A 57,671-nucleotide genomic window follows, 5' to 3' on the forward strand; every position below is an offset into this window, starting at 1 on the left:
TAGCGAGCCAAATAGCAGGTTGGTCAGCAGGTTGGGCTTGAATTTCTTCAGGGGTGTTTGTGCCGGGTCAATGATGGCGATGTTGTTGGCATTGACGCCACCGGCAATATTGATTTCTTTCAGGCGTTGCAGCAGGTTCTGGTACAGCTCTTGGTTGGTGGCCACTTCACGCTTGAGGGTGTTGTAAGCGGTGCTGCTGTCCTGTTCCTGCATGGCTTCGGTTTTGGCTTTGGCAATGCCTTCGCGGATCAGTGCTTCCTTTTTCTTGGCCGCTTCCAGCTCGGTTTTCATGGAATCCAGCTTGGCGTTGACTTCGACCTCGATGTCGTTTTCGAGCTTCCTGATCGGGGCGTCGGTATTCTTGCCGGGTGTTTCCTGTTGTTGGGCTTTCAGTTTATCCAAGCGCTGCCCCAGCGCTTGCAGGTAGGCTGCACCGTTTTCCAGGACGCCGGCGCGGTCGCTGAGTGGGCGGTTGGCATCAGCCAGGATTTCGTATTTGCTTTCTTGTTCGATGCGCTGTTTTTGTACCTTGATGAGTTCTTCGGAAAGCTGTTTGAGGGCAAGCGCTGAGGTGGTGGCATCCTGCCCTTCCAGTTGGAAAATTTCGTGTTCACGTGCGTAGTCATTCAGGCGTTGCTCGGATTCGTCCAGCTTGGCCTTGGTTTCCTGTACGCTCTTGTCAAGGTAGGTTTTGGCGTCAGCAGTGGCTGACAGGCGGCGGTCGACGTTCATGTCCTTGAAAGTGCGCACCACGGTATTGGCGATTTCGGCTGCTTGGGCAGGGTCTGACGAAGTGAAACTGACAGCTGCCAACCGTGAATTTTTGACGGGTTCGACTGTCAGGTTATCCAGTAACAGGTCTTCCAGCGCCGTTTGTTTATTTTCCTTGCTGACCAGGTTTAGCCATTCCTTGATCTGGCCAAGGATGGATGTGCTGAAAAGTTTTTCTTCCAGTTTCAGCTTGCCGATGACTTCCGCCGCCAATGCCCGGCTGCGGATCAGCTCAAACTGGGTCTGGTAAAAGTCACGGGTGTCGCGGATGTCGCCAGCCCCCAGGAAGTCGATGTCTACCACCTTGGCTGATTCCCGTTCGATTTGCAGGGTGGCAGTGGCGCGGTAGACAGGTTTGCTGAACAAGGTAACCAGTAAGGCCAACAGGATGGTGATGGCGGTAATCAGCAGGATCATCCTTCTGCGCCGGATCAGGGTACGGCCAAATTCACGCAGGTCGAGTGCTTCCTGTGGCTTCATCAGCAAGGTGGCGTCGTAAGGTGTATTGCCGTGGGCAAGGCCGGAATTGTATTTGTCTTGTTGCATGATGTGGATAATCTGTCTGGCCAGGTTGATGATCAGCGCCCGATTGTAGCAATTCTCATGGGGCGCGGTTAACAAACTTGTTGATAAAACGGCGTAACGGGGTTTCAAAGAACCGGTAAGAAACGAGGGAGCAGGCCGTCAGCACGATGATGAACAGGTAAAAATGTAGGGTGCTATCCGGTGTTATCCTGGCAGGCAGCAGTTTTTCATAAATGCCATGCAGGGGTTTTTGCAGGATGTAAAGGGAAAAACTGGCTTCCCCCAATAACACCAACCACTTATGTCGTAGCCAGGCACTGATTTTGCCACGATTGAGCGCCAGCAACACTATAAACAGCAGGAACAGCGGCGCAATCAGGCCGTTGGTATAATCAAAGCGGATGCCGCTGGCCGCCATCAGCGGCGGGCGAATGATCAGCAAGGTCAAGACCAATGCTGAAACCACCCATAGCCCAGCACTATTCAGACTGGGTATGGCCAACTTTTCCAGCCTGCCTTCCAACAACCATGCGCCCGCGACAAAGCCGAGGATAAACGTATTCAGATGCATCAGCGGGTTATAGAAAATGGCGTCATGCAGGTGGTTGAGCGGGGCGTAGTGGGTGGAGTTGAGCAGCAATGTATGACCAAGCTGCGTCACCAGCCACAACAGCAGCGCTACAATGGCAAGCTGATGCAAGTGCTGACGTTTTGCCAGCAATACCAACAGCGGGAAGCACAGGTAAAAAAAGGCTTCCACCGACAGTGACCAGCCCGGCGCATTCAGGGTCAGCGGATAACCCGGAACCCATGCCTGCAACATGCCAAGGCTTAAACCTACGATCAAGGGATCGCTGCCAGCGTCTTGCCATTTGGCAGCCACCATCAGCAAGAGTGCCAGCAGGTAAACCGGGTAAATACGCGCAACCCGCGCCCACCAATAACGTCGGGTATCCAATGGGCGTGCAGGATTGGGTCGGTAATAGGCAATCGCCATGATAAAACCGGACAGCACATAAAAGTAACTGACAGCGACAGGGCCAGCCGCCAACACCGGATTCAGCAGGGGCAAGCTGGCCGGGAAAACTGTGTTCCCATAATGGAAAAAGACCACCGTCAGTGCCGCCACGTAACGGGTAAAGGTCAGTTGTTCAATTCTCACGGTGCTGGCTTAATAGGCATTTTTGTCATGCAAGGTCTTGAACGCCGTGACCAGGATGATCCGCAAATCCAGCCCCAGGCTCCAGGCGCGGATGTATTCCATATCCAGTTCCACCCGCTTTTGCATTTTGAACAAGGTGTCGGTTTCCCCCCGCCAGCCGTTGATTTGCGCCCAGCCGGTGATGCCCGGTTTCATCAAGTGGCGCAGCATGTAGCCGGGGATCAAGTCACGGTATTCCTCGTTATGCGCGACAGCATGGGGGCGTGGGCCAACAATGGACATGTGGCCTTGCAGGACATTGATAAACTGGGGCAGTTCATCCAGTGATGTTTTGCGCAGGAATGCACCTACGCGGGTGATGCGGTGGTCATTGCGGGTTGCCTGCCTGATATGGCGATCATTTTCGCACACAGTCATGGTGCGGAATTTCAATACCTCGAACTTTTCACCCCGCAAACCATGGCGTGTTTGCCGGAACAATACCGGTCCGCGGGAAGTCAGCTTGATGGCGGTGGCGATGCCCAGCATTAGCGGGGACACCAGTAACAGGATCAGTGACCCCAGGAACAAGTCCTCCAGGCGCTTGATGAAAACGTTTTGTGTCGATAGTGGGGCATCATAAATATGCAGGACAGGCGTTTCAGCGATTTCCAGATAACGGCTGTGCAGCAGGGAGGTGGTAAAGTTATCGGGGATAAGGCGGATAGGGGTAACCGTGTCGGCGAGTTCACTGATCAACTGCGCGGATGCTGCTGATTGCCCAGATGCAGGAGCCAGGTAGATTTGATCCCACTCCCCATTACGCGCGGCTGCCAGCATAGCCTGCGTATCGCCCAAAACCGCGTAGTGGCTGGGAAGGTTAGCCGGGTTGCTACCGTCATCATCCAGCGTATAAAACCCGGCAATCTGAAAACCTGAATCTGGCTGACTTTCAATCATTTGTGCAAAGTGAAGCCCTTGTTCAGTAATACCCGCGATGGCGATGGCGCGGTTGTTGATGCCGATGCGCTTGAGTGCGGCTTGCAGGGAACGCAGGGCATAACGGCAGGCAATCAGTAACACCGGCGTCAGCAGCAGCCAACTGATCAGGACAAAGCGGGAGAACTGTTCGGAAACTTTTGCGGCAAAAATCGTGAAAATCAGGAACAAAAAGGTACTCAGCCAGGTCACAACAATACGTATGACTTCATCACGGAAAAATGGCCGACCGCTCCAAGAAGCGTAAATGTCAGTAAAGCGACCAACGAAACCAAACAGGAGTGTGGCTCCCAGCCCGATAGCGAGATAGCCTTCCATGTTGTAGGCACGGGAATAGATTGAGGCCAGCAGCAGGATACCCATGATGACCAGCGTATCTGTGCCACGGTAGATCAGTTCGGAGCTGATTTTGTTGTTCGCTTTCAAATTTTGCATTCAACCGTTGTCCTCTAGTGGCGGCTGCACCAAGTGCCGCCATGGAGTTTGTTGTCAATGAACCAGCCTGCCCCTGATACAACAAGTGTGAAGTATGATGTAAAAAAACAACACTTGTTTTTTGCTTTTCAAGCAGGGCTATAAATGGTGCTAACACCATCATCCATCTGTTTCACCAATATTTCTCAAGTCACACAGCGGCTTCCAGACACTCGTTGGCTGCCAAAACTGTCTTTAATATAGCTTATTTGTGAAGGGTTTGTAGTAAAAAAAATACAAGCGGCAAACACCCTTTGTCAGTTCGTGTATTCTGTACCAAAGGGTTAACGGGAAGACTGGTCTTTCTCCCAAATGTAATTTTGCAAGTGACGGTACTGCCATGCCGCCCGCAGGCGGATAAACGTGGCAATCAGCAGATAGACGCTGGCAGGCAGGAATTCCCGGCTAAAAAGTTTGCCAGACAGGATGCTGGAGTAAGGTTTTTTATCAGCTTTGGCACATAAACCGGCAGCAGCCAGTTGCATGTTGCCTAAGCGGGCGCGGGTCTTGATTTTGATCAGGGAACCCAGCTTGCGGGGTGCCGTTATTGATATTTGCGCGCCGGGAATGTTGCGGCGTTCCTGGCGTTCAAACTGGCAGCGCACAAAACCATCGTCATTGATGATGGGGGGAAATGCCTGAAAACGCTCCCGCCCAGCCTGGGTAATGACATAACTGCAAGTTGCCACCACGCCTTCACGGATGTAAGGCAATTGCAGCCAGATACGGTAGTACTGGCGTACTGGCCAAGAGGATTGGGACGTGTCAATGACTGGCTCTGGTGCTGCCAACAGGGTATTGCTGTCCTCAGTCAGCGCTTGTGTGATGGCCGCGATGGCTCCCGGTGACAGGCAGGTATCCGCATCAATATAAAATACCGGCCAGTGGGTAACATGTTTTTCCGCCTCGTTAAGCGCATTGACCTTGGAGGGTTTGGCAATATCCAGGCAGATTGCTTGCGGATATTCCTTACGTACAATGTCAGCCGTGCTGTCAGTGCAACCATTGCAGGCGACGATCAGGGTATCCATCCCCGGTTGGCCGTTCAGGCTGTCGAGGCAACGGCGGATCACGCTGGCTTCATTGTGCGCCGGGACAATCACGCTGGCCATTAGCGGTACCCCTGTAGCCAGTTGGCACGCTGGGCAAAGACGGTTTGCCATTCGCGGCGTTGTTGGGAGTGGGGTTTCAACAGGCTGTGTGAGATATGTTTATTCAAAACGTACAGGTATAACAGGAATTTGTAAGCCGGGCGTTTTGCCGGGGCGACATGGCGGTTGATCAATTCCACTTTTCCTTTCAGTAACTTGACCAGTTTTCCAGAGAAGTGTTCGTGGCTGACACCGCCATGATGGACAATCTGGGCGTCAGGCGTCACGATCGGCTGATACCCCTCTGCTTTGGCACGTAAGCAGTAATCGGCTTCCTCGGCATACATGAAAAAGCTGGTATCCAACCCGCCCAGCTTGTCCCACAACTCACGGGTGGTGAGGAAGAAACAGCCGGAAACAATATCCACTTCCTTGGCGGTATCGCGTTTCCAGCAGCCGTAATTGGCATTGTTGAACAGGCAGGTGTGGCTGAACAGTTTGCTCAACCCCAGCGCGCTGAATAGCAGGTCGCGGAAACTGGGCCTAGCCCAGGCGTGCTGGGTATTCAGGCTCATGTCCTTGTTGCGGGTAATGCCGCTCCAGATGCCGTTGGCGGGGTGCAGTCTGGCAAAGTGCAGCAGGCGGTCAATAGCCGAATTCAGGATGAGTGTGTCGGGGTTGAGCAGCAACAAATATTTGCCCTGCGCCTGTTTTGCCCCCATTTGCACGCCGCCAGCAAACCCCAGGTTTGCGCCCGTTTCAATCAAGGTGACTTGCGGAAAAAACTGCCGGATCATGCTGACGGAGCTATCGCTGGAAGCATTATCCGCCACGATCACTTCAAAGGCGGTCAGTTGGGTTTCTTGGTACAGGGATTCCAGCGCACGGCGGATATACTCGGCAGTATTGTAGGAAACCAGGATGACGCTGATTTCGGGTGTCGGGTTGTTCATGCCAGCCTCCCGTAAGCCATGGTCTGGATGCCGGAACGCACCACGGTGGCCGGGTTGCCTGCCACGATTGAATGGGCGGGTACATCTTTGGTGACCACGCTGCCAGCCCCGACGATTACCTGGTCGCCGATGCTGACGCCCGGCAGGATGATGGCGGCGCAACCGATAAAGCAGTTGGAACCGATCCGGGTTTTTTGTTCAAACTGCCCACCATGCCGCCGGGTGGCGTAATCATGTGCCAGGATGATGGCGTCAAACGCGATATAGGTTTTTGCCCCGATTTCGACGCAGCGGGGGTTGGTTTTATCCAGCCGTGCCTTGAAGGAAATGCGTACATCCGGGGCGATATTCATGCCATACAAGGTGCGGAAATACCATGTCCGCAGCCATAACAGGCTGTCGCGGAACCACACCAGCCACATGAACACCCGTTGGTTGATAAAACGTAATCTCATTTTGTGCCGTTATTACTATTGTCGTCGTTTGTTCCAGTATTGGCGAAACCCTCAGCGGACGCCAATTCCTCCGCCTGAAGGTTCCACAACGGGTAATACCGCGCCCAGCCGATAGCACCCAGCATGAAGAAAAACAGGGGTTGCAGCTTACCGAAATAATCCACGGTAAAGCCAATCAAAATCAGTGACATGAACGATAATATCCAGGCTGTCACCATCCAGCGGTACTGCTCACAATGTTGGTGAGCCAGGTTCAGGGTGTTGAAAACTGCATACAAGCAGGCAAGTAACAGCAGCAACAGCGCAAACAGCCCGTGTTGCAGGATCAGCAACAGCCAGAAACTGTCGATGCTGCTGCCCATCCATTCCATCCAGTAAGGGCGCGTCCAGTCGTGGTGGGCAATGCCCAGGATCAGGTTATCGGCAATATCGTCAGCCGTGTATTGCCATTGCAGGATGCGGAAATAGCCGGTGTTGGGGTTGAAGGTCAGGTAGGATATCAGGATGCCGAAAAAACCCCGGTTGGAAAATGCTTCGATCAACAAGGCTGTCGCCAGCCCGCCAAAAAACACCGACATCCAGAACTGACGGGCATTGTGCCAAAACTTAACCAGAACCCCGGTCAGTGCCTGAAAGATCACCGCCAACAGCGGGGCAGAAGAAAGCGTCAGGATCATGGATGTGACCAGTGCGCCGACATTCGCCCATTGCCCCAGCCTGCGGTAACGCCATGCCAGCAAGATGGCAAACGGGAAAAACATCGCCATCAGCGTCCCGTACAAAATGGGGTGGGCAAACAGGCTGGTCGCCCGCATGATGCCCGCGCGGATGTAGTAATGGGTGTACAGGCGTGGATCCAGCGCCTGATGCCCGGTAATCCTTTCCGCAATATCATGCAGGACGCGGTGCTGGGCAAACGCTTCATACAAGGCAACAACAGTCAGCAAGGCCAGCACTGTAATGAAACGCTGGTTTATCCAGTAAAACCGCTGCGGGGAGTTGACGAACAGGCGCGCCAGATAAAATGCGCCAAGCGATTCAATGGCAAAAATCCCGGTCGATTCCACCGCCTTCTGCAAGCCGTGGTTGTGCCAGAAACTGGCGAACACCAACGCCGTTACCGCTATCAGCAGGATGTCCAGCAGGTCGGCGCGTTGCAATGCCTGGCGGAAATTGAACAACACATACAGCAGCGCCAAGCCTAGTACAATGCGGTAGGTTTCAATCCGCACTGACCCCAGCATGGTGTAAAACTCCACCGGGATGAAAATCGAAATGACAAACAGGATGGCGATAATTCTTAACATGGCAACTCCTATAATAGCTTGCCATGCCCATCCAGCAGGCGGTTTTTGAAAAACAGCACCGCCACACTGCCGGTCAGCACCAGATTGGCCAGCAGGGTAGCGCCTGCCGCGCCCTCAATCCCATAAGGCGGAATCAGCACCAGATTGGCGGTGACATCCACCGCCAGTGCAATGCCCAGCATGATGTTCAGGTAGCGCACCTGTTCCTGGATAATGAACATGAAAGAAAATGTCAGGCTCAAGGCGCGTGCCAGTTGTGCCACCAGCAGGATGGCCAGCGTGGTTCCCGCCTGCAAATATTCCGGCTTGAACACTTCCAGCAGGGTGTCGCCCAGCAGCAATAGCAGCAGGGTTACTGCCCCCAAGACGCCTGCCACCAACCCGGTTGCCTGCCAGAAAAACCGCACCAGTTGTTCAGGGTGATGCTTGTGGATTTTCAACAAGCGCGGGTAAATGGTCGCATCCAGCGCGCCGAGGAAAAACAGGCTGACAAACGACAAGCGCGCCGCCACCGTGAACAGCGCCACATCAGCATTTTTTAATAACAGGCCGGTTAGTAGGGTATCTGCCCACAGCATCAGGAAGGAAAAAAACGACACGGGTGCCAGCGGCAACGACTGTTGCAGCACATCTTTTATGTTGAAACGGGTTGCCGTTGCCGGGCGCAGGCTATCCCACCAGGGGCGCAACCAGTAAAAGGACGCCAGCCCCGCCAACAGCAACGAAGCGGTATACAGCAACAGGTAGTGCTGGTTTTCCCGCAACACTGCCCAGAACACCACCATCAGCAGCATATAGGTCACCGCAGGCAGCGAATTTTGTACCAGAATCGACTCGGAGGTGTGGCGGATGGCTTTCAGGAACGATGAGTTCATCATCACCAGATTGAAAAACAGGATACCGCTGGCCGCCAGCAGCAATGGCATCATGTGGATGGCATCATCAAACAGCCAGTGTTGTAACAGCGGCGTGAATACCAGCCAGCCCAGTATGAAAATACCGCTGCTGACCAGCACCATGCGGTAGGCGTCACGCAGGTATGCGCCTTGCAGGCTGGTTTCGGTTTCAGCTACCCGCGCCACATCCCGCACCAGCCACTGTTCCACGCCCAGGCGGCTGAACAGGGAAACACCTGTCACCAGGGTCATCAGCATGAATACCATTCCTGCTTCACTGATGCTCAACGTGCGGGTCAGGGTAATGGCCACCGCAAAGTTCAACCCTACCCCGGCAAAACGGGCGATGGTCGACAGGATTGTGGTGATTAGCAGCGAAGGGTTTTGTAGGTTCATGCACGGATGGCCTGGTCAATGAAATCCGTTAAAGCCTGTCTGCCTGTGTAGGTATCGGTGGAAGCCGGGGTAAGTTCATGCTGCTGTTCCAGCAATGCATACAACGCATCCCGAGTGGCGGCGGTATAGACGCCCGGCAACCTGCCCATCCATTCCAGCCCGTCAAGCTGGTGGTCATTGCGGTGCTCGCCCAAGGCGTGCTGGCGGTTCATGACAATGATGGGCTTGCGGTTTTCCAGCGCGGTAATGATGTTGCCCATGCCTGCATGGGAAATGATCAGGCTGGCAGCCCGCAAATGCTGGTTGAACACATTGGTGGCCATGAAACGTTCCCAACGCAACTGTTGCGGCAGGTAAGCGCCATCGGCAATCTGGGCAATGCCTGCGGCCTGATGTTGTGCAGCCCATTCATCCACGTAACGGATCAGGCGGTCAAACGGGAACTGGGTGCCGACAGCGACGAAAATCACAGCACGGCTCCCTTGTAGAGGATGCTGTGCCCATCGCTCAGATGCTCCCATTGGGTCAGGAATACATCCGCGCGTTTCTGCGCCAAACGGCCAGCCTTGGAGAGTTGTTTGACGTTGGCGATGCTGTCCACCCAGATAGTGCGGATGCCCAGAAAGCTACCCAGCCAGATGGCGATCGCACCCGGCGCTGCGCCAGTGGAAAGAATGGCTTTGGGGCGCTCTTTCAGCAGGATATACAGTATTTGCAAGCTGCAAGGAATCAGCCGCCATTTGTCGTCGGCGCTGACATCAGTGACGGAATAGACCTTCTGTTCCCCTAAGGCTTTCGATGCGCCAAACAGGGCGGCGGGCATGGCGTAAACAATGGCATAACGGTCTTCCAGACCCTTGCACAGGCGGGTCAATTGAATCCAGTGCCCGCCGGGTGAGGAAATGGCCAGCAATTTGGGCGTTTGCCCCTCCCCTGATAAGGGGAGGCCGGAAGGGGTTTCTTTCAAGCTGGTTTCCTCAAATAAAACGCGGCCTGATCCCCCTGGTTGATGGCATTCAGTTCCTGTGCGCGTTTTTCAAACTGGCGTATTTCCTTGCTGGTAAACAATGCGTTTTGCGGCGATTCCGCCCAGGAGCGCGGGTCACGCAGCGGAATGCCCTGTTCGTACTGCTTGCTGCCCCAGAATTGCAGGGCGTTGGAGTCGTACACCACTGTTTCGGTCAGGAAGCCGCATTGTTCCGCCAACACTTCCATGCTTTTGACGGAATGCAGATACAGGTGGCGTGGCGCATCCAGTTGCACCCAGTTGACGCCGTATTCCTGCCAGACGTAGGAGGAAACCGTTGGTATCCGCACCAGCGCCATACCCCCGGGTTTGAGGATGTTGAATGCCTGTTGCAGGTGAAGCCGCTGTTTGGGCAGGTGCTCAAACGAATGATGGAACATCACCAGATCCCATTGCCCCTGCTCGCTGAAAATGTCGCGCTTTTCGATCCGCAAGCCATTGGGGTAGGCAATGTCCGCACGGTTGAATGGGTCAATGCCCAACAAGTTGCGGAAACCGGTTTCACGCAGGGAGTGCAGCAAATGGCCAGCACCACAGCCCACATCCAGGATGCGGTCATCCCACGACAGCTTGGCGGGGCGCAGGGAAGCCAGCTTGGCGTGGGGCGACAGCAGGTGCATGATGCGCCCGAGTGGGTTCCTGCCGGTCACTTCGTAACGGTCACGCATCCTGATCAGGGCTTGCTGCAACGGGTTGCCCGTTTTGCCAGGGTCGTGGTAGGAGTAATAGTTTTCCGGGTAATAATCAGCCAGATTATCGGGGGTGTGCTCGATTTGCAGGCATTCACAATCCGTGCACTGGAAATAGCGGTGTTCATCCCGCAAGCCCAGCATCATTTCCTTGGCCACATAACTGCGGTGTTCGCCTTCGCTGCCACAGATACGGCATTGCATCAGGCATTGCCTCCGTGGGAGCCGAACAGTTTGATGTCCCCTTGCCAGAAATCCGGATGTGACAAGTACCAGTCGAGCGTTTTCGCCAGACCCGATTGGAAGGTTTCAGCAGGCTCATAACCCAGTTCGCGGCAAATCTTGCTGTTATCGATGGCATAACGGCGGTCATGGCCGGGGCGGTCTTTCACATAGGTGATGTGTTGGTTGTGTGGAACATGCGGCGAGTCGGGAAAGCGTGCATCCAGCAGGGCACACAGTTCATGGATCAGGCTGAGGTTGGCCTGCTCATTATTGCCGCCGATGTTGTAGGTTTCGCCGATACACCCGGTGCGGATGATCAGGTCGATGCCCCGGTTGTGGTCGTCCACGTACAACCAGTCGCGCACCTGTTGCCCGTCACCGTAAATCGGCACTGCCTTGCCTTGCAGCAGGTTGGAAATGGCCAGCGGGATCAGCTTTTCCGGGTACTGGTACGGCCCGTAGTTGTTGGAACAGTTGCTGGTGCTGGTCTGCAAACCGTAGGTATGCTGGTAGGCACGCACAATGTGGTCGGAAGAAGCCTTGCTGGCCGCATACGGCGAATTCGGCGCATACGGCGTGGTTTCGGTAAACGCCGGGTCAGTGGGCGACAGCGTACCGTACACCTCGTCGGTGGAAACGTGGTGGAAGCGGTGGGCGAACCCCGGCTGTTCTTCCAGCCACACCTTTTTCGCGGCCTTCAGCAGGCTATGTGTGCCGTCGATGTTGGTGCGCAGGAACGCATCCGGCCCGTAAATCGAGCGGTCAACGTGCGATTCGGCGGCAAAGTGCACGATGGTGTCGATGGTTTCTTCGCGCAGCAGGGTTTCCACCAGCGGCTGGTCAAGGATGTCGCCGTGCACGAAGCGGAAACTGGCCTGGCCTTCCAGCGGTTGCAGGTTTGCGTAACGGCCTGCGTAGGTCAGCGCATCCAGCACCACGATCTTGGTGTCGGGGTAGGTTGCCAGCCAGTAATGGACGAAATTGGTGCCGATGAAGCCAGCGCCTCCGGTTACCAGCAGCTTTTCAGGTGTATGTGTCGTTGTCATGTCGTCGGTGTGTGTTGTTTCAGTTCGGCAAGCATCAATCTCAGGTTGGCGCGCCAATGGGGCAGAGTGTAGCCCAGAATGCTTTCGGTGGAACGTTTGTCCAGCACGCTGTAGGCAGGGCGACGTGCAGGGGTCGGGTATTCAGCCGTCAGCAATGGCTTGACCGGCACGGTTTTGCTGAGCAAGCCGAGGTTGACAGCCTCTTCCTGGATAGCGACGGCGAAATCGTACCAGCTTGCCACGCCCTGGTCAGAGCAATGGAAGATGCCCTGCGGTTGTTGCGCGATGAATGCCCAAATGGTGTCGGCCAGCGTATGGGCCCAGGTGGGGGAACCGGCCTGTTCCACCACCACGCCAAGCGCGTCACGTTCCGCCGCCAGCCGCAGCATGGTCTTGACGAAATTGCCCCGGTAGCGGGAATACAGCCAGGAGGTGCGGATGATGGCGGCAGCGGGGCATTGCGTCTGCACAGCCCGCTCCCCGGCCAGTTTGCTGGCGCCATACACGCCTTGCGGGCTGGTCACGGCGTCAGGGGCGTAAGGGGTGGATTGTAGGCCATCGAACACGAAATCCGTCGAGACATGTACTAAGTAAATGTTGTGCTGGCTGGCCAGTTGCGCCAGGGTTTCCGCTGCCTTGTGGTTGATGGCGTAGGCGTTTTCCACGTCACTTTCCGCTTTGTCCACGGCGGTATAGGCGGCGGCGTTGATAATGGCGTCCGGCTGGTATTCTGCCAGTATGGTGGCGACCTGTGCCGGGTTGGTGATGTCCAGCGTGTCGCGGCCTGCGGCTATCAGGGTAATGTCAGCGGGGCAGGTGGCTTGCAGTTCCAGCCCGAGTTGGCCGTTTGCGCCTGTCAGCAGTACTTTCATGCGAACACCTCGGCGTCTGGCCATAACTTGCCTTCTGCATCCTTGGCGGATACTTGTGGTGCCTGGCCACCAACCAGCGGCCAGTTGATGGCGAGCGTGGGGTCATCCCAGCGCAGGCAGCGTTCATGCTGGGGCGCGTACAAATCGGTGCATTTGTAGAGGAAATCGGCTGATTCGCTCATCACGTAGAAGCCGTGCGCGAAACCGGGCGGAACCCATAACATACGGTGGTTTGCGTCTGACAATTCCGCACCGACCCACTGGCCGAAGGCGGGGGAGGATTGCCGCAAGTCCACCGCCACGTCAAACACCTGGCCGTGGGTGACGCGCACCAGTTTGCCCTGCGGGTGCTGGATCTGGTAGTGCAGGCCACGCAGGATGCCCTGGCGCGAACGGCTGTGGTTGTCCTGGACAAAATGCAAATCCAGCCCGGCTTCGGCAAAGCTGTTGGCATTCCAGGTTTCCATGAAAAAGCCGCGCGCGTCGCCATAAATTTGCGGTTCGATAATCATCACTTCGGGGATGCTGGTGGGGATAATCTTCATTTCAGCAATTCCGTCAGGTACAAGCCGTAACCGCTTTTTTTCAAAGGATCCGCCAGCCGCAGGAGTTGTTCGCCATCAATGTAGCCCATGCGCCAGGCAACCTCTTCCGGGCAGGCAATTTTCAGCCCCTGGCGTTCCTCAATGACGCGGATGTAATTGGAGGCGTCCAGCAGCGAGGTATGCGTGCCGGTGTCCAACCAGGCGGTTCCGCGCTTGAGCATTTCCACCTGCAACTGGCCGCGTTCCAGGTACATCTGGTTAACGGTGGTGATTTCCAGTTCGCCACGCGGGGAAGGGCGCACTGCGCGGGCGACATCCACCACCTGATTATCGTAGAAATACAAACCGGTAACGGCGTAAGGTGAACGGGGTTTGGCAGGTTTTTCCTCAATGCTGAGCGCCTTGCCAGCATGGTCAAATTCCACCACCCCGTAGCGTTCCGGGTCGCGCACGTAGTAGGAGAACACCGTTGCGCCGTTTGCCTGCTGGCTGGCGGCCTGTAGGCGGATGGACAAACCCTCGCCGTAGTAAATGTTGTCGCCCAAAATCAGGGTGGCAGGTGAATTGCCAAGGAAGTCCGCCCCGATCAGGAATGCCTGCGCCAGCCCCTCGGGTTTGGGTTGCACGGCGTACTGTATGTTCAGCCCCCATTGGGAACCATCTGCCAGCAGATGCCGGAACTGGGCGGAATCTTCCGGCGTGGTGATGATCAGGATGTCGCGGATACCCGCCAGCATCAGCACGGTCAGCGGGTAATAGATCATCGGCTTGTCATACACCGGCATCAGTTGCTTGCTCACCGCCTGCGTCAGCGGGTACAGGCGCGTACCGCTGCCACCGGCGAGGATGATGCCCTTGCGGTTCAGTTTATTATCTTGCATGAATGATGTGCTTATCAGTATGTTTTCCGGTGAAGTTGCCAATTGTAGACAAACCCACGGAAATTTCAGCTAATTCTGGTAATCGGATACACTCGGCATCATAGCAAAAACCGCACGTAAGGAGAGAGAGGATGAAAAAAACGCTAGTATCACTATCCGTTGGTGTATTTTGGGGTAGCATGGTTTCCAGTGCCTGGGGAGAAGATAAAAAAGTGCATCAGGATTTGCTTGACACATACAAGCCCGAGCAGGTTTCTGAACATGTCTATGTTATCCACGGCCCCATGGGCTACCCGGATAAGCAAAACCAGGGTTTCATGAACAACCCCGGTTTTATCGTGACAGACAAGGAGGTTGTGGTCATCGACCCCGGTTCCAGCAGTGCCATTGGGCGGGCAGTGCTGGCGCATATCCGCAAAATTTCTGACAAACCAATCAACAAGGTTTTGACTACCCATGTCCATGGTGACCATTGGTTGGGCAATCAGGCATTTCAGGAAGAGAACCCTGAGGTCAAATTCTACGCGCACCCGGCCATGATTGAAGAGGCAAAAAATGGTGCAGCAGAGGAATGGATAGGCACCATGAACAGCATGACTGATAATGCCACCGAGGGTACGGAAGCCATCATTCCGACCGAAGCCCTGGCCGATGGCCAGACGTTTGAACTGGATGGGCTGACCCTCAAGGCGCATGTTATCGACGGCAAAGCCCATACAGATACCGATGTCATGTTTGAAGTGCCGGAAGAAAAGGTACTGTTCACCGGCGACACCATTAACAACAAGCGCATTGTGCGCATGGATGACGGCAGCTTCGCCGGTGGTGTCAAAGCAGCCGAATATGCTTTGGGTCTGGATGTCGACAAGATTGTCCCTGGGCATGGCCATACGGGTAGCAGGAACGTCCTGACCTATTACCGTGATTATTTGGGCAAGGTTTACAACTCGGTCAAGGCCATGCGCGAAGACATGGAAGCACACGAGATGAAGCCCAAAATCGAGGCGCAACTGGCCGATTACAAGGACTGGGCTGGCTACAACGAAGAGCTGGGCAAGCATATCAGCCTGTCGGTGCTGGAAGCTGAGCAGGAGGATTTCTAGCCCGATACGGCTACGGAAGGTGACGGGAGCTGTCATTCCCGCAGCATTCCCCGCATATCCGGTGAAAAGTTTTCCAGTACAAGTTTACTGTCTTCCGGGCTGCGTTTGAGGGTTTCCTCATAAAAGTGACGGACAGCTGCCTTCATGTTGCATTCTCCCTGCAACAACTCCAGTGTGTCCCGGCCAATTTTCAGCAAGGTAATGTCAGCATCCAGCGTTTTTACCTTGTGGAAATAAAAGTCACGCACCTCTTGGCAAAAGTGTTCATCTTGGATTTCCAGAAAGATGTCGCCTTGTGCGGGTTGCATAACGGGGGCGAGCATTAACAGGGTGGATTTTTCCGGCAACAGTACCAGGTTTGGGAACAGGCTGGTCGCTGGAAAGTGGGCGCGCGAGAAAAAGTACAGGTGTTTGGCGTGCTTGTGGCGAAAATGTTCCAGGTAACCCCCGAGTATGGCGTGGCGCTGCGCATAGCTATAGTGGTTAACCGGTGAAAAGATGAAAGTCAGCAAGGAGTCCAGGGTGTGGATGTGTGTTTCCCGATAATCGGCCTGCGCGATTTGCTGGAAGCGCGTACTTTCCTGGTGTGGGCTAACAAAAAAAGAGGAGGGGAATTTGCTGTAGGCCAGGATACGCCCAGCATTTTCCATATTGTGGAGATAGCTATCTGCATCTGTGTCTTGGGAAAAATGCTGCAAGCGGAATGCATTTTTGCGTAATGAGCGGAAATGTGGTTTGAGCAGAAAATCAACATCAACGCCGAAAAGATGTGAATACCCCAGTAATTTGAGCACATCCACTGCGCTATCCTCACACTCCAGACGTGAAATATCGGGCTGTTGGACGGTGAATCCCGGCTTCATGTAAGGTTTCAGGAATGCCTGCAAATGATTGGCAATATCCGTTTGGCTGTGGCTTCTTGCTTCGCGTAATTCCCGCAGTTTTGCCCCATCCTGCGGAATATGCCTTGCGCTACTTTTTTTGCACATATGCTTATTTATTATTCGCTTTTGATGAAGATGCCAATATGCAATATTTCTATGCAGTATGCAAATTTTACATGACTCATAAGCTGAATGATAAATGAACAATTTAGATTAAATATTTTTATGGAGTAAAGTAATCTTTCTCCCGCTGATAAATAATACAAGACGGAGAAACCCCCATGAAAATCAGTCCAACCATCCTGTGTGTTTCCTTTTCCATTATCCTGCTTCAGGGGTGCGTGACTATCCCCCAAAGCCAGCTGCAAGAGGATCAGGCCAAGGTGGCCGATACCAGCGAAACACCCGTAACAGCCCCTTCGCAAGAGGAGGATCAAACCGCTGCCGAACTGGCAGTCGAAGTATTACGTGATGTCTTTGTGCCCATTGTGACTGCGCTCATTGCCCGTGGTTAAGGTTCTTGCATTGCAGGCTTGCAGATAGCGGTTCGATGGCCTTCTTGTGTCGTTTGCCATGACACAAGAAGGCTGTGCATATGCTAGACTGCACTGCAACATTATTTCAACTGTTTGTGGGAGCCACACTGCATGAGCGCCAAACCCAATCCGCGCGTGACCGTTACCAGCTTGCGCAAGATGAAGCGTGAAGCCGAGAAAATTGCCATGCTGACCGCTTATGACGCCAGTTTCGCCAAGGTGCTGGATGATCAAGGTGTGGATGTGGTTCTGGTGGGGGATTCGCTGGGCATGGTCATACAAGGGCATGACACAACTGTGCCTGTGAGTATGGATGACATGGTTTACCATACCCGCGCAGTGACCAAAATGTGCCAGCGCGCGTTGGTGATCGGCGATTTGCCCTTCATGAGCTATACCTCCCCCGATCTGGCCTTGCGCAACAGTGCCCGCCTGATGCAGGACGGCGGCGCGCACATGGTCAAGCTGGAAGGTGGTGCGCCGCAAGTGGCGACAGTCTCCCAGCTTGCCCACCACGGCGTGCCAGTGTGTGCGCATCTGGGCTTGCAGCCGCAGTCCGTCCACAAACTGGGCGGCTATCGGGTGCAAGGGCGTGACGAAGCCGTCGCGCGGCAGATGCTGGATGATGCCAAGGCATTGCAGGATGCGGGGGCGGATTTGCTGGTGCTGGAATGCGTCCCAGTTACGTTGGCGGAACAGATTACCCAGGCGCTGGAAATTCCCACCATTGGTATTGGCGCAGGCCGTGAGTGCGATGGTCAAGTGCTGGTGTTGCATGACATGCTGGGCATTTCCCCGCGTGCGCCAAAATTTTCCCATGATTTTATTGGTTCTGGCGCGACCATTGCGCAAGCGGTTACGGCTTATGTGCAGGCGGTGAAAGCCGGAACTTTTCCTGAAGACCAGCATTGTTTTTTCTGAAGCGGGTAGTTGGATAGGGTGCTTTATCATTTTTGACCACCGCCCCGACATGCCGTGGGATGACAAAATCTGGCAAGACACAACAACACAGGAAGGCCACACCATCGGCCTATGGGGAGTGTAATCCAACCCGTTTCAGTTTTCGCAAAACCCACCAGTGTGTGGTAGGATGCGCGCGCATAATTGTGACTGACACGGATGCAGATTTCTCCCTATGGCACGATACATCTTTATCACTGGCGGTGTGGTTTCCTCTTTGGGAAAAGGCATTGCCGCCGCCTCCCTCGGCGCTATCCTCGAAGCGCGTGGCCTCAAGGTCACGATGATGAAACTGGACCCCTACATCAACGTCGATCCCGGTACCATGAGTCCCTTCCAGCATGGCGAAGTATTTGTCACTGAAGACGGCGCGGAAACCGACCTTGATCTGGGGCATTACGAACGTTTCGTCGGCTTCAAAGCCAGCAAACTCAACAACTTCACAACAGGCCGGATTTACGAAACCGTCATCCGCAAGGAACGTCGGGGCGAATACCTGGGCGCGACCGTACAGGTGATCCCGCATATCACTGACGAAATCAAGCGCTGTATCCGCGCGGGTGCAGGCGATGCCGACATCGCCATGGTCGAAATCGGCGGTACGGTTGGCGACATCGAAGCGATGCCATTTATGGAGGCGATTCGCCAGATGGGGGTGGAAGAAGGCCGCAGCAACGCCCTGTTCATCCACCTGACCCTGTTGCCCTACGTGGCTGCGGCGGGTGAACTCAAAACCAAGCCGACCCAACACTCAGTCAAGGAACTACGTTCCATCGGCATCCAGCCTGACATCCTGTTGTGCCGTAGCGAACGCCCGCTACCGGAAAACGAACGCAAGAAAATCGCCCTGTTCACCAACGTGGAGGAACGCGCCGTCATTTCCGCCGTGGACGTGGACAATATCTATAAAATCCCGCTGTGGTTGCACGCGCAAAAGCTCGACCGCATCGTTGCCGAAAAATTTGGTCTAAGCGACTTGCCGGAAGCCGACCTCAGCGACTGGAGAAACGTCGTCAGCGCGATGGAATTCCCGCAAGCGGAAATCACTGTCGCCATGGTCGGCAAATACGTCGACCTGACCGAATCCTACAAGTCGCTCAATGAGGCTCTTACCCATGCGGGAATCCAGACCCACACCAAGGTCAGAATCCAGTACCTGGACTCGGAAAAGCTCGAATCCGACGATGAACTGACTATGGAAATCCTGCGCAATGCCGATGCCATCCTGGTTCCAGGCGGCTTCGGCAAACGTGGGGTGGAAGGCAAAATCCGCGCCGTGCAATATGCCCGCGAAAGCAAGGTTCCTTACCTCGGCATCTGTCTGGGAATGCAGGTGGCCGTGATTGAATTCGCCCGCCACTGCGCCAACCTGACCGATGCGCATAGCACCGAATTTGCCCCGGAAACCACTAATCCGGTTATCGGCCTGATCACCGAATGGCAAACCGAACACGGCATCATCGAAAAGCGTTCGCAGGATTCTGACCTTGGCGGCACCATGCGCCTTGGTGGCCAGCCTTGTCTGCTGCAATCTGGCTCACTGGCACGGGCAACCTACGGCGCGGAACAGATTGTGGAACGCCACCGTCACCGTTACGAATTCAATAACCATTACCGTGATACCCTGACCCAGAACGGTCTGGTGCTGTCCGGTACCTCCATCGACGGCAATCTGGTGGAAATGGTCGAACTGAACGATCACCCCTGGTTCTTGGCTTGCCAGTTCCACCCAGAATTCACCTCGCGCCCGCGTCAGGGGCATCCGCTGTTCAGCGGTTTCATCCGCGCAGCGCGTACCTACCATGAAGCGAAAGCAGGAGGCCGCGCATGAACCTGTGCGGATTTGAAGTCGGGCTGGAACAGCCGTTTTTCTTGATTTGCGGGCCTTGCGCGATCGAAACGGAAAAACTGGCGATGGAAACCGCTGCCCAGCTGAAAGACATTACCAGTCGTTTGGGCATCCCTTTCATCTATAAATCCTCCTTCGACAAGGCCAACCGCTCTTCGCACAACAGCGCGCGCGGCGTCGGTCTGGAAGCCGGTTTACGCATCCTCGAACAAGTCAAAACCGAAGTGGGCATACCAGTACTGACCGACGTGCACGAAGACACGCCGCTGGATGAAGTCGCCAGCGTGGTCGACGTATTGCAGACGCCAGCGTTCCTGTGCCGCCAGACCAACTTCATCCAGAACGTGGCACAGGCGGGCAAGCCGGTCAACATCAAGAAAGGCCAGTTCCTCGCCCCGTGGGACATGGGCAATGTGGTGGAAAAGGCGCGGGCTGTCGGTAACCAGCAGATTATGGTGTGCGAACGCGGTTATACTTTTGGCTACAATAATCTGGTTTCGGATATGCGCGGGTTGGCGATCATGCGTGCAACTGGTTGCCCAGTGGTGTTTGACGCTACCCACTCGGTGCAATTGCCGGGCGGGCAGGGCAGTTGTTCCGGCGGTCAGCGCGAACATGTGCCGGTACTGGCGCGTGCGGCAGTGGCAGCGGGCATCGCCGGGCTGTTTATCGAATCACATCCTGACCCCGCCAACGCCATGAGTGACGGGCCAAATTCCTGGCCACTGGACCGGCTGGAAGAACTACTGAAAACCCTGACAGCGCTGGATCAGGTCGTCAAGGCACAAAAATTGCTAGAAAATTCATTGTAAGTTTATTGGGAAATACAGATATGTCTGAAATCAAAGCAGTAAGGGCGCGCGAAATCGTTGATTCACGCGGCAACCCGACCGTGGAAGCGGATGTCATCCTCAGCAGTGGCGCAATGGGGCGCGCAGCCGTGCCTTCCGGTGCATCTACCGGCTCGCGCGAAGCCATCGAATTGCGCGATGGCGGTGCGCGCTACCTGGGTAAAGGCGTGCTGACGGCGGTTGCCAATGTCAACGGTGAAATCGCCAAAGCCGTCACGGGTATGGATGTGACCGACCAGACCGGCATCGACCGCGCCATGATCGAGTTGGATGGCACTGAAAATAAAGGTCGTCTGGGTGCCAACGCATTGCTGGCGGTTTCCATGGCGGCAGCCCACGCTGCGGCCAGTGAGCAAGGTCTGCCACTGTACCAATATCTGGGGCAGGCGGATTCCTATAAGCTGCCAGTGCCGATGATGAATATCATCAACGGTGGCGCGCACGCTGACAACAGCGTGGACATGCAGGAGTTCATGATCCTGCCAGTCGGTGCAACCAGCATGGCGGACGCAGTACGTTACGGTGCGGAAGTGTTCCACAACCTGAAATCTGTCCTGAAAAAACGTGGCCTGAACACGGCAGTGGGTGACGAAGGTGGTTTTGCTCCAGATCTGTCTTCCAACGAACAGGCGATCGAAGTCATTCTGGAAGCGATCGACAAGGCGGGTTTCAAGGCTGGTCAGGATATGTTCCTCGGTCTGGATTGCGCCAGTTCCGAATTCTACAAGGGTGGCAAGTATGTTCTGGGTTCCGAAGGCAAGAGCTTTGATTCAGAACAGTTTGCTGATTACCTCGCCAACTGGGTAAACCAGTACCCAATCATCACCATTGAAGATGGTATGGATGAATCCGACTGGGCTGGCTGGGCAACGTTGACCCAAAAGCTGGGCAGCAAGGTGCAACTGGTGGGTGATGATTTGTTCGTGACCAATACCAAAATCCTCAAGCGCGGTATTGATGAGAACATTGCCAACTCCATCCTGATCAAGGTTAACCAGATCGGCACCCTGACCGAGACGCTGGAAGCCATCAGCATGGCGCACAAGGCTGGTTACACGGCAGTGGTTTCCCACCGTTCCGGTGAGACGGAAGACACCACGATTGCGGATATTGCAGTGGCTACCAGCGCAGGCCAGATCAAGACCGGCTCACTGTCCCGTTCCGACCGTATCGCCAAGTACAACCAGCTGCTGCGTATTGCGGAAATGCTGGGTGACAAGGGTGTTTACGCAGGGAAATCAGCGTTCAAACATCTCGGTTGATAGCCTTTCGGTGTAAATCTGCTATTCTCTTATGGCGGGCGTGTCCCGCCATATTCATTTCTGAAAAGCCAAAATACATGAGCATGACACGTATTTTATTTCTGGTTCTGGGTGTTCTGGCGCTGGGCTTGTTTGTGCGCCTGTGGGTTGGGTCGGGTAGCTATTCCGACATCCAGAACCTGGAACTGAAGATTGACGAGCAGAATGCCGCCAATGACGAGCAGGCAGAGCGCAAACGCAAGTTGCAAAACGATGTGGCAGCCTTGGGTAAAGATGACGAAGCAGTCGAGGGACATGCGCGTAGCGAGCTGGGCATGATCCGCAAAGGTGAGACCTTTTATCAGGTGATCCTGAAATCTGATTCAGCCCCATCCCCCGAATTGATGCCCCCCAGCAAAGAAGCCCCGCATGTCGAATAAGGTCTGGGTCGTTATCCCGGCTGCGGGCGTTGGTTCGCGGATGCAGTCTGACCGCCCCAAGCAATATCTGCCGCTGGGGGGCAAAACCGTGCTTGAGCATACGCTGGCCTGTTTTACCGGGCATCCGGCTGTGGCTGGAATTGTCGTGGTGGTCAGCACAAGCGACCCTTACTGGCCGGAATTACCCGTTGCAGGCGTGTCTGCACACTTGGCCATGGGCGGTAAGGAACGGGCGGATTCGGTTTTGAACGGGCTGGATTATTTGCGCAATAAATTACGGGTGGCGGCAGAGACTAATGTGCTGGTGCACGATGCCGCCCGGCCTTGCCTGAGCCGCCACGATCTCAACAAGTTGCTGGCTGCTGGGGCGGAAGAGGGCGCTGGTGCAATCCTGGCTGTTCCGGTACGGGATACCATGAAACGGGCGGGCATGGCTTCACCGCCACAAATTTCCCATACCGAAAACCGCGATGGCCTGTGGCACGCGCTGACGCCGCAAATGGCGCGGCTGGGTGTATTGCGCAAGGCGTTGGCAGATGCCCTGCAACAAGGGGTAACGGTTACGGATGAAGCCTCGGCGCTGGAATACGCTGGATTGAATCCGTTACTGGTGGAGGGTGATGCCCGCAATATCAAGATTACCCGGCCAGCCGATTTGGCGTTGGCGGAATTTTTTCTGGCTGCCCAGTCATAAAAAAGCCCCGCTCGTACGGGGCTTCCCCTTCCCAATGGTAGCTACGCCTGTTGACGCAGATACCATTTCACCGACACTGTTGAACAACACACTTTTTCAAGGAGACTCCATGGGAGTATAGGGTGTGTCGTGGTGAACGCCAATCTAGTTTTATGAATTTTATTTATCGATCAAATGAATCCAATGAATAACTGGTAGTTCGCTGGTTTCCTGCAAATGCGTCTGGCAACCGATGTTGGCGGTCACGATCATTTCCGGTTGATGCCGGGTCAGGTTCGCCAGTTTATTGCTGCGCAGTTGCTGGGAAAGTTCTGGTTGCAGGATAGAATAGGTTCCCGCTGAGCCGCAACACAGGTGTTCGTCCGCCACAGGAATCAGTACGTAGCCGCAATCGGTGAGGATGCTTTCTACCACGCCACGGATTTTCTGCCCGTGCTGGAGCGTACAGGGCGGATGCCAGGCAATGCGCTTGGCGTGGGCGGGGGCGAGCTGCTGGTATTTTTCCTGGGCGATGACTTCGGCAATATCCTTGCACAGGTTGGAAATGCGTTCGGCCTTGATACCGTATTCCGGGTCGCCGCGCAAGTGGTATTTGTATTCCTTGACCATCACGCCACAGCCGCTGGCGGTGGTAAGGATGGCTTCCACGCCGTTGGAAACATAGGGCCACCAGGCGTCGATATTACGCTTCATGTAATCCAGCGCTTCTTCGGGTGCACCCAGGTGCTGACTGACCGCGCCGCAGCAACCGGCTTTGGGGGCGGTAATCAGGCTGATGCCGAGTTTGTCCAGCACCCGCGCGGCGGCGGCATTGATGTCTGGAGAAAGGGCAGGTTGTACACAACCATCCAGCACCAAGATTCGGCGACCATGGCGGCTTTTGGGCCATTCGCCCGCTGGCCGTGGGTCGGTAATCTTGCCCGCCAGTTTGTCTGGCAACAGGGGTTTGAAGGTACGCCCTAGCTTCAGGCCGAGGCTGAACAAACCGGGTTTTGGCAGGTATTTGCGCAAACGCTTGCGCATGGCCTGGTCAGCACGGTCGCGGCCAGCGTGTTCCTCGGCCAGATGGCGGCCAATGTCGAGCAGCTTGCTGTATTCTACGCCGGAGGGGCAGGTGGTTTCGCAATTGCGGCATAACAGGCAACGGTCGAGGTGTTGCAGGGTCTTGCGGCCACTGTCTGGCTCGTTTTCCAGGTGGCCTTCCATCAGTTGCTTGATCAGGTAAATGCGCCCACGCGGGCCGTCATTTTCGTCGCCCAGCAACTGGTAGGTAGGGCAGGTAGCGTTGCAGAAGCCGCAATGGACGCAGCGGCGCAGAATTTCTTCTGCCGTTCTGCCTTCTATGGTTTGCCGTAGTGCGCTGAGTATCCGGGTTTGCATTACCAGTCCTTGTACATGCGGGCAGGGTTGAAAATACCGTGTGGATCCATCGCCCGTTTCAGCCGTTGCTGGGTAGCCAGTAGATTAGCGGGTAGGGGCTGGAAGGGGTTGACCCCCGGCAGGCTGCCCCGGTACAGGGTAGCGTGACCGTTGCCGTTTTGCGCAATGCCACGGATCAGGTTGACCGGGATATTGGTATAAACCCAGCGCTGCGAGCCGCCCCATTCAACCATTGAGTTGCCTTCCAGGCGGCTGACGACGCTGGTGGCGGGCGGGAAGGAAAGCCTCCATAGTGGACGATCATACTGCTGGAAAAATTCATGGGTCTGGTTGCGCAAGGCCAGCCAGAACTGGTCAGGGTTATTCAGCGGGTCGCCGCCAATCTTACGGTGGGAGGCGAACACATGACTGGGTTCGCCGCTCAGGCGCAGGTACAGGCAGCCATCGAAATAACAGCTGGCGCTCAACGGGAAGGTGGAGCGGCGCATGGTGGTGGCGAGTTCATAGGCTTCCTGATCCGGCATTTCCAGCGTCAGGGTCAGTTCGGTGGCTGGGCGTGGCAGGACTTTCAGGGAAACTTCCAGAATTAACCCCAAAGTGCCCATGGAACCGGCGATCAGACGGGAAATATCGTAGCCAGCGACGTTTTTCATCACCTGCCCGCCGAATGAGGCGGTTTTGCCGTAACCGGTCACAAGCCTGACACCCAATACATGGTCGCGGACAGCGCCACGCCACGCGCGCCCCGGCCCTGACAGGCCAGCAGCGACTACGCCGCCGATGGTGGATGCCAAGCTGAAACAAGGCGGTTCAAATGCCAGCATCTGCCCGTTGGCAGCCAGCAGCGTTTCGATGTCCTGCAAACGGGTTCCTGCGCGGGTGGTGATGCACAGCTCGGAAGGCTCATAGGCAATGATGCCGGTATGTTCCGCCGTGCTTAACAGTTTGCCACTTGCAGGGTTGCCGTAAAAGGCTTTGCTGCCACCACCGACAATGTTTAATGGTTCCTGTGCGGCAATCCCTGCCGCGACCTGTGCTTGTAATGCCGAGGTTATATCGTTGTCTGCGATCATGTCAGGCCCGGATCAAAATCTTGGAAGTTCTGGATGGGAAAGCTGCCCGTGGTGCACATGCATAGCACCAAGCTCTGCACAGCGGTGTAAGGTGGGGACAGCTTTGCCGGGGTTCAGCAATTCATCAGGGTCGAACGCGCGTTTAACAGCGTGGAAGACTTCCAACTCAGCTTCGCCAAACTGCACGCACATGGAATCCAGCTTTTCATGCCCAACGCCGTGTTCACCCGTGATGGAACCACCTACTTTAACACATAATTCCAGAATATCAGCGCCAAAACGTTCGGCTTTTTCTAACTCGCCAGGGCGATTGGCATCGTAAAGGATCAGGGGGTGCAGGTTGCCGTCGCCGGCGTGGAATACGTTGGCGACGCCAAGATCGTATTGCTGGGAAAAATCGTTGATTTTTTGCAGTACATGCGCCAAATGCTTGCGTGGGATGGTGCCGTCCATGCAGTAGTAATCCGGGGAAATGCGCCCGACTGCCGGGAAGGCGGATTTGCGGCCTGCCCACAGGCGGGCGCGCTCGCTGGCGGTCTTGGCGACATGGATGCTGCCTGCACGGTACTTTTTCAGGATGGCGGTGACTTTGGCAGCCTGTTCGTTGACTTCATCTTCGCTGCCATCCAGTTCACACAACAGGATAGCGCCAGCTTCCAATGGGTAGCCTGCGTGGATGAAGTCCTCGGCGGCACGGATGGCGGGATTATCCATCATTTCCAGTCCTGCGGGGATGATGCCCTTGCTGATGATAGCGGCCACAGCGTCGCCTGCGTCGTTTACTTCATCGAAAGCCGCCATCAGCACTTGCACCACGTCTGGTTTGACGGTCAGTTTCACCAATACTTCGACCACTACGCCCAACATGCCTTCGGAACCCGTCATGAGTGCCAACAGGTCGTAGCCGGGGGTATCGAGGCGGTCGTTACCGATAGTCATCAACTCGCCATCGATAGTCACCAACTGGATTTCCAGCACGTTATGCACGGTCAGGCCGTATTTCAGGCAATGGACGCCGCCGGAGTTTTCCGCCACGTTGCCGCCGATTGAGCAGGCAATCTGGGAAGACGGGTCGGGCGCGTAGAACAGGCCAAGATGGTCGACCGCCTGGCTGATGGCGAGGTTGCGCACGCCGGGCTGGACGCGGGCAGTCAAATTGCGGGTATCAATGTCCAGAATCTGGTTGAAGCGGGCAAGACTGAGGATAATGCCCTCTTCGTGCGGCAGTGCGCCACCGGAAAGGCCAGTCCCCGCGCCTCTGGCGACGACCGGAACTTTCAGGCGCGAACAGGTTTTCATGATCAGCTGCACTTGCTCAATCGTGGTCGGCAGCACAACGGCCAGAGGAATATGCCGGTAGGCGGTCAGGCCATCGCATTCATATGGGCGCAGGTCTTCCTTGGCGGTCAGGATAGCGTCAGGGGGCAAAATGTCGCCAAGGTATTGCAGTAACTGGTTGTTCTGATCTGGGGCAGTTTTCACTAATATGCTTGCCTTGTTGTAATGTTGTGACTGAATGTAGCGTATTTCCAACAGGATTCTTAATTTTAGTTGATTCGTTGAGGAATTGGGATGTATCAGATAGGCGGAATTTTGATCGGCGGGGCAGTGGGGGCGCTGTTACGTTTTCTGGTGGCGAACGGTGTGTACCAGTGGTTAGGGCGTGCATTCCCTTACGGGACGCTGGCGGTGAATGTGATTGGCTCGTTTTTGATTGGTTGGCTGACCCTTTATTTCATGGAGCGTGAAATGCTGGCCAGCGCGTTGAGTCGGGGGTTGATTGTGGGTGCGTTGGGGGCGTTCACTACTTTTTCCACGTTTTCACTGGATACGTTTGACCTGATCCAGCAGGGCAGGCTGTGGGGGGCAGGTTTGAATATCGGGTTGAATGTGGGCTTATGTTTGCTGGCGGTGTGGTTGGGGGTTCTGGTCGGCCGATGGGTGAGTAGTGCTTTGGCTATGCTATGATTACCCCTCATTTCCCCAAGACCCATAGCAAAAGTGACATATCAGCATGAATACCCTGGTCTTTGACATTGAAACTATCCCCGACATAGAAGGCGGGCGCAAGCTCTACAACCTCGGCGACCTCGACGCAGATGGTATCGCCAAAGCTATGTTCCACCTGCGGTTCCAGAAAACCGGCTCGGAATTTCTCGCCCATCACTTGCATCGTATTGCCGCTATTTCGGTCACCTTCCGTGGCCGCGGTGACGAATTCAAGGTCTGGACGCTGGGCGATGAAAATGCCGATGAAAAGGAAATTATCCAGCGCTTTTTCGACGGCATTGACCGTTACGCACCGACTATCGTGTCGTGGAACGGCGGCGGCTTCGACCTGCCGGTGATCCACTACCGTGCCATGCTGCACAAGATTTCCGCCCCGCGCTACTGGGACATGGGCGAGGATGACCAAAGCTTCAAGTGGAACAACTACATCAGCCGTTACCATACCCGCCATACCGACCTGATGGATTTGCTTGCCATGTACACCGGGCGTGCCAATGCACCGCTGGATGAGCTTGCCACCTTGTTTGGTTTCCCCGGCAAAATGGGCATGGACGGCTCCAAAGTCTGGGATGCTTATCAGGAAGGCCGTATCGCCGACATCCGCAACTATTGTGAAACCGACGTACTCAACACTTGGTTGGTGTATCTACGTTTCCAGCTCATGCGTGGTCACATTACCCACGAAAAATACGATCTGGAATGCGCACTGGTACGCAAGCACCTCCAGCATTCCGGCAAGGAACACCTGCAAGCCTTTGAATCCGCATGGGAGGCGGGTGCATGAGTCGAAAGAAAAAACCGCGCGGCGTACAAAACAGCCCCTTGATGGACGCGACCATCGAATCCCTCACCCTCGAAGGCCAGGGCGTAGCCCGCGTGGATGGCAAGACTGTCTTCATTGATGGCGCATTACCCGGCGAACAGGTCACTTTCCGCTATACCTCGCACAAATCCAAACACGACGAAGGCAAGGTCGAAACCATCCTCATCCCTTCGCCCGAACGGGTTGAACCCAAGTGCCAGCACTTCGGCGTCTGCGGCGGCTGTAGCTGGCAACATATTGCACTGGATGCGCAAATCCGGCACAAACAGCAAGCCATGCTCGACCAGTTGCGCCGCATCGGTAAGGTAGAGCCGGAAACTGTATTCGACCCATTGACCGCCGAAGGCTGGGCATATCGCCGCAAGGCGCGTCTGGGCGCACGCTGGGTACAAAAGAAAGGGAAAGCACTGGTTGGTTTCCGCGAAAAGCAGGGCGGCTGGCTGGCTGAACTGAACCGTTGCGAAATCCTGCACCCTACGCTGGGTGAACATCTGCTCGATTTCCAGCAATTGGTTGGCAGTCTGGAGGCAAAAAACACCATTCCGCAAATCGAAGTGGCAGTCGGTGACAATGCAACAGCTTTGGTTTTCAGACACATGGAAGCACTTTCTGACAGTGATTCTGCAAAGCTGCTGAATTTTGCCCGCGAATTCAACTACCAACTCTACCTGCAACCGGGCGGGCCGGATACCGTGCATTGTGTGTGGCCGGAAGGCGCGGAACTCCACTACGAACACCCGCAGTTCAACACACGGGTTAACTTTGCGCCTTTGGATTTCGTCCAGGTCAATCAGGAGCTGAACCGCAAAATGGTGGCGCGTGCACTGGAGCTGCTGGCTCCCGAGTCAACTGACACGGTGTTGGATTTGTTCTGCGGCCTCGGCAATTTCACCCTGCCGTTAGCGCGTAACGCTGCCCAAGTGATCGGCGTGGAAGGCGAAAGCGTCATGGTGCAACGCGCCCGCGCTGCCGCTGAAGCCAACGGTATCCACAACACCGACTACTTCGCCTGCAACCTGATGGACGAAGAAGCACTCAGGCACGAACCCTGGCTGAAACGCAGCTACGACAAAATTCTGCTCGACCCGCCACGCGCCGGAGCCAAGGAAGTCATCGCCCATATCAGCAAGCTCAAGGCCAAACGTATCGTGTACGTTTCCTGTGACCCAGCGACACTGGCGCGGGATGCGGGCGAACTGGTGCATACCCATGGCTACCGGTTGCTGGGGGCTGGGGTGATGGACATGTTCCCGCATACCTCACACGTCGAGTCGATTGCCGTTTTTGGGAAATGACATGAAAGAAGTTGAATTCACGGAACAACAAATGGAAAAGTTGAGAGAACAGCTTCGCTATCATAACCATCGCTACTACGTGCTGGATGACCCGGAAATCCCGGATGTCGAATACGACCGCCTGTTCCGTGAGCTGCAAGCGCTGGAGGCTGAACATCCGCAACTGGTTACGCCGGATTCACCCACCCAACGGGTCGGGGCAGCACCCCTGAACGAATTCGGCGAAATCCGTCACGCCATCCCCATGCTGTCGTTGGGTAACGTGTTCAGTGATGAGGAACTGCTGGCTTTCGACAAGCGTATCCACGATCGTTTGAAGTCAGATGACGAAATCGAATACGTTGCCGAACCTAAGCTGGATGGCCTGGCTATCAGTCTGGTATACGAAAACGGGATATTCACCCGCGCGGCTACCCGGGGCGATGGCGAAACCGGCGAGGATGTAACCCAAAATGTGCGCACCATCGAAGCCGTTCCCCTACGTTTGTTGGGGGAGGGATGGCCGTCAGTATTGGAAGTTCGTGGCGAAATCTACATGCCCAAAGCCGGTTTCAACGCTCTGAACGAACGGCTACGCAATGAGGGTACGAAAACCTTCGTCAATCCACGCAATGCAGCAGCTGGCAGTTTGCGGGTGCTGGATTCGCGCATTACCGCGCAACGCCCGCTTACCATCTTCTGCTACGCCGTTGGGCAGGTGGAAGGTGGGGAAATGCCCACTACCCATTACGCGATTCTGCGGCAACTCGCGACATGGGGTTTTCGCGTTTGCCCGGAAATCCGCGTAGTACAGGGCGCGCACGGCTGCCTTGGGTTCTACCGTGAGATTGGCGCAAAACGCGACCGTTTGCCCTATGACATTGACGGGGTGGTTTATAAGGTCAATGCCATCGCTCTGCAACAGGACTTGGGGTTTGTCAGTCGCGCCCCGCGCTGGGCTACCGCGCACAAATTCCCCGCGCAGGAAGAAACGACTGTGCTGGAAGACGTTGAATTCCAGGTCGGGCGCACTGGCGCGCTTACCCCGGTCGCGCGTCTCAAGCCGGTTTTTGTTGGTGGTGTTACTGTCAGTAACGCCACCCTGCACAACATGGATGAAATCGAACGCAAGGATGTACGTATTGGCGATACCGTGATCGTGCGCCGGGCAGGGGATGTCATTCCCGAAGTCGCCCGCGTGATTGTAGAACGCCGCCCGCAGAATGCCCGCCAAATTGAAATGCCGACCCACTGCCCGGTTTGTGGCTCTGACGTGCAACGCCCTGATGGCGAGGCTGTTTTCCGTTGCACAGGTGGCCTGTACTGCCCGGCTCAGGTCAAGGAGGCCATCAAGCACTTCGCCTCACGCAAGGCCATGAATATCGACGGTTTGGGCGACAAGCTGGTGGAGCAGTTTTTCGAGCAGGGCCTGATCCGCCACGTCGACGACCTGTACCGCTTGCAAGCCGAGCAGGTCGCGGCGTTGGAGCGCATGGGGGACAAGTCAGCTGATAACCTGGTCAAGGCACTGGAAAAGAGCAAAGCAACCACGCTGGAACGTTTCATTTTTGCCTTGGGTATCCGTGAAGTAGGGGAAGCCACCGCCAAGACCCTGGCGCGTCATTTCGGCTCGCTGGAAACCCTGCAAACAGCTAAAGAGGAAACCTTGAAACGGGTTCCCGATGTCGGCCCTGTGGTCGCTGCCAATATCGCGCAGTTTTTTGGGGAAGCGCACAACCGCGACACTATCCAACATCTGCGTGAACTTGGTGTTCACTGGCAGAATTACGCGGCGCAACCACCGGAAGCCTTGCCGCTGACAGGCAAGACTTACGTTATTACAGGCACGCTAAGCCGTTCCCGCGACGAAATCAAGGTTGACCTGGAAGCCTTAGGAGCGAAAGTGGCAGGCAGTGTATCCAAAAAAACCACCGCACTGATTGCGGGTGAAAATGCTGGTTCTAAGCTGGATAAGGCGCAAAGTCTGGGTGTGGCGGTGATTGGCGAAGACGCTTTGTCGGTCTTGTTAGGCCATTCATGACGCTGTGGTTAAAAAAAATAGCTTCATCGGTTGACAGCCCTGGCAGCTATATTTATTATTCGCAGCCTGTTCAGCGGGAATAGCTCAGTGGTAGAGCACAACCTTGCCAAGGTTGGGGTCGCGAGTTCGAGCCTCGTTTCCCGCTCCAAATTTTCTAGAAAAGCGTGGTATACTACAGCGCTTTTTTACCAAGCTTAATGCGGGAATAGCTCAGTGGTAGAGCACAACCTTGCCAAGGTTGGGGTCGCGAGTTCGAGCCTCGTTTCCCGCTCCATTTTCTCTTTTTTAATGCCTATAATTCCAGGCTGAATAGCATAGTGGTAATGCAGCGGATTGCAAATCCGTAGATCCCAGTTCGATTCTGGGTTCAGCCTCCAAACTATATTCCAAACTCCTCCAAAGCTCTCCAAAATAGCCAATAAATCCATAGCTTACGCGCCTTTTTGTCTCCAGTCTCCTCCATTCTAGGCCGGTGGAGGCTGCAAAAAACGTGTAGTAGATTGTGTAGTAGATCGGAAAAACCGAATGGTTGGCGGGTAGGGCGTGTAGTAAATTGTGTAGTAGAAGCCGCGCATACCTTGCCGGTATTAATGGTTAGATTCCGGCCATGCCCATCACCAACACCCAAGCCGACAACGCCAAACCACAAGCCACCCTATACCGCCTGAATGACGGCAACGGCCTGCAACTGGAAATCAGGCCAACCGGGCGAAAGTTCTGGATATACCGCTACCGCCACCCAGGCACGAAAAAGCCAACCGTCTACACCATGGGCGAATACCCGCAGGTTTCCATCAAGCGGGCGCGGGCGGCATTACTGGAAGCCAAGGCGCTGATCAGTGACGGGGTAGACCCCAACACCCAAAAGCAACGCGACAGGATGCGCGGGCAGGGTGAAACCTTCCTGGACGTGGCGCGGGAATGGTACGAAAAGCGCTTGCCGAAGTGGACGCCAGCCAATGCCGAACAGACATGGAAAAGCCTGGAGCTGGATGTGTTGCCACATATCGGCGGGCGCATCATCACGGAACTTGAACCGCCTGATTTGCTGCTGGTGATCCGGCGCATAGAGGGACGGGGGGGGCGCTTAACAAGGCTGAAAAGGTACTGGCGCGGTTACGCTCAATATTCACCTATGATCAGGGCGCGTGAACTGTCGGACTCCCTGAACGCCTTCACTGTCTGGCGCACCCGCCAACCCTTGGCGCTGGGCATTGAGCGGCAAATCTTCCAGCACGTCGCGGCGCATCACCTATCCGCCAGCAAGCGCGTAGTGCAAAAGCTGTTGCGCCAGCACACCTGCCACCGCGCCTACCTGCAAGCCGTGGGGCAGGGTGGGCAACGCCTCAATCTGGACGGCAGCGAAGCGGGCGCAATCCACCAAGCGGAACGGGAACACGCGGCGCGGGTGTTGGCGGCATTGCCGAAAGCCTGAATGATCAGTCGGAAACATCCCAAACAATCAAACGCGCCAAGCGGTAAAGCCTGATAGATTGTTCAAAATCTTGGACAATAAAACGGAGGGTAGAACATGCAGGCAGTGACCTATAGCGAAGCAAGGAACAACCTTGCAACCATGCTGGATCGGGCAGTTGATGACCATGAAACCATTATCATCACCCGCAAACACGGGCGTAACGCCGTGCTTATGTCGCTGGAAGACTTCAACGCCTGGAAGGAAACAGAGCACCTGTTGAAATCACCAAACAATGCAAAACGCCTGTTGCAATCGCTGGAAAATGCCCGCAAGGGTCAAAGCCTGACAGACAGGGAATTGGTTGAATGATGGTGTGCTTTGAGGCGCAAGGCTGGGAAGATTACCTGTACTGGCAGCAGGCAGACCGCAAGGCGCTGAAACGCATCAATGAACTGATAAGGGACATCCAGCGGAACCCTTTCGACGGCATAGGCAAGCCGGAACCGCTCAAGCACAACCTATCGGGTTGTTGGTCAAGGCGCATAACGGAAACACACCGCCTTGTGTATCTGGTGCAGGATGGGCAATTCATCATCCTGCAATGCCGTTACCACTACTGACCAGAGGAGGGCGCACCCATGGGCGCTGCACTGTACGAAACCGACTTTTACGGATGGGCGAACGAACAAGCGCGGCTATTGCGTGAACACCGCCTGGAAGAACTGGACTTGAACAACTTGCTGGCAGAGGTCGAAACCATGGCAGGACGTGAACGCCGGGAACTGGTAAGCCGTTTACGTGTACTGCTGGCGCACCTGTTGAAGTGGCAATACGAACCAGACCGCCGGGGCAAGAGCTGGCAATTCACCATCAGGACGCAAGCCCGCGACATCCGCGACCTGTTGGGCGACAACCCAAGCCTGAAAAGTCACTTGCCGGAAGCCCTGGAAAAAGGCTACGGCCAAGCGCGGGAACTGGCAGCCTATGAAACCGGGCTGGAAGAAAGCACCTTCCCGGAAGCCTGCCCCTATGACCTTGACCAGGCACTGACGGGGGGCTACTACCCCGAATGAGGGGAAGCATAAGCCAGCAACACACCACCAGAGCCGGGAATTACCCGGCTTTTTTTTCGCCACAACTACCCGAAAACCCGTAACCGTTCGATTTTTTGTAATGATGGGGTGGGTGCTGATATGAAAATCATCCTGCAAGGAACCTCGTAAAATTCAATGTAAGCCAAACGCTGGATGTAGACTTTGGGTTCCTGTAAGATACGTCGCTTCCCACCTGCTGCCCGGATGGCGAAATTGGTAGACGCAAGGGACTTAAAATCCCTCGGTGGCAACACCGTGCCGGTTCGACCCCGGCTCCGGGCACCATATTTTCAATCACTTAGCTGTCCATTAAATTCTTTGGGTGAAATCTACCGAAACGCGGAGTGATTGATGGCGACAGACTGTCTCCCGACGACAAGTAAGTTGATGCTATACCTGTGCGAAAAGCCCAGCCAGGCGCGCGACATCGCCCACGTGCTGGGCGCCAATGGTCGGGGCGACGGTTTTCTGCACGGTAATGGCGTACAGGTGACATGGTGCTTCGGCCATTTGCTGGAGCAGGCGGAGCCTGCCGCTTATGGCGAGCAATACAAGCGTTGGAACCTTGCCTCCCTGCCGATCCTGCCCCAGCAATGGAAGCTGGAGGTGAAAAAGTCCGGCTCCAGGCAGTTCCGGGTCATCAAGGGACTGCTGGCGAAGACCCAACATGTGGTGATCGCGACTGATGCTGATCGTGAAGGCGAAATGATCGCCCGTGAAGTGATGGAGCTGTGCCGCTACCAGGGGCAAGTTTCGCGCTTGTGGTTATCAGCATTGGATGACGCCAGTATCCGCAAAGCACTCGGTCAGCTCAGGCCGGGGGCTTTCACCGAAAACCTGTATCAGGCCGGTCTGGCACGTAGCCGCGCTGACTGGCTAGTGGGGATAAACCTTAGCCGTGCCTACACCCTGACTGCCCAACGTAGCGGCCAGTTACAGGCCAATGTAGGGGCGCTAAGTGTCGGGCGGGTACAAACCCCGACATTGCGGCTGGTGGTGGATCGGGATGAACAAATCCGCAATTTCGTGCCAGTCGATTATTGGGAAGTTGTCGCTCATTGTCTGCCGGATGGCAATACGCAAACCTTCAAAGCCAACTGGGTTCCTGGCAAGGGCAAACCGGGAGTGGATGAGGAAGGGCGCTGCATCGACCAGCTCTTGGCGGAACAGGTGACGACGGCATGCAAGGGGCAACAGGCCGAGGTGCTACGCTGCGACACCGAGCGCAAACGGCAGGCCGCGCCCTTACCCTACGACCTTTCCAGCCTCCAGGTAGAAGCCACGCGGCGCTGGCGGCTGGGTGCGCAACAGGTGCTGGACATCGCCCAGGCGTTGTACGAAAAGCACAAGCTCGTGACTTACCCCCGTACCGATTGCTGCTATCTGCCGGTTTCCCAGTACAGTGAAGTAGGGGGCGTGCTTAAAGCGCTACTAAAAACCGACCAGAATCTGGCGGAATTGGTTGCACAAGCCAACCCCCGCCTCAAAAGTAAGGTTTGGAATGACAGCAAGATCACTGCTCACCACGGCATCATCCCTACTGCCGCCGCAGGCAGACTGGAGCAACTATCCGAACACGAATACTCCATCTACGACCTGATCCGCCGCCGCTATCTGGCGCAGTTTTTCCCCGTCCACGAATATGACCAGACCACGATCGAACTGGACTGCCAAGGCTACCGCTTCCGTGCTACCGGCCGGGTTAGCAGGGTCTTGGGCTGGAAGATTGCCTATCAGGGGCCGGAAACCGAAACGCCAGATGGTAAGCCGGAGGCAAATGACCCAGAAGCACAGGCATTGCCTGCCCTGAACAAGGGTGATCAGGTACTGATGCAGGATTTGACTGGCACCAAACGCCAGACCAAACCGCTGCCGCCCTACACAGAAGGCACGCTGATCCAGGCCATGAAGGGCATCGCCAAGCTGGTGGAAAACCCCAAGCTCAAGGCTATCCTCAAGGAAAACGCCGGAATCGGCACCGAAGCTACCCGCGCCGCCGTCATCGAAACTTTGTTGCAGCGCAAACTGTTGGAACGTGAAGGCAAACGCAAATGCCTGCGAGCCACCCCAAAGGGTATTACCCTGATCGGAATGCTGCCTGGAGCCGTCAAAAATCCGGCTCTGACCGCTGCTTGGGAACAGGCACTGGAAGCGGTCGCCAGTGGGGAAATGACGCTGGCAGAATTCATGGGCAAGCAGGAACATTGGTTAAACAAGATGTTGGAACGGGTGAGGGCAGCGGTGTGAGGGTCTAACCCGTAGCCTGTCCGGTCAACTAGCGGGTGTCCGGAAAAGCAGGTGGAGTTGCTCTCCCAGAGTACCCAACCTCTGGTGGTGGCACCGTGCCGGTTCGATCCCGGGCATCATGTCTGGGGTATGCAATCAGCGGTACTGACGCAGATACCACCATTCAAACCCACGCTTCATCCAGTGGAATACCCGACAGGATGGTAACACCAATGAACGTTTTTCAGTCCTCGCCACCAGTGTGCCTTTGTTGACGGAATCGACGATGCAAACCAGTTCAACCTTGAAAGTGGCATCCGCAGCCCCGCCATTCAGGTCAGCCAGCAGGTTTTTCGCCGCAGCTTCCGCTTGCAGGTCAGCCATGTGTGCCTGTTTTGGCATCCAGTCGGGGCCGGGGAAACTGCCGGAATCGCCCGCGACGTAAACCTTGTCCCAGCCTTCCACCTTGCAGTGTTGGTCAGCCTTGACCAGGCCACCGGTGGAGCGGGGCAGTTCGGTATTGTCGAACCACTGGTTGCCGGTCATGCCGGGCATGAACAGGATCAGGTCGGCGTTAAATTCACCGCCTTCAGTCATGACTTTTTCAGCCGTGAAACCCTTCATTTTGTGGCCGAGGTGGGTTTCGATGCTGCGCTTGCCCATTTCGGACAATAGGCCAGACATGGCTTTGGGGCCGAGTCGGTTGCCGGGCTGGGGGGCAGGGCTGAAGAAGGTCAGATGGAACTTGTCGCGGCGGCCTTGCTGGCGCAGCAGGGTATCAATGCCAAACAGGAACTCGAACATCGGGCCGCCACGCATGGCGCTGGGTTCGTTCGGATTGCCTGCAAAGCCGATGGCGATGCTGCCGCCTTGCATGGCTTCCAGCCGGTCGCGGATTTTTTCGGCAGCACTGATGCCTTCGCAAGGCGTGATGGCATGTTCAATACCCGGCAGTTTCTTGATGAAACGTCCGCCGGAGGCAATGATCAGACCGTCGTTGTGGATTTCACCTGTGTCGGTTGCCACGATCCGCCCACCATCGCGCAGGCCAGTAGCGTTGCCTTGGTGGAACTTGACATTCATGCGCTGGAAGAAGTTGTCCAGCGGCACGGTCAGGTCTGCGCGGGTGCGCAGTCTGTTGGGAATCCAGATGATACCGGGCAGATAATGCAGTTCGGCGCGTGGCGCGACCAGGGTGATTTCTGCATTCTGGTCGAGCTTGCGCACTTGACGGATAGCGCTCAGGCCAGCAAAGCCAGCGCCAATGATGGTAATTTTTTTGTTCATGTGTTCCTATCTATATTCGGTTCGATACCGAATTATTCCGACTGGTTCGCTCAAGTAAAATGCGAAAAAGCAAAGTGGGGGCAAATCAGCCAGTTCCGTATGAAAAGTTTAAGCGCGTCGCCAACTGGTAGCGCCAGCACTGTCTTCCAGAATGACGCCTTTGGTTTTCAGTTCATCGCGGATGCGGTCTGATTCGCCCCAGTTTTTGGCGGCACGTGCTGCCAGCCGTTGTTGGATCAGCGCGTCTATGTCGGCATCGCTCAGGCCATCCGCGCCCGCGCTGCCTTTGAGCCATTCTTCGGGGTTGTCTTGCAGTATGCCCAATGCCTTGCCGAGCAGCTTGAGCAGCGCGCCCAATGGGGCGGCAGCGCCTTCGCTTTGCTCAGTACGGATGCGGTTGATGTCACGAGCCAGCTCAAACATCACGGCAATGGCTTCCGGAGTGTTGAAATCATCATCCATGGCCGCATCGAAACGCCGTTCGTACTCGGTATAGTTGGCTGCTCCAGCCTCAGGCAAGCCGCGCAGCGCAGTGTACAACCGGCTGAGGGAGGCATTGGCTGCATCCAGTTGGTCAGTTGCGTAGTTCAATTGGCTACGGTAATGGCTGTTGAGGATGAAGAAGCGCACCGCTTCCGCGCGGTAGTGTTGCAGCACTTCGCGGATGGTGAAGAAATTGCCCAGCGATTTCGACATCTTTTCGTCGTTAACGCGGATAAAACCGTTATGCATCCAGTAATTGACGTGCTTGTGGCCGGTGCAGCCTTCGCTTTGGGCAATTTCGTTCTCGTGATGCGGGAACTGCAAGTCACTGCCGCCGCCGTGGATGTCGAAATGGTCGCCGAGCAGTTTCTGTGACATGGCGGAGCATTCGATGTGCCAGCCGGGGCGGCCTGCCCCCCAGGGTGCATCCCAGGCCGGTTCGCCAGGTTTGCTGGCTTTCCACAGCACGAAATCCATCGGGTCGTCTTTTATTTCGTCGACGGCTACCCGCTCACCGGCGCGCATGTCTTCCAGCTTGCGCCCGGACAGTTTGCCGTAGCCGTCGAATTTCGATACGTCGTAGTAAACGTCGCCGTTGCTGCCCTGATAGGCCAGGCCCTTGTCGAGCAGGGTCTGGATCATGGCCAACATTTCCGGAATATTGCTGGTGGCGCGGGGTTCATCATCCGGGCGCAGCACGTTGAGGGCGGCTTCGTCCTCATGCATGGCGTCAATGAAACGGGCGGTGAGCGCTTCGATAGGTTCGCCATTTTCAGCTGCCCGCTTGATGATTTTGTCGTCAATATCGGTAATGTTGCGCACGTACTGCACGAGATAACCACTGGCTTTCAGGTAGCGGTACACAGTGTCAAACACGACCATCACCCGCGCATGACCAAGATGACAATAGTCGTAGACCGTCATTCCGCAGACGTACATGAATACCTGGCGGGGGTGGATGGGGTGGAAGGTTTCTTTTTGACGGGTCAGGCTATTGTATATGTGTAACATGGCTGGCTTTCAGGTTAGTCTATCAGTTTGCTCAGGATGTTTGCGCCATTGCTAATGGTCTTGTGTACCGGGCAACGGTCGGCAATGTCCAACAGGCGTTCGCGCTGGTCATCAGTCAATTCGCCGATGATCCGGATGTCGCGCTCAAATACGCTTTGCTTGTTGACGTCGCGGCTGTGGCGCAGGGTGACGACCACATCGGTCACAGGCCATTTCTTGCGTTCGGCATACATGCGTATGGTCATGGCGGTGCAGGAACCCAGGGCGGCTTTCAGGTACTGGTAAGGCGCAGCGCCGAGGTCATCTCCACCCAATGGTACCGGTTCGTCGGCAACCATCTGGTGTTTGCCCGCGTTGATGTCACAAGTATAGGTGCCTTCGGCATCGCGAAGGTTGACGATAACGGTATGCGGGTCTTTCACTTGTGCGTCCATAAGTTTCCCTTGGGTCGAGGCTGTAAACGCGGTAGCCGGCTGGATAAGGTACAGGCGCTTCTGTAACCGTAGCAATGAACGGACGCCTGCCACATCCAGCCGACTCCCTGCATCTTCGGGGTTTTTGGATGGCATTGAAAATGCCCTGACTGTATTCAGGCAAAACGGGCATTGTTTCGGCTATCAGGGCAGAATGTTAGCGGAAAGGCAGGCGGGCGGCTAGCCTGTCATACCTGTGAGCGCGGTGTTTCAGGATATCTTCGAATTTAGCGCCACGCTCAACAGCCGCGCAGTAATATCGACCACCGGAATCACCCGCTCATACGGCATCCGTTTTGGCCCGATGACGCCCAGCACGCCTATCTGTTCGCCATCCACCATGTAAGGCGCTGTCACCAGGCTGCATTCCTCGAACACTGACTGCCCGGATTCGCGCCCGATGAAAATTTTTACCCCTTCTGCCTGCAAGCATTTGTCCAGCAAACTCAGGATGTCGCGCTTGCGGGTAAACGCGGCGAACAGTTCGCGCAGTTTGTGGATATCAGACAGGTCGTCATACCCCATCAGGTTGGTTTCACCGGCAATGACGTAATCTTCGTCCTGACGGTCATCCAGGTCGGCAACGGTTTTTTCACCCAGTTCGATGGCTGACAGCATCATCCGGTTCATGTCTTCGCGGTGCTGGCGCATTTCTTCCAGCAAGGTCGTGCGTGCTTGCTGCAAATCCTTGCCGATCAGGCGCTCGTTGAGGAAGTTGGCAGCCTGTTGCAAGTCACTGGAACTTACGTCGCTATCCAGTTGAATAATCCGGTTTTGTACTTCATTGCGGTTCATGACCAGAATGGCTAGCACCTGCCGTTCAGACAGGCGCATGAATTCGATCTGGCGGATAGCGGAAGGGTTGCGGCGTGGCATACTGACCACGCCAGTCAACTGGGTGATACCGGATAACAGGCTGGAAGCCGACTGGATGAGGGAACCAGGGTCGCGTTCCGCTTTCAGTTGGCCTTCCAGTATGTGCAATGCCTGTTGTTCCAGTGGTTTGATGTTGACCAGCGCATCGACGAACAGGCGGTAGCCCTGCGAGGTCGGAACCCGCCCCGCCGAGGTATGCGGCGCGCGGATATAGCCCATTTCCTCCAGATCAGCCATCACGTTGCGGATGGTGGCAGCGCTCAAATCCAGCCCACTGGCACGGGCAAGGTTGCGCGAGCCGACCGGCTGGCCGTCCTGGATGTAGCTTTCCACCAGCACCTTGAGGATGTGGCGGGCGCGGTTGTTTAATTCCGGGTGCGAATGTGTTGTCATGTTTTCATTTATAGGGGCAAACCTGTGTAGATACAAGCCTGTTAAACTTGCATTTTATGCGCGGCTTTGCCAGCCTTGCAGCTTTAATGAAACAAGAACCGGTTATGAGCCCGTTTTCCCATATTGGTATTTTCACCAAACCCAATGACACCCGTGTGGACAAGACCTTGCACCAGTTGCATGAATTCCTGCTACAACGCGGTTTCCAGGTTTTTTGTGACCAGAATGCTGGCCTGATTCTCAATATGCCTGCCATGGCTGCGGAAGAGCTGGCGCGGCGGATTGACCTTGCTATCGTGGTGGGAGGGGATGGAACCCTGCTGTCATCCGGGCGCTTGCTGGCAGCGCATGAAGTGCCGATTGTCGGCGTCAACCTGGGGCGCTTAGGCTTTCTGGTAGATGTTTCCCCAGACGAAATGGCTACGCAACTGGAACACATCCTGCGCGGCGAGTACAAGGAAGAGACACGCTTCGTCCTGCAAGCAGAAGCCAGCCGCGACGGGGAAATCCTCGGCAGTGGCGATGCACTGAATGATGTGGTGCTGCATGTGCGCAACGAAATCCGCATGATCGAATTCACCACCTGGGTAGACGGGCATTTCGTCAACACCCAGCGGGCGGATGGCATGATCATCGCCACTCCGACCGGTTCCACCGCCTATGCGCTCTCCAGCGGCGGGCCGATCATGCACCCCGGCTTGCAAGCAATCGCACTGGTGCCAATTTGCCCGCATACCCTCAGCGACCGCCCATTGGTCATTAACAGCCAAAGCGTGATTGAAATCCAGCTGTGTGAACAACGCGACATCCCTGCGCGCCTATCGTTTGATGGGCAAAACAATATCGGGCTGGAGTCCGGTGACCGCATCCGTCTCCACACCCGCCCGGAAAAAGTGCGCCTGTTGCACCCGCAAGGTTACGATTACTACCACATCCTGCGCGCCAAACTGCACTGGGGAGTCCAGCTTTGATATGCTGACACACATCCATATCCGCGACTTCGCCATCATCGAAGCGCTCGACCTTGAACTGTACCCCGGCATGACCGCCCTGACCGGGGAAACCGGCGCGGGCAAATCCATCCTGCTCGACGCTATCGGGCTGGTGCTGGGCGACAAGGCCGACAGCAGCACCGTGCGCCACGGTGCGGACAAGGCCGAAATCACGCTGAGCGTCGACATCACCCAAACCCCTTCCGCCCGCGCCTGGCTGGAAGGGCAGGGCATGGATGGCGAAGACGAAACCTGCATCCTGCGCCGCCTCATTACCGCCAACGGCAAATCACGCGCGTGGATCAACGGTTCCCCCGCCAACCTCACCCAGTTACGCGAACTCGGCGAACAACTGGTCGACATCCACGGCCAGCACGAACACCAGTCACTGATGAAAAAGGATGCCCAGCGCGACATGCTGGATGCTTTCGCCGAAAATGACGGGCTGCTCGCCAACACCCGTGCAGCCTGGAAAAGCTGGAAGCAACTGCACGAGCGCGTCACCACCCTTGCCAGTCAGAACCAGCAGCATCAGGAACGTGTCGATCTGCTGAAATTTCAGGTGCAGGAACTTGGCGCACTGCAATTACAGGCGGAAGAACCTGAACAGCTTGACGAAGAACTCAACCGTCTTGCCAACGCCGAACAGCTACGTTCCACCGCCGCGCAAGGCTACGATCAGCTGTACGACAGCGAACCCTCGCTGTATTCCACGCTTGGCAGCCTGATCCACGATTTGGAAACGCAGGTCGGCATTGATGCCCGCTTGCAAACGCCGCTTGAGTTGCTGACCAGCGCCCAGATTCAGGTGCAGGAAGCCGCCATCGAACTGCGCGATTACGCCGAAAGCCTCGATCTCGACCCAGCGCGCCTGCAATGGGTGGAAAACCGCATCGCTGATATCCGCAATCTTGCCCGCAAATACCGCGTCGAGCCACAGGAACTGCCGCAGCGCCTCACCCAGATCGAAGCCGAACTGGCACAACTCGGCGGCGGCGATTACGATCTTGAAGCACTGGAAAAACAGTTGCTGGACGCCGCAGCTGCTTACCGCAAACAAGCCGACACCCTCAGCACTGCCCGCAGCAAGGCCGCCAAACAGCTTTCCACCAGCGTATCCAAAGCCATGCAGGAACTCGGAATGCAAGGCGGCAAGTTTGAAATCATCGTCACTCAGGCTCCTGACGCCAGCTTTCAGACCATGGGGATGGACAGCATCGAATTCACCGTCAGCGCCAACCCCGGCCAGCCGCTCAAGCCGCTGATGAAAGTGGCTTCCGGTGGCGAACTGTCACGCATCAGCCTCGCCATCCAGATGATTGCAGCGCAGAAGGTGACCCTGCCCGCACTGATCTTCGACGAAGTGGATACCGGTATCGGTGGCGGCATCGCTGAAGTGGTCGGCAAACAGTTGCGAAACCTCGGCACCAACCGGCAGGTACTGTGCGTCACCCACCTGCCACAAGTGGCGTCCCAGGCTCACCAGCAATACAAAGTCACCAAGATCAAGGGCAAGGAACACACCAGCACCGGTATCGTGCAGCTGACGCAGGAACAGCGGGTGGAAGAAATTGCGAGGATGATCGGTGGGGTGGAAATAACCCCAGCAACGCGGGCGTTGGCAGAAGAGATGCTGGGCTAAAAGATTCTTCAGCTCCCCTTGAGGGCTAATCCCCCAAGGGGTGAGAGGAAAGGTGCAACTTACGGCAGGAAGGTCTTGCCCATCAGGAAGCGGTCGCACTCACGGGCAGCCTCGCGGCCTTCGTTGATGGCCCAGACAACAAGGCTTTGGCCACGGCGCATATCACCGGCAGCGAATACACCCGGTAAATTGGTCGCATACTTGCCGTATTCGGCTTGCACATTGCCACGCGGGTCAGTATCCAGCTTGAGCGCGTCGATCAGGGTCTTTTCCGGGCCGGTAAAGCCCATCGCCAGCAAAACCAGATCAGCTGGCAGCACTTCGTCAGTACCTTCCACTTCGATCAGGTTCATGCGTCCGGAACCATCGCGTTGCCAACGCACGCCCACGATGTGGATTTCCTTGATGTTACCGTTTTCGTCACCCACGATTTTCTTGGTGGAAATCAGGTAGTCACGTGGGTCACGGCCAAACACCGCAGCAGCTTCTTCCTGACCGTAGTCAATCTTGAAAACGGCAGGCCATTCCGGCCACGGGTTGGAAGGGGCACGACTATCCGGCAGACGTGGCATGATTTCCAGCTGTTTGACGGACTTGCAGCCGTGACGCACGGAAGTCCCCACGCAGTCAGTGCCGGTATCACCACCACCGATGACAATAACGTTCTTGCCTGCGGCAGAAATGTAGTTACCGTCTTCCAGATTGGAATCCAACAGGCTTTTGGTGTTGGCAGTGAGAAACTCCATAGCGAAATGCACGCCTTTGAGTCCACGGCCTTCTACCGGCAGGTCGCGCGGCTGGGTTGCACCAGCGCACAATACCACTGCGTCGAAATCGTTACGCAGTTGCTCGGCTGGAATATCCTTGCCAACTTCAACGCCAGTGACGAAAGTCACGCCTTCGGTAGCCATCAGGTCAACGCGACGTTGCACGATTTCCTGCTTGTCCAGCTTCATGTTGGGGATGCCGTACATCAACAGACCACCAATGCGGTCAGCACGCTCGTAAACGGTAACTTCATGACCAGCCTTGTTCAGCTGGTCGGCGCAAGCCATGCCAGCAGGGCCGGAACCGACTACCGCTACTTTCTTGCCGGTGCGTTCAGCAGGCACTTCCGGTTTGACCCAGCCTTCCTCGAACGCCTTGTCGATGATGCTGACTTCGTTCAGTTTGATGGTAACAGGCGGCTCGCTGATGCCTAAGGTGCAAGAGCCTTCGCAGGGTGCAGGGCAGACACGCCCGGTAAATTCCGGGAAATTGTTGGTCATGCGCAGGCGTTCAAAGGCTTCTTTCCACAAGCCCCGAAAGATCATGTCATTCCATTCAGGGATCAAGTTGTGCACTGGGCAACCGCTTGCGCCACCCGGCAACACTTTGCCGGTCTGGCAGAACGGAATGCCGCATTCCATGCAGCGTGCGCCTTGTTCACGACTGGATTTTTCATCCAGATGCAGGTGGAATTCACGCCAGTCCTTGATGCGCTCCAGTGGGGCGCGGTCAGCGGGCAGCTCGCGTTGATATTCGAGGAATCCTGTCGGTTTTCCCATGACTTACGTACTCCTTAGTTACCGCTAACGCGCGAGGCATCGCTGTTATTGGCGGTAAAGGCCGCCATCATGGCTTCATCGCCGGACATGCCCTTGGCTTCAAAGGCTTTGATTGCATCCAGCATCCGCTTGTAGTCGTTTGGCATGACGCAAACGAAACTGGCAAGGCTCTTGTCCCAGTTTTCCAGAATCATCTTCGCACGCTCACTGCCGGTGTACAGCAGGTGTCTTTCGATCATGCCTTTGAGTTCAGCCTGTTCGTCAGCTTCGGCAACCGGGCCGTAGGACACCATTTCGGTGTTGCCGCTGATGGCCAAGATACCTTCCGGGTCGTAGACGTAAGCCACGCCGCCGGACATGCCTGCTGCGAAATTACGCCCAACATTGCCGAGTACTACCACGCGCCCGCCGGTCATGTATTCACAACCGTGGTCGCCGGTACCCTCCACAACGGTATGGATGCCGGAGTTACGCACGCAGAAACGTTCGCCCGCCACGCCACGGATGTAAGCTTCGCCACCACTCGCACCGAAGAATGCGACGTTACCGACCAGGATGTTGTCCTCGGCGATGAATTTCGCGTCTTTCTGCGGGTAAACGATGATTTTGCCGCCGGACAGACCCTTGCCGATGTAGTCGTTGGAATCGCCTTCCAGTTCCAGCGTCATGCCTTTGGGTACGAATGCGCCAAAACTCTGACCGGCGGAACCGTTGAACTTCAGGCGGATGGTGTCTTCCGGAAGACCTTCAGCACCATGCTTGCGGGTGACTTCGGAGCCGGTGATGGTACCCGCTACGCGGTCGATGTTCTTGATGGAGAACTCCGCAATGACCGGTGTGCCGCTTTCAATCGCAGGTTGGCAGGCAGCGAGGATTTCGCGCTCGTCCAGTGATTGGGCAATGCCATGATCCTGCGCCCGGTTGCAGTACACGCCGTCGCATTCTTCCAGTTCAGGGGTGAACAGGATTTTGCTCATGTCGACCATGGCCGCTTTCCAGTGACCATTGGCAGGTTCCTGACGCAGTTTGTCAACACGGCCAACCATTTCGTCAATGGTGCGGAAACCCAGTTTGGCCATGTATTCGCGCATTTCTTCGGCGATGAACATCAGCAGGTTGACCACGTATTGCGGGTCGCCAGCATATTTCTTGCGCAGTTCCGGGTTCTGGGTGGCAATGCCGACCGGACAGGTGTCCAGATGGCAGACGCGCATCATGACGCAACCCAGCGCCACCAGTGGCAGGGTGGCGAAGCCGTATTCTTCCGCGCCTAGCAGGGCGGCGATGGCTACGTCGCGGCCTGTCATCAGTTTGCCGTCGGTTTCCAGACGCACGCGGCTGCGCAGGTTGTTGAGCAGCAGGGTTTGGTGCGTTTCAGCCAGACCCAGTTCCCACGGCAGACCGGCGTGCTGTACGCTGGTTTTCGGGGAAGCGCCCGTACCACCGTCGTAGCCGGAGATCAGGATGACATCCGCCTTGCCTTTGGCTACACCGGCAGCGATGGTGCCAACGCCGACTTCAGACACCAGTTTGACGTTGATATTGGCGCGTTTGTTGGCGTTTTTCAGGTCGTGAATGAGCTGTGACAAATCCTCGATGGAGTAAATGTCATGGTGCGGTGGTGGCGAAATCAGGCCAACGCCCGGTGTCGTACCACGTACTTTTGCTACCCATGGGTAAACTTTCTTGCCCGGTAACTGACCGCCTTCGCCCGGTTTTGCGCCCTGAGCCAGTTTGATCTGGATTTCCTGGGCGCTGTTCAGGTAGTGGCTGGTCACGCCGAAACGACCGGAAGCCGCCTGCTTGATGGCGCTGCAACGTGAGTCACCGTTGGCATCGGGGGTGAAACGGGCAGGGTCTTCGCCGCCTTCGCCGGAGTTGGACTTGCCACCCAGACGGTTCATGGCAATAGCCAGTGCTTCGTGCGCTTCCTTACTGATGGAGCCGAACGACATTGCGCCGGATTTGAAGCGCTTGACGATGGCAGAAGCCGGTTCCACTTCGCTCAACGGGATAGGTTGCTCGGCGAAGTTGAACTCCAGCAGATTGCGCAGGTTGAATTTCACCTCGGCATCTTCGTGCATCAGCTTGCTGTACTGTTTGTAGAGCGCGTAATCCCCCATCCGCACGGCTTTTTGCAGCGTGTAGATGGTCATCGGGTTGTACTGGTGCTCTTCTTCCTCGTTACGCCACTGGAACACGTTGCCGGAACGCAGTGAGCGGTCTTCGGCGTCGTGGTGGTCGTAAGCAGTCTGGTGACGCATGACCGCTTCTTTCGCAATCACGTTCAGGTCGATGCCGCCGATACGGGAGGCGGTTGCAGTGAAATACTTGTTGATGACTTCGCTGCTGATGCCCAGGGCTTCAAAAATTTGCGCACCACGGTAGGACTGGACAGTGGAAATGCCGATTTTCGACATGACCTTGATCACGCCTTTGGTGGCGGCCTTAATGTATTTTTTGATCGCGTAGTCGTGTTCCATACCCGGCAGCAGACCTTCACGAATCAGGTCGTCGATGGAATCGAATGCCAGATACGGGTTGATAGCCTGTACGCCATAGCCCAGCAGTACGGCGAAGTGGTGGACTTCACGCGGTTCGCCGGATTCCAGGATCAGGCTGACGCGGGTGCGCTTGCCATCGCGGATCAGGTGATGGTGCAGACCCGCCACTGCCAGCAGGGACGGGATCGGTACGTTGTCAGCATCCGCCGTGCGGTCAGACAGGACGATCAGGTTTGCACCGTTGTCGATTTCGTGGTCGGCAGCGGCGAACAGGGTTTCCATCGCCGCTTCCAGGCCGCTTTCACCGTCCATGGCACGGAAAGTGATGGGCAGGGTGGCGCACTTGAAACCTTCGCGCTTGATTTCGACCAGTTTCATCAATTCGCCGTTATCCAGTACCGGTGATTGCAGCAGAATCTGGTGGCAGCTTGCCGCTGTCGGCGCGGTAATGTCGCCTTCGGAACCCAGGGTGGTGATGGATGAAGTAACGATTTCTTCACGGATGGAGTCGATCGGTGGGTTCGTTACCTGCGCGAACAGCTGTTTGAAATAATTGAACAGCGGCTGTGGCTTGTCGGACAGCACTGCAATCGGCGAGTCAATACCCATCGCACCCAGAGGGTCAATACCATCGCGTGCCATCGGTACGATCATTTTGCGCACGTCTTCGTAGGTGTAGCCGAACATTTTCTGGCGCTGGACGACGGCTTCGTGTTCCGGCAACGGGGAATGCTTGGCGGCTGGCAGGTCTTCCAGCTTAATCAGGTTGTTGTCCAGCCAGTCCTGATAGGGCTTGGCTCCGGCCATGCCGTATTTGAGCTCGTGGTCGGTAACGATACGGCCTTCGGCGGTATCGACCAACAACATGCGGCCCGGGGTCAGGCGTTGCTTAGAAATGACTGTGCTTTGGTCAAGCTCGTCCAATACACCAACTTCGGATGCCAGAATGATCATGTCATCGCTAGTGACGTAGTAACGGGACGGGCGCAGACCATTACGGTCAAGGATTGCACCAACTTGTGTTCCGTCAGTGAAGCCCATCGCGGCAGGGCCGTCCCACGGTTCCATCAGGCAACTGTGATACTGGTAGAAAGCACGTTTTTCCGCACTCATGTTTTCATGGTTTGCCCACGGTTCCGGTGCCATCATCATCATGGCGTGGGGCAGGGAGTAGCCGCTCAGGTAAAGGAATTCCAGCGTGTTGTCCAACATCGCGGAGTCACTGCCATTTGGGTTGATGACCGGGAAAACCTTGCTCAGGTCAGTCTTGAAGACTTCCGTCTTGATCATGGATTGGCGTGCGTTCATCCAGTTGACGTTGCCGCGCATGGTGTTGATTTCACCATTGTGGATCAGGTAACGGTTCGGGTGGGCACGTTCCCAACTGGGGAAGGTATTGGTGGAGAACCGCGAGTGAACCATGGCAATGGCGGTTTCCATACGCGGGTTGGCGAGATCCTTATAAAATTGCCCGACCTGCTCGGTGGTCAGCATACCTTTATACACGATGGTACGCGATGACAGGCTGGGGAAATAGACGTGGCCTGCCACTTCAGAGGCGTTCACTGCATTGTCGGTACGCTTGCGGATGACATATAGCTTGCGCTCAAAGTCAATGCCAGCAGCAACGTCGCCGGATTTGGCGATGAACACCTGGCGGACAAACGGCATTGCCCGCAAAGCCGTCTTGCCGATCGGTGCAGGGTTGACCGGTACGTCGCGCCAGCCGAGCAGGGCCTGGCCTTCTTCCTCGACGATACGCGCGAAGATGGAGGCGACTTCCGCCCGTGCGTCAGCATCCTGTGGCAGGAATACCATGCCCGCAGCATAATCACCGGGCGCAGGGAGCTTGATGTTGAGCGACTTGCATTCGGCTTCCAGGAAGGTGTGCGGCATTTGCAGCAGGATACCAGCGCCGTCACCGGTGTTTTCCTCACAGCCACAAGCGCCACGATGCTCCATGTGGGTCAGTACTTTCAATGCCTGTTGGACGATCTGGTGTGACTTGACACCTTTCAGGTGAGCCACAAAACCCATACCGCAAGCATCGTGTTCAAAGCCAGGGTCGTAAAGCCCTTGCGCTGGGGGTAATTCGGTGTATCTCATCGGAATCTCGGCAACAAAAGGGTAGCTATTATGGTACAAAATACCGGTTCAGGGCTAGACCACCTTAGCGGGTTTTTCTTGACGGGGAAAGAGATGCTACCCGCCAAATGGAATATACTTGTCTGACCTAACTCAGGCAGATGGTAAAAAACCCGCCAAATGAACAACACTGGCCGTATTCCACGTGACTTTATTGACCAACTTTTAGCACGCGCCGACATTGTCGACGTGATTGGCTCGCGCGTGCCGTTGAAAAAGGCTGGGCGTGAGTACATGGCCTGTTGTCCTTTCCACAATGAAAAAACGCCTTCCTTTACGGTTAGTCCTGTCAAACAGTTCTATCATTGTTTTGGGTGCGGCGCACACGGTTCTGCCATCTCTTTTTTGATGGAATACGAACATCTGGAATATCCTGAGGCCATCGAGTCGCTGGCGCGCGCTATTGGGGTGCAGGTTCCCCATGAAGGTGCGGAATCTGCACCAAAACGCAAGCGTAAAGACAAAAACCTGTATGCGTTGCTGGAGGATGCGGCGGTCTGGTTCCAGTCCCAACTGAAGCAAAACCCTGAAGCCAGTAAGTATTTGCAACAGCGTGGGCTGACGGCGGAAGTCATTGCCGGTTTCGGGTTGGGCTATGCGCCGGTGGGCTGGGATGCCCTGGGCAACCAATTGTCGTCATACGGCAGCGAAAAGCTGCTGGCCAGCGGCATGTCGATCCGCAATGATGCGGGCAAATTCTACGACCGGTTCCGTGAACGCATCATGTTCCCCATCCGCGACCGGCGTGGGCGGGTGATCGGCTTTGGTGGCCGTGTGTTGGGTGATGGCACGCCCAAGTACCTGAATTCGCCGGAAACCGACATTTTCCATAAAGGTTCCGAACTCTACGGCCTGTTTGAGGCGCGCCAGAATACCCGCAAGCTGGAACGGCTATTGGTGGTGGAAGGCTACATGGATGTCATCGCTTTGGCGCAGTTTGGCGTTACCTATGCGGTAGCCACCCTGGGGACTGCCACCACACCCGAGCACATCCGGCAATTGTTGCGGCTGGTTCCGGAAGTCGTTTTCTGTTTCGACGGCGACAGGGCGGGGCGGGATGCCGCTTGGCGGGCATTGGAAAACGCCTTGCCTGAGTTGCGTGATGACAAGGAAATCCGTTTCCTGTTCCTGCCACAGGGGGAAGACCCCGATACCCAGGTGCGCAAAGCTGGTAGGGATGCCTTTGAGGTAGCCGTGGTGTCCGCCCTGACCCTGAGCGATTACCTGCTGGCAGGCTTGAAGGAACGTTTTAACCTCAGCACCCGCGAAGGCAAATCCCGCTTGTTGAATGACAGCCTCAAGCTGCTCGCCAACATGCCGACCATCCTGCTGCGGGAACAAATCTTTCAGGAATTGTCTACACTCACGGATACGCCGTTGGAAGTTGTGCGCCGTTATGCAAAAGGGAATACCTCAGGGGCTGCTGAACTGACCTATAATGTAGCGCGTCCTGCTGATCAGGATATGCGCCGCACGCCAGTCCGCCACGCTATTGCCTTATTGCTGCACAACCCGGCATTGGCGGAGCTGGCGGGTAGCCCGGAGCAAATCCTCAGTTATGATCTGCCGGGGATGGGTTTGCTGGCTGCCATGATTGAAAATATTGAGGAGCACCCCCATATACACACAGCAGGTTTACTGGAACGTTTCCGCCAGACCGAACATGAGAATGCGCTGCGGCGCTTGAGCAACTGGCAGGCGGATACCAGTGATGAATCTGTTATCCGGCGCGAATTTTCCGATTGCCTGCAACAAATCAGGCGGCAATCGCGCCACAAACAACTTGAGCAACTGCTGCACAGGGAACGGACTGAGGGCCTAAGTGCGCAGGAGCAGCATGATTTAGTGTGTCTGTTATCTGAATTACACAGCCGGTGAGTGATACGCGTTCTTGACGATGGTTGTGTTTCAGAAAAATGTGATATGATTACCGACCTTTTTTTCAGAGAGTTTAGGGCATGAGCCAAGAAGAACAGCAGCAATCCAGCCTGAAAGAACTGATTGCCAGGGGTAAGGAACAGGGTTATCTGACCTATGCTGAAGTCAATGACCATCTTCCTGACACCATCGTTGACCCTGAGCAGATCGAAGATATCGTTGCCATGATCAACGATATGGGTATTACTGTTTATGAACACGCCCCGGATGCCGATTCCCTGTTGTTGAATGACGACGCTGTGCAGGCCGATGATGAGGCGGCAGAAGAAGCTGCGGCTGCGTTGGCAAACGTTGACAGCGATTTTGGCCGTACTACCGACCCTGTACGTATGTACATGCGTGAAATGGGTACGGTTGAGTTGCTGACCCGCGAAGGCGAAATCCAGATTGCGATCCGTATTGAAGAGGGTTTGAATGAAATCCTGCGGGCGCTGGCGCAATATCCCGCATCTACTGAAGTGCTGTTGGAAAAATCGGAATTGATTGATTCCGAGGAAATTCGCCTGACCGACATCATTAACGGTTTTGTCAACCCAAATGAAGACCTGAACGTCTTTGCGGTAGCAGCTCCCGTTGTTGATGAGGAGGCAGCAGCAGCGGCTGAAGCCGATGATGAGGCTGGCACAGATGAAGACGATGACGATGAAGCATCTGATCCGGTGGATACCGGCCCTGACCCAGAAGAGGCCCGCATCAAGTTTGCCGAGTTGCGTGACCTTTATGAAGCGTCGAAAGTTGCCTGTGACAGCAATAACGAGTCTGCCTATACCGCAGCGCGTGATGCTGTTGCCACCAAGTTTATGGAATTCCGCCTGGCTCAACCGATCATTGACCAGCTGACCATTCAGTTGAACGAAATTGTTGACCGTATCCGCCAGAATGAGCGCCACATTATGAAGCTGTGCGTGCAAAAGGGTGGTATGGCGCGTCAGGATTTCATCGACAGTTTTCCGCAAAATGAAACTGACCTCGAATGGTTGAACCGCTACTGTGCTGACAAACGTGGCGACACCAGCAAACTGTTGGCCTTGTTGCCCAAGGTGCGTGAGGCGCAGGAGCAACTGCTTGAAATTGAACGTGAATGCAACCTTTCCATCGCGCAAATCAAGGACATCAACCGCAGCATGTCGGTCGGTGAGGCCAAGGCACGCCGCGCCAAGAAAGAAATGGTGGAAGCCAATTTACGCTTGGTGATTTCCATCGCCAAGAAATACACCAACCGTGGTTTGCAGTTCCTCGACCTGATTCAGGAGGGTAATATCGGTCTGATGAAGGCGGTCGACAAGTTTGAATACCGCCGTGGTTACAAGTTTTCGACCTATGCGACCTGGTGGATTCGTCAGGCCATTACCCGTTCGATTGCGGATCAGGCACGCACTATCCGTATTCCGGTGCACATGATCGAAACCATCAACAAGCTCAACCGCATTTCGCGCAAGCTGTTGCAGGAAAAAGGCCGTGAAGCGACCCCGGAAGAACTGGCCGAAGCGATGGACATGCCGGAAGATAAAATCCGCAAAGTCCTGAAAATCGCCAAGGAACCGATTTCGATGGAAACCCCGATTGGTGATGACGAAGACTCCCATCTGGGTGATTTCATCGAGGATGGCAACATCTTGTCGCCGATCGAGTCTGCCACTACGTCGAGCTTGTCGGAAATCACCCGCGAGGTGTTGTCCAGCCTGACTTCGCGCGAAGCCAAGGTGCTGCGTATGCGTTTCGGTATCGACATGAACACTGACCATACGCTGGAAGAAGTGGGCAAGCAGTTTGATGTCACCCGCGAACGTATCCGCCAGATAGAAGCCAAGGCTCTGCGCAAGTTGCGTCACCCCAGCCGTTCGGATATGCTGCGCAGCTTCCTCGAATACGATCCTGGCGCACTGCCGACCAACTGATCGTAAACGTTGCCGGTTTTGGGCCTATGGCGCAATGGTTAGCGCAGGGGACTCATAATCCCTTGGTTCCAGGTTCGAGTCCTGGTGGGCCCACCATTCATACTTTGTAATTTCAAAGGCTTGCAGAAATGTGAGCCTTTTCTTTTCCGGTTCCGTGAAAACTGGGCGTTCTGCCCGGCCTTGTTTATGACGGCATGAACACCTGTGCAGGCACGCAGAAACGCCCAGTCAGCGCTTTAATCTGCCTGACGTTCAATTCGCGCTTACCGCTGAGCAGTTCGGACATTACCCCTTGGCTACCAACCTCTGGAAGGTCGGCTTGCCCCAGCCCGTGGGTTTCCATCAGGTACTTGAGGGCATCAATGCCGGTGGATGGGATCAGTGGCAAGGTATCATCCTCATAACGCGCCACCAGCTCACCCATGCGGTCGGCCAGCAGCGCCAGCGGGTGGGTTTCATCTGCACCGCCTGCATCCAGGACGGCATCCAGGGCTTCAACCAGCGCGTCATACTCGGCGTCATTGGTCGGTATGGCCAATACCGGGGCAACGTAACCCCAGTGCTCAATGGCCGTCTTGATGGCTGCAACACCCATGATTCACTCCTTCCAGTTGTCTTTGTCGTAGTCGCGGTGGCTTAGCACCGCCCGGATAAACACTTTGCCAGTGTTGAAATGGATGGCGGCGATCAGCCTGAGTTTGTTTCCGCCAATGTCAAACACGTACAGCCTGCCCACCTTGTCGATGCTGTTGAAGGCCGTTTTGAGGTCGGCAAAGTTGGTGAAGTTGCCGCATTTCATCACTTGATACCAACCCAACAAGGCTGTTGCACAGTCTGGGTGCTCCAGTGCCGCTTCTGTAATGCGTTTGCGGGTGATGATATGCATGTCTGCCTCCATTTCTATCCGGTTATGCTATCTCAATTTGAGATTAGAGACAAGGCTGTACGGAGGGAGGTATAAAAACGCCCGTGATGGGTTTACCCAGGGGATTACCAAAGAGGCTGATTGGCGGATTGTTTTATCTGTGCAAGTCGTAAGCCGAAGCCGGGATTTATGCTTGATCAGAGTCATGTACTTTAAAATATCGATATTTTTATAAATATCGATATATATCTTGCATCCGCTCATGATTCCTTTATGCTTGAAACAGGAGAAAAACGACAGACATTGAGGAGTGCCTGTTCATGAGCGGCCAAGGAAAAAAATTCACCTACCCTTCCAACCAGGATCTGAAAGCCATGATCCGTTTCGAGGGGGATTCCGGCAATATCTGGCTCGGGCAGCAGCGCATGATCCTGCTGCACGCTTCCGCCTTTGGTTCCATGCGCAGTGAACTGATTGAATCCTTTGGGGAAGATTACGCCCGTGGCATCCTGATGCGGATGGGTTACGCCGCCGCCCAGTCGGATGCGCAACTCGCCCGTCAAATCCGCGCCGATGACGACCTGATGGACGCCTTTCTGGTCGGCCCGCAATTGCACGCGCTGGAAGGCGTGGTCAGCGTCGAACCGGTGCGCATGGACATCGATTTTGCCAGCGGCCACTTTTACGGCGAATTCACCTGGAAAAACTCCTTCGAGGCCGCTGAACACATGCGCCTGTACGGGCTATCGGATCATGCTGTGTGCTGGAATCTGCTTGGCTACGCCACCGGTTACACCAGCACTTTCATGGGCAGGCCGGTTTATTTCAAGGAAGTGGAATGCGTTGGCAAGGGCGACAAGCAATGCCGCATCATCGGCAAGCCGCTGGAAGAATGGGAAGACGCTGACGAACTCCAGCAACTGTTTTCCCTTAACTCCATGGCGCAGAAACTGCATTCACTGGAAGAGGAAGTGCAATTCCTACGCAAGGAGATAACCGCCTGCGCCCGCCCGGAAAACATCATTGCTGAATCCCCCCAGATCAAGGAGATCATGTATTTGCTGCACAAAGCGGCGGAAACCGATGTCACCGTGCTGATGCTGGGCGAAACCGGCGTGGGCAAGGAAGTGTTCTCCCAGGCTTTGCACCGGATGGGCAAACGCCGCGATGGCCCCTTTATCGCCGTCAACTGCGCCGCCTTACCACGTGAACTGGTGGAGTCGGAGTTGTTCGGGGTGGAAAAAGGTGGTTATACCAGTGCCGACAAGTCCCGACCGGGGCGGTTTGAACGTGCCGATGGCGGAACCCTGTTCCTCGATGAACTGGGGGAATTGAATGCCCGCGCACAGGCGAAGTTGCTGCGTGCCATCCAGACCGGTGAATTCGAGCGGGTCGGCGGCACCAAAAAGATCAAGGTCGACGTGCGCCTGATCGCCGCCACCAACGCCAACCTGCTGGAAATGGTGCGCGATGGGCGGTTCCGTGCCGACCTGTATTACCGCCTCAATGTTTTTCCCATCACCATTCCGCCGCTGCGTGAACGCCGTACCGACATTCCCGGCCTGATCCGCAAGTTCATCGACAAATACAACGGCAAGTACGGCAAGCAAGTACTGGGCGTCACTGACGACACCCTGCGGCGATTTTCTGCTTACCAATGGCCTGGCAACATCCGCGAACTGGAAAACATTCTCGAACGCGGCGTCATCCTGGCCGAAAACGACGCCCGCATCGAATCCACCCACATCTGTTTGGGGATGCCGCATCCAACCGACGAATTCATGGTGATCGGCAAGGATGGCAATCTCGAACCAGGCGCGACCAGCCCTGACGTACTGGAAGATTTGCTGACCCGCATGATCCAGTCCGGCATCGACTTCGAGACGCTGGAAAAGCAGATTCTCGACAAGGCGCTGCAAAAAGCGGGCGGCAATGTGCTGGAAACAGCACGGATGCTGGGTATTAGTGGCCCACAGTGTCGTTACCGGCTGAAGAAGCTGGGGCTGGCCTAACCCCAAGTAGTGTATGCTTGTGCAATAACAAATTGCTGTTGGGACTCCCCTACGAGAACTGCGGAAACTGTGATGCCGACTGACGCCAACATTGCATTTGAGCGACTGGTCAGCCATGAGTTTGATCAGGCCAGCCTTGATGATGTCAAAGTAGTAGCGCTGGGTATCTGGTATCAGGATTTCACGCCGGATTTTAATCATCTACCCCAAACCAGCCTACAAGCCCGTTTACGCGCCGGTTATCTCGTTGACCGTCTGTTACGCTACAATTGTGTAACGGATGAGCGCAAAAAGCTGCTGTTTGCCAATGTCAGCAAGCTACGCTCTTTGCTTAAACCGCCAGTCAGCACCAATCCACAAGTTGAGCCTTTAGCAAAAAGCTGGGGGCTTGAGCATGACTTGAAACGTCTTGCCAAAGACTTGTTGGAATACCAGACTCGGCACTACCAATATGAATATACCTCCGCCCTGTAATACTGGCAACACTGTTTTCGACTTTCCTCAAATCATCAAACCCAATCTTTTTACCTGATGAATTAATCAATAAATCAGGAGAAAAACTCCTTTGCTTTTCAGTTAAGTGTTTTAAAAACAATTACTAACAATCATTGGCACACCCCTTGCAGTACCTCTCCCACCTGAATGTCATTGTGCTTTGGAGGAGAGCAATCACATGCAGACCGATACATCCGTACTGACTGAGCAGCCCCGCTACGTGCGCGTCACCGGCGTGCGCAACAACCGTTTCGTCGAATTCGACTTTTCGATCGGCGACCCGACCTTGTTCGTGGAACTACTGCTGCCTTTCGAGCAGTTTCGCCAGTTCTGCAGCAAACAGAAAGCGCAGGAACTGACTACCGAACAGCAGGCGCAGGTCGATTACGACCGATTGAAATGGCGCTACGGGCAACCCGGCGTCAAGCAGTAACGCAAGCACCACCTTTTGTTTCCAAGAGAGAGGAGAACATCCATGTCATTGAACATTTCCGCGAAAGAGGTCAAACCGCTGCGCGTCAATTACGCGCACGTCGCCCGCCGTGTCGGCGATGAGCGGCCTGCATCGCGCTATCAGGAAGCGGTTTACGACATACAGCCGACCACCAATTTCCACTACCCGCCCACCTGGCAGCCGGAAAAGCAGTTGTATGACACCAGCCTCACCGCCATCGTCATGCAGGACTGGTACGCCTTCACCGACCCGCGCCAGTACTACTACACCAGCTATGTCACCGCGCGCGCCAAACAGCAGGAGTCGATGGATAACAATTTCGAGCTAATCGAAAAAAACAACCTGCTGGCCAGCGTCCCTGCTGCGGTGCAGGATCAGGTCCGGCAGGTGCTGATTCCGCTGCGCCACTACGAATACGGCGCGAACATGAACAATCAGGATATCTGCCATCGCGGTTACGGCACGAC

Annotated in this window: 51 protein-coding genes, 5 tRNA genes and 1 pseudogene (2 of these 57 cut by a window edge); 30 read left to right on the forward strand and 27 right to left on the reverse strand. The window is 55.6% G+C overall.

Annotated elements, in window-relative coordinates; all coding sequences use genetic code 11:
* The 15 genes from THINI_RS20915 to rfbA form a co-directional block, all read right to left on the reverse strand.
* Positions 1–1,317 carry the 5' portion of a GumC family protein gene (locus THINI_RS20915; RefSeq protein WP_154724472.1) on the reverse strand. Its footprint begins 870 nt before the window's first position, so 1,317 of the gene's 2,187 nt are visible here — the first part of the coding sequence; the start codon lies at positions 1,315–1,317; its stop codon lies off the left edge, out of view.
* A 55-nt stretch (positions 1,318–1,372) separates the two neighbouring features.
* On the reverse strand, positions 1,373–2,458 hold the full coding sequence (locus tag THINI_RS20920) for an acyltransferase family protein (RefSeq protein ID WP_002710507.1): 1,086 nt from the start codon (positions 2,456–2,458) through the stop codon (positions 1,373–1,375).
* Between the two features lie 9 nt (positions 2,459–2,467).
* On the reverse strand, positions 2,468–3,871 hold the full coding sequence (locus tag THINI_RS20925; RefSeq protein ID WP_002710508.1) for an undecaprenyl-phosphate glucose phosphotransferase: 1,404 nt from the start codon (positions 3,869–3,871) through the stop codon (positions 2,468–2,470).
* A gap of 323 nt (positions 3,872–4,194) precedes the next feature.
* Positions 4,195–5,022 (reverse strand): glycosyltransferase family 2 protein, encoded by an 828-nt coding sequence (locus tag THINI_RS20930; protein WP_002710509.1) that lies wholly within the window; start codon positions 5,020–5,022, stop codon positions 4,195–4,197.
* Positions 5,022–5,954 carry a glycosyltransferase family 2 protein gene (locus THINI_RS20935; RefSeq protein ID WP_002710510.1) on the reverse strand — a complete coding sequence of 311 codons (933 nt, stop codon included), beginning with the start codon at positions 5,952–5,954 and terminating at the stop codon, positions 5,022–5,024. Before THINI_RS20935 ends, THINI_RS20930 begins: the two co-directional genes overlap by 1 nt.
* The gene (locus tag THINI_RS20940) at positions 5,951–6,409 is read right to left on the reverse strand and encodes an acyltransferase (protein WP_002710511.1); all 459 of its coding nucleotides are present in this window, start codon (positions 6,407–6,409) and stop codon (positions 5,951–5,953) included. Before THINI_RS20940 ends, THINI_RS20935 begins: the two co-directional genes overlap by 4 nt.
* Positions 6,406–7,716 carry an O-antigen ligase family protein gene (locus tag THINI_RS20945; RefSeq protein ID WP_002710512.1) on the reverse strand — a complete coding sequence of 437 codons (1,311 nt, stop codon included), beginning with the start codon at positions 7,714–7,716 and terminating at the stop codon, positions 6,406–6,408. The genes THINI_RS20940 and THINI_RS20945 overlap by 4 nt, the downstream gene beginning before the upstream one ends.
* Before the next feature lie 8 nt (positions 7,717–7,724).
* Entirely contained in the window at positions 7,725–9,008 is a 1,284-nt protein-coding gene (locus tag THINI_RS20950; RefSeq protein WP_002710513.1) for an oligosaccharide flippase family protein, read from the reverse strand.
* Positions 9,005–9,478 (reverse strand): glycosyltransferase, encoded by a 474-nt coding sequence (locus THINI_RS20955; protein WP_002710514.1) that lies wholly within the window; start codon positions 9,476–9,478, stop codon positions 9,005–9,007. The genes THINI_RS20950 and THINI_RS20955 overlap by 4 nt, the downstream gene beginning before the upstream one ends.
* Positions 9,475–9,975, reverse strand: coding sequence for a glycosyltransferase family protein (locus THINI_RS20960; RefSeq protein ID WP_002710515.1), 501 nt, complete (start codon positions 9,973–9,975; stop codon positions 9,475–9,477). The genes THINI_RS20955 and THINI_RS20960 overlap by 4 nt, the downstream gene beginning before the upstream one ends.
* Positions 9,972–10,928 carry a class I SAM-dependent methyltransferase gene (locus tag THINI_RS20965; RefSeq protein ID WP_002710516.1) on the reverse strand — a complete coding sequence of 319 codons (957 nt, stop codon included), beginning with the start codon at positions 10,926–10,928 and terminating at the stop codon, positions 9,972–9,974. The genes THINI_RS20960 and THINI_RS20965 overlap by 4 nt, the downstream gene beginning before the upstream one ends.
* Complete coding sequence (gene rfbB, locus THINI_RS20970) at positions 10,928–11,995, reverse strand: dTDP-glucose 4,6-dehydratase (protein WP_002710517.1); 1,068 nt, start codon at positions 11,993–11,995, stop codon at positions 10,928–10,930. The genes THINI_RS20965 and rfbB overlap by 1 nt, the downstream gene beginning before the upstream one ends.
* Positions 11,992–12,867: a dTDP-4-dehydrorhamnose reductase gene (rfbD, locus tag THINI_RS20975; RefSeq protein ID WP_002710518.1), complete on the reverse strand. Its 876-nt coding sequence runs from the start codon at positions 12,865–12,867 to the stop codon at positions 11,992–11,994. Before rfbD ends, rfbB begins: the two co-directional genes overlap by 4 nt.
* Positions 12,864–13,412 (reverse strand): dTDP-4-dehydrorhamnose 3,5-epimerase, encoded by a 549-nt coding sequence (rfbC, locus tag THINI_RS20980; RefSeq protein ID WP_002710519.1) that lies wholly within the window; start codon positions 13,410–13,412, stop codon positions 12,864–12,866. Before rfbC ends, rfbD begins: the two co-directional genes overlap by 4 nt.
* Positions 13,409–14,293 (reverse strand): glucose-1-phosphate thymidylyltransferase RfbA, encoded by an 885-nt coding sequence (gene rfbA / locus THINI_RS20985; protein WP_002710520.1) that lies wholly within the window; start codon positions 14,291–14,293, stop codon positions 13,409–13,411. The genes rfbC and rfbA overlap by 4 nt, the downstream gene beginning before the upstream one ends.
* 131 nt (positions 14,294–14,424) lie before the next feature.
* Here rfbA and THINI_RS20990 point away from each other — a divergent pair, with 131 nt between their 5' ends.
* The gene (locus THINI_RS20990; RefSeq protein ID WP_002710521.1) at positions 14,425–15,396 is read left to right on the forward strand and encodes an MBL fold metallo-hydrolase; all 972 of its coding nucleotides are present in this window, start codon (positions 14,425–14,427) and stop codon (positions 15,394–15,396) included.
* 32 nt (positions 15,397–15,428) lie between these two features.
* On the opposite strand, the gene THINI_RS20995 is transcribed toward THINI_RS20990, so the two are convergent.
* A complete protein-coding gene (locus tag THINI_RS20995; protein ID WP_002710522.1) occupies positions 15,429–16,385 on the reverse strand; it encodes a helix-turn-helix domain-containing protein in 957 nt (318 codons plus the stop codon).
* Between the two features lie 176 nt (positions 16,386–16,561).
* Between THINI_RS20995 and THINI_RS21000 the strand changes: the two genes are divergently transcribed.
* The 7 genes from THINI_RS21000 (at position 16,562) to ispD (ending at position 22,851) form a co-directional block, all read left to right on the forward strand.
* Entirely contained in the window at positions 16,562–16,795 is a 234-nt protein-coding gene (locus THINI_RS21000; RefSeq protein ID WP_002710523.1) for a hypothetical protein, read from the forward strand.
* Positions 16,796–16,927: 132 nt separating this feature from the next.
* Complete coding sequence (gene panB / locus THINI_RS21005; RefSeq protein WP_002710524.1) at positions 16,928–17,737, forward strand: 3-methyl-2-oxobutanoate hydroxymethyltransferase; 810 nt, start codon at positions 16,928–16,930, stop codon at positions 17,735–17,737.
* A gap of 214 nt (positions 17,738–17,951) precedes the next feature.
* Complete coding sequence (locus THINI_RS21010) at positions 17,952–19,607, forward strand: CTP synthase (RefSeq protein ID WP_002710525.1); 1,656 nt, start codon at positions 17,952–17,954, stop codon at positions 19,605–19,607.
* Complete coding sequence (kdsA, locus tag THINI_RS21015; protein ID WP_002710526.1) at positions 19,604–20,437, forward strand: 3-deoxy-8-phosphooctulonate synthase; 834 nt, start codon at positions 19,604–19,606, stop codon at positions 20,435–20,437. The genes THINI_RS21010 and kdsA overlap by 4 nt, the downstream gene beginning before the upstream one ends.
* A gap of 20 nt (positions 20,438–20,457) precedes the next feature.
* The gene (gene eno / locus THINI_RS21020) at positions 20,458–21,738 is read left to right on the forward strand and encodes a phosphopyruvate hydratase (protein WP_002710527.1); all 1,281 of its coding nucleotides are present in this window, start codon (positions 20,458–20,460) and stop codon (positions 21,736–21,738) included.
* A gap of 77 nt (positions 21,739–21,815) precedes the next feature.
* Positions 21,816–22,157, forward strand: a complete 342-nt coding sequence (locus tag THINI_RS21025) for an FtsB family cell division protein (RefSeq protein ID WP_002710528.1) — start codon at positions 21,816–21,818, stop codon at positions 22,155–22,157.
* Complete coding sequence (gene ispD / locus THINI_RS21030; RefSeq protein ID WP_002710529.1) at positions 22,147–22,851, forward strand: 2-C-methyl-D-erythritol 4-phosphate cytidylyltransferase; 705 nt, start codon at positions 22,147–22,149, stop codon at positions 22,849–22,851. Before THINI_RS21025 ends, ispD begins: the two co-directional genes overlap by 11 nt.
* Before the next feature lie 159 nt (positions 22,852–23,010).
* On the opposite strand, the gene glcF is transcribed toward ispD, so the two are convergent.
* The 3 genes and pseudogenes from glcF to glcD all read right to left on the reverse strand — a co-directional run bounded on the left by glcF (position 23,011) and on the right by glcD (position 26,786).
* Positions 23,011–24,231 carry a glycolate oxidase subunit GlcF gene (glcF, locus tag THINI_RS21035; RefSeq protein WP_002710530.1) on the reverse strand — a complete coding sequence of 407 codons (1,221 nt, stop codon included), beginning with the start codon at positions 24,229–24,231 and terminating at the stop codon, positions 23,011–23,013.
* 65 nt (positions 24,232–24,296) lie between these two features.
* A pseudogene (glcE, locus tag THINI_RS21040) lies at positions 24,297–25,304 on the reverse strand (glycolate oxidase subunit GlcE); the annotation flags it as partial.
* Between the two features lie 12 nt (positions 25,305–25,316).
* Entirely contained in the window at positions 25,317–26,786 is a 1,470-nt protein-coding gene (glcD, locus tag THINI_RS21045; protein WP_002710532.1) for a glycolate oxidase subunit GlcD, read from the reverse strand.
* 90 nt (positions 26,787–26,876) lie between these two features.
* On the opposite strand from glcD, the gene crcB reads away from it, so the two are divergent.
* The 13 genes from crcB to THINI_RS21110 all read left to right on the forward strand — a co-directional run bounded on the left by crcB (position 26,877) and on the right by THINI_RS21110 (position 36,210).
* Positions 26,877–27,272: a fluoride efflux transporter CrcB gene (crcB, locus tag THINI_RS21050; protein WP_002710533.1), complete on the forward strand. Its 396-nt coding sequence runs from the start codon at positions 26,877–26,879 to the stop codon at positions 27,270–27,272.
* Positions 27,273–27,318: 46 nt separating this feature from the next.
* Complete coding sequence (locus THINI_RS21055; RefSeq protein WP_002710534.1) at positions 27,319–28,098, forward strand: 3'-5' exonuclease; 780 nt, start codon at positions 27,319–27,321, stop codon at positions 28,096–28,098.
* Complete coding sequence (rlmD, locus tag THINI_RS21060; protein WP_002710535.1) at positions 28,095–29,432, forward strand: 23S rRNA (uracil(1939)-C(5))-methyltransferase RlmD; 1,338 nt, start codon at positions 28,095–28,097, stop codon at positions 29,430–29,432. The genes THINI_RS21055 and rlmD overlap by 4 nt, the downstream gene beginning before the upstream one ends.
* A gap of 1 nt (position 29,433) precedes the next feature.
* Positions 29,434–31,452: an NAD-dependent DNA ligase LigA gene (gene ligA / locus THINI_RS21065; protein WP_002710536.1), complete on the forward strand. Its 2,019-nt coding sequence runs from the start codon at positions 29,434–29,436 to the stop codon at positions 31,450–31,452.
* Between the two features lie 73 nt (positions 31,453–31,525).
* Positions 31,526–31,600: transfer RNA gene (locus THINI_RS21070), tRNA-Gly, on the forward strand.
* 51 nt (positions 31,601–31,651) lie between these two features.
* A tRNA-Gly gene (locus THINI_RS21075) sits at positions 31,652–31,726 on the forward strand.
* A 29-nt stretch (positions 31,727–31,755) separates the two neighbouring features.
* Positions 31,756–31,829, forward strand: a tRNA-Cys gene (locus THINI_RS21080).
* Positions 31,830–32,059: 230 nt separating this feature from the next.
* Complete coding sequence (locus THINI_RS23850) at positions 32,060–32,887, forward strand: integrase arm-type DNA-binding domain-containing protein (RefSeq protein WP_002710537.1); 828 nt, start codon at positions 32,060–32,062, stop codon at positions 32,885–32,887.
* Positions 32,888–32,983: 96 nt separating this feature from the next.
* The gene (locus THINI_RS21090) at positions 32,984–33,238 is read left to right on the forward strand and encodes a type II toxin-antitoxin system Phd/YefM family antitoxin (RefSeq protein WP_002710538.1); all 255 of its coding nucleotides are present in this window, start codon (positions 32,984–32,986) and stop codon (positions 33,236–33,238) included.
* Positions 33,235–33,489 (forward strand): Txe/YoeB family addiction module toxin, encoded by a 255-nt coding sequence (locus THINI_RS21095; protein ID WP_002710539.1) that lies wholly within the window; start codon positions 33,235–33,237, stop codon positions 33,487–33,489. The genes THINI_RS21090 and THINI_RS21095 overlap by 4 nt, the downstream gene beginning before the upstream one ends.
* 18 nt (positions 33,490–33,507) lie before the next feature.
* The gene (locus THINI_RS21100) at positions 33,508–33,942 is read left to right on the forward strand and encodes a DUF29 domain-containing protein (RefSeq protein WP_002710540.1); all 435 of its coding nucleotides are present in this window, start codon (positions 33,508–33,510) and stop codon (positions 33,940–33,942) included.
* A 219-nt stretch (positions 33,943–34,161) separates the two neighbouring features.
* Positions 34,162–34,248 (forward strand) — tRNA-Leu (locus THINI_RS21105).
* Between the two features lie 66 nt (positions 34,249–34,314).
* Entirely contained in the window at positions 34,315–36,210 is a 1,896-nt protein-coding gene (locus THINI_RS21110; protein ID WP_002710541.1) for a DNA topoisomerase III, read from the forward strand.
* 135 nt (positions 36,211–36,345) lie between these two features.
* Here the strand turns inward: THINI_RS21110 and THINI_RS21115 are convergent, their stop codons facing one another.
* The 4 genes from THINI_RS21115 to hrcA all read right to left on the reverse strand — a co-directional run bounded on the left by THINI_RS21115 (position 36,346) and on the right by hrcA (position 40,712).
* Positions 36,346–37,476 carry an NAD(P)/FAD-dependent oxidoreductase gene (locus THINI_RS21115; RefSeq protein WP_002710542.1) on the reverse strand — a complete coding sequence of 377 codons (1,131 nt, stop codon included), beginning with the start codon at positions 37,474–37,476 and terminating at the stop codon, positions 36,346–36,348.
* A gap of 108 nt (positions 37,477–37,584) precedes the next feature.
* Positions 37,585–38,970 carry a cysteine--tRNA ligase gene (gene cysS / locus THINI_RS21120; RefSeq protein WP_002710543.1) on the reverse strand — a complete coding sequence of 462 codons (1,386 nt, stop codon included), beginning with the start codon at positions 38,968–38,970 and terminating at the stop codon, positions 37,585–37,587.
* A 14-nt stretch (positions 38,971–38,984) separates the two neighbouring features.
* On the reverse strand, positions 38,985–39,539 hold the full coding sequence (locus THINI_RS21125) for an OsmC family protein (protein ID WP_002710544.1): 555 nt from the start codon (positions 39,537–39,539) through the stop codon (positions 38,985–38,987).
* 114 nt (positions 39,540–39,653) lie between these two features.
* Entirely contained in the window at positions 39,654–40,712 is a 1,059-nt protein-coding gene (hrcA, locus tag THINI_RS21130) for a heat-inducible transcriptional repressor HrcA (protein ID WP_002710545.1), read from the reverse strand.
* Positions 40,713–40,798: 86 nt separating this feature from the next.
* On the opposite strand from hrcA, the gene THINI_RS21135 reads away from it, so the two are divergent.
* Positions 40,799–41,683 (forward strand): NAD(+) kinase, encoded by an 885-nt coding sequence (locus THINI_RS21135; protein ID WP_245536665.1) that lies wholly within the window; start codon positions 40,799–40,801, stop codon positions 41,681–41,683.
* A 1-nt stretch (position 41,684) separates the two neighbouring features.
* Positions 41,685–43,346, forward strand: coding sequence for a DNA repair protein RecN (gene recN, locus THINI_RS21140; protein ID WP_002710547.1), 1,662 nt, complete (start codon positions 41,685–41,687; stop codon positions 43,344–43,346).
* 59 nt (positions 43,347–43,405) lie between these two features.
* Here the strand turns inward: recN and THINI_RS21145 are convergent, their stop codons facing one another.
* The gene (locus THINI_RS21145; RefSeq protein ID WP_002710548.1) at positions 43,406–44,893 is read right to left on the reverse strand and encodes a glutamate synthase subunit beta; all 1,488 of its coding nucleotides are present in this window, start codon (positions 44,891–44,893) and stop codon (positions 43,406–43,408) included.
* Positions 44,894–44,907: 14 nt separating this feature from the next.
* Positions 44,908–49,503, reverse strand: coding sequence for a glutamate synthase large subunit (gene gltB / locus THINI_RS21150; protein ID WP_002710549.1), 4,596 nt, complete (start codon positions 49,501–49,503; stop codon positions 44,908–44,910).
* Between the two features lie 159 nt (positions 49,504–49,662).
* Between gltB and dnaG the strand changes: the two genes are divergently transcribed.
* The 3 genes from dnaG (at position 49,663) to THINI_RS21165 (ending at position 53,474) form a co-directional block, all read left to right on the forward strand.
* Entirely contained in the window at positions 49,663–51,420 is a 1,758-nt protein-coding gene (gene dnaG, locus THINI_RS21155) for a DNA primase (protein ID WP_002710550.1), read from the forward strand.
* Positions 51,421–51,500: 80 nt separating this feature from the next.
* Positions 51,501–53,378, forward strand: a complete 1,878-nt coding sequence (rpoD, locus tag THINI_RS21160) for an RNA polymerase sigma factor RpoD (RefSeq protein ID WP_002710551.1) — start codon at positions 51,501–51,503, stop codon at positions 53,376–53,378.
* Between the two features lie 20 nt (positions 53,379–53,398).
* Positions 53,399–53,474, forward strand: a tRNA-Ile gene (locus THINI_RS21165).
* A gap of 88 nt (positions 53,475–53,562) precedes the next feature.
* Here the strand turns inward: THINI_RS21165 and THINI_RS21170 are convergent.
* On the reverse strand, positions 53,563–53,973 hold the full coding sequence (locus THINI_RS21170; protein WP_002710552.1) for a helix-turn-helix domain-containing protein: 411 nt from the start codon (positions 53,971–53,973) through the stop codon (positions 53,563–53,565).
* A 3-nt stretch (positions 53,974–53,976) separates the two neighbouring features.
* Positions 53,977–54,264: a type II toxin-antitoxin system HigB family toxin gene (locus THINI_RS21175; protein WP_002710553.1), complete on the reverse strand. Its 288-nt coding sequence runs from the start codon at positions 54,262–54,264 to the stop codon at positions 53,977–53,979.
* A gap of 299 nt (positions 54,265–54,563) precedes the next feature.
* Here THINI_RS21175 and THINI_RS21180 point away from each other — a divergent pair, with 299 nt between their 5' ends.
* The 4 genes from THINI_RS21180 to THINI_RS21195 form a co-directional block, all read left to right on the forward strand.
* Positions 54,564–56,255, forward strand: a complete 1,692-nt coding sequence (locus THINI_RS21180) for a sigma-54-dependent Fis family transcriptional regulator (protein WP_002710554.1) — start codon at positions 54,564–54,566, stop codon at positions 56,253–56,255.
* Between the two features lie 72 nt (positions 56,256–56,327).
* A complete protein-coding gene (locus tag THINI_RS21185) occupies positions 56,328–56,729 on the forward strand; it encodes a hypothetical protein (protein ID WP_002710555.1) in 402 nt (133 codons plus the stop codon).
* Positions 56,730–56,928: 199 nt separating this feature from the next.
* Positions 56,929–57,183 (forward strand): phenol hydroxylase subunit, encoded by a 255-nt coding sequence (locus THINI_RS21190; protein ID WP_002710556.1) that lies wholly within the window; start codon positions 56,929–56,931, stop codon positions 57,181–57,183.
* Between the two features lie 42 nt (positions 57,184–57,225).
* Positions 57,226–57,671 carry the 5' end (the start) of an aromatic/alkene monooxygenase hydroxylase subunit beta gene (locus THINI_RS21195; RefSeq protein WP_002710557.1) on the forward strand. 553 nt of this gene lie beyond the right edge of the window, so the window shows 446 of its 999 coding nt (coding positions 1–446); the start codon lies at positions 57,226–57,228; the stop codon falls past the right edge of the window.

Origin of the sequence: Thiothrix nivea DSM 5205 (assembly GCF_000260135.1) — a bacterium.
Classification (GTDB): Bacteria; Pseudomonadota; Gammaproteobacteria; order Thiotrichales; family Thiotrichaceae; genus Thiothrix; species Thiothrix nivea.

Bases quoted from the DNA above. Each gene is read 5' to 3' on its own strand.
- THINI_RS21025 (WP_002710528.1), top strand. From the start codon at position 21,816: ATGAGCATGACACGTATTTTATTTCTGGTTCTGGGTGTTCTGGCGCTG.
- eno (WP_002710527.1), top strand. From the start codon at position 20,458: ATGTCTGAAATCAAAGCAGTAAGGGCGCGCGAAATCGTTGATTCACGC.
- THINI_RS23850 (WP_002710537.1), top strand. From the start codon at position 32,060: ATGCCCATCACCAACACCCAAGCCGACAACGCCAAACCACAAGCCACC.
- THINI_RS21180 (WP_002710554.1), top strand. From the start codon at position 54,564: ATGAGCGGCCAAGGAAAAAAATTCACCTACCCTTCCAACCAGGATCTG.
- cysS (WP_002710543.1), bottom strand. From the start codon at position 38,970: ATGTTACACATATACAATAGCCTGACCCGTCAAAAAGAAACCTTCCAC.
- THINI_RS20930 (WP_002710509.1), bottom strand. From the start codon at position 5,022: ATGGCCAGCGTGATTGTCCCGGCGCACAATGAAGCCAGCGTGATCCGC.
- THINI_RS20995 (WP_002710522.1), bottom strand. From the start codon at position 16,385: ATGTGCAAAAAAAGTAGCGCAAGGCATATTCCGCAGGATGGGGCAAAA.
- THINI_RS20945 (WP_002710512.1), bottom strand. From the start codon at position 7,716: ATGTTAAGAATTATCGCCATCCTGTTTGTCATTTCGATTTTCATCCCG.
- THINI_RS21170 (WP_002710552.1), bottom strand. From the start codon at position 53,973: ATGGGTGTTGCAGCCATCAAGACGGCCATTGAGCACTGGGGTTACGTT.
- THINI_RS20925 (WP_002710508.1), bottom strand. From the start codon at position 3,871: ATGCAAAATTTGAAAGCGAACAACAAAATCAGCTCCGAACTGATCTAC.
- THINI_RS20935 (WP_002710510.1), bottom strand. From the start codon at position 5,954: ATGAACAACCCGACACCCGAAATCAGCGTCATCCTGGTTTCCTACAAT.
- THINI_RS21145 (WP_002710548.1), bottom strand. From the start codon at position 44,893: ATGGGAAAACCGACAGGATTCCTCGAATATCAACGCGAGCTGCCCGCT.
- ligA (WP_002710536.1), top strand. From the start codon at position 29,434: ATGAAAGAAGTTGAATTCACGGAACAACAAATGGAAAAGTTGAGAGAA.
- hrcA (WP_002710545.1), bottom strand. From the start codon at position 40,712: ATGACAACACATTCGCACCCGGAATTAAACAACCGCGCCCGCCACATC.
- THINI_RS21090 (WP_002710538.1), top strand. From the start codon at position 32,984: ATGCAGGCAGTGACCTATAGCGAAGCAAGGAACAACCTTGCAACCATG.
- THINI_RS21185 (WP_002710555.1), top strand. From the start codon at position 56,328: ATGCCGACTGACGCCAACATTGCATTTGAGCGACTGGTCAGCCATGAG.
- rpoD (WP_002710551.1), top strand. From the start codon at position 51,501: ATGAGCCAAGAAGAACAGCAGCAATCCAGCCTGAAAGAACTGATTGCC.
- gltB (WP_002710549.1), bottom strand. From the start codon at position 49,503: ATGAGATACACCGAATTACCCCCAGCGCAAGGGCTTTACGACCCTGGC.
- THINI_RS21190 (WP_002710556.1), top strand. From the start codon at position 56,929: ATGCAGACCGATACATCCGTACTGACTGAGCAGCCCCGCTACGTGCGC.
- THINI_RS21135 (WP_245536665.1), top strand. From the start codon at position 40,799: ATGAAACAAGAACCGGTTATGAGCCCGTTTTCCCATATTGGTATTTTC.
- dnaG (WP_002710550.1), top strand. From the start codon at position 49,663: ATGAACAACACTGGCCGTATTCCACGTGACTTTATTGACCAACTTTTA.
- THINI_RS21175 (WP_002710553.1), bottom strand. From the start codon at position 54,264: ATGCATATCATCACCCGCAAACGCATTACAGAAGCGGCACTGGAGCAC.
- rfbB (WP_002710517.1), bottom strand. From the start codon at position 11,995: ATGACAACGACACATACACCTGAAAAGCTGCTGGTAACCGGAGGCGCT.
- THINI_RS21055 (WP_002710534.1), top strand. From the start codon at position 27,319: ATGAATACCCTGGTCTTTGACATTGAAACTATCCCCGACATAGAAGGC.
- THINI_RS21100 (WP_002710540.1), top strand. From the start codon at position 33,508: ATGGGCGCTGCACTGTACGAAACCGACTTTTACGGATGGGCGAACGAA.
- THINI_RS21115 (WP_002710542.1), bottom strand. From the start codon at position 37,476: ATGAACAAAAAAATTACCATCATTGGCGCTGGCTTTGCTGGCCTGAGC.
- THINI_RS20950 (WP_002710513.1), bottom strand. From the start codon at position 9,008: ATGAACCTACAAAACCCTTCGCTGCTAATCACCACAATCCTGTCGACC.
- rfbD (WP_002710518.1), bottom strand. From the start codon at position 12,867: ATGAAAGTACTGCTGACAGGCGCAAACGGCCAACTCGGGCTGGAACTG.
- rfbA (WP_002710520.1), bottom strand. From the start codon at position 14,293: ATGCAAGATAATAAACTGAACCGCAAGGGCATCATCCTCGCCGGTGGC.
- THINI_RS20940 (WP_002710511.1), bottom strand. From the start codon at position 6,409: ATGAGATTACGTTTTATCAACCAACGGGTGTTCATGTGGCTGGTGTGG.
- THINI_RS20990 (WP_002710521.1), top strand. From the start codon at position 14,425: ATGAAAAAAACGCTAGTATCACTATCCGTTGGTGTATTTTGGGGTAGC.
- recN (WP_002710547.1), top strand. From the start codon at position 41,685: ATGCTGACACACATCCATATCCGCGACTTCGCCATCATCGAAGCGCTC.
- ispD (WP_002710529.1), top strand. From the start codon at position 22,147: ATGTCGAATAAGGTCTGGGTCGTTATCCCGGCTGCGGGCGTTGGTTCG.
- panB (WP_002710524.1), top strand. From the start codon at position 16,928: ATGAGCGCCAAACCCAATCCGCGCGTGACCGTTACCAGCTTGCGCAAG.
- THINI_RS21110 (WP_002710541.1), top strand. From the start codon at position 34,315: ATGGCGACAGACTGTCTCCCGACGACAAGTAAGTTGATGCTATACCTG.
- crcB (WP_002710533.1), top strand. From the start codon at position 26,877: ATGTATCAGATAGGCGGAATTTTGATCGGCGGGGCAGTGGGGGCGCTG.
- rlmD (WP_002710535.1), top strand. From the start codon at position 28,095: ATGAGTCGAAAGAAAAAACCGCGCGGCGTACAAAACAGCCCCTTGATG.
- THINI_RS20965 (WP_002710516.1), bottom strand. From the start codon at position 10,928: ATGCAATGCCGTATCTGTGGCAGCGAAGGCGAACACCGCAGTTATGTG.
- THINI_RS21010 (WP_002710525.1), top strand. From the start codon at position 17,952: ATGGCACGATACATCTTTATCACTGGCGGTGTGGTTTCCTCTTTGGGA.
- rfbC (WP_002710519.1), bottom strand. From the start codon at position 13,412: ATGAAGATTATCCCCACCAGCATCCCCGAAGTGATGATTATCGAACCG.
- THINI_RS21125 (WP_002710544.1), bottom strand. From the start codon at position 39,539: ATGCCATCCAAAAACCCCGAAGATGCAGGGAGTCGGCTGGATGTGGCA.
- kdsA (WP_002710526.1), top strand. From the start codon at position 19,604: ATGAACCTGTGCGGATTTGAAGTCGGGCTGGAACAGCCGTTTTTCTTG.
- THINI_RS21000 (WP_002710523.1), top strand. From the start codon at position 16,562: ATGAAAATCAGTCCAACCATCCTGTGTGTTTCCTTTTCCATTATCCTG.
- glcF (WP_002710530.1), bottom strand. From the start codon at position 24,231: ATGCAAACCCGGATACTCAGCGCACTACGGCAAACCATAGAAGGCAGA.
- THINI_RS21095 (WP_002710539.1), top strand. From the start codon at position 33,235: ATGATGGTGTGCTTTGAGGCGCAAGGCTGGGAAGATTACCTGTACTGG.